The organism is Streptomyces sp. NPDC001401 (genome assembly GCF_042895385.1).
Lineage (GTDB): Bacteria > Actinomycetota > Actinomycetes > Streptomycetales > Streptomycetaceae > Streptomyces.
Map to the genome: position 1 here is coordinate 251,079 of NZ_JBIAWI010000005.1, position 57,671 is coordinate 308,749.

Annotated in this window: 48 protein-coding genes and 1 tRNA gene (1 of these 49 only partly in view); 25 read left to right on the forward strand and 24 right to left on the reverse strand. The window is 69.6% G+C overall.

Annotation, left to right across the window (positions count from 1 at the left end; all coding sequences use genetic code 11):
* The 3 genes from ACFY10_RS19565 to ACFY10_RS19575 form a co-directional block, all read right to left on the reverse strand.
* Positions 1 to 142 carry the beginning of a fructose-specific PTS transporter subunit EIIC gene (locus tag ACFY10_RS19565; protein ID WP_390666393.1) on the reverse strand. It extends 1,961 nt beyond the left edge of the window, so only the first 142 of its 2,103 coding nucleotides appear in the window; it begins with the start codon at positions 140 to 142; its stop codon lies beyond the left edge, outside the window.
* 364 nt (positions 143 to 506) lie between these two features.
* Positions 507 to 1,454, reverse strand: a complete 948-nt coding sequence (pfkB, locus tag ACFY10_RS19570) for a 1-phosphofructokinase (RefSeq protein WP_390666394.1) — start codon at positions 1,452 to 1,454, stop codon at positions 507 to 509.
* Positions 1,451 to 2,212: a DeoR/GlpR family DNA-binding transcription regulator gene (locus ACFY10_RS19575; RefSeq protein ID WP_390666395.1), complete on the reverse strand. Its 762-nt coding sequence runs from the start codon at positions 2,210 to 2,212 to the stop codon at positions 1,451 to 1,453. The genes pfkB and ACFY10_RS19575 overlap by 4 nt, the downstream gene beginning before the upstream one ends.
* A 201-nt stretch (positions 2,213 to 2,413) precedes the next feature.
* On the opposite strand from ACFY10_RS19575, the gene ACFY10_RS19580 reads away from it, so the two are divergent.
* The 6 genes from ACFY10_RS19580 to fxsT (ACFY10_RS19605) all read left to right on the forward strand — a co-directional run bounded on the left by ACFY10_RS19580 (position 2,414) and on the right by fxsT (ACFY10_RS19605) (position 13,295).
* Complete coding sequence (locus ACFY10_RS19580) at positions 2,414 to 3,274, forward strand: toll/interleukin-1 receptor domain-containing protein (RefSeq protein ID WP_390666396.1); 861 nt, start codon at positions 2,414 to 2,416, stop codon at positions 3,272 to 3,274.
* A gap of 44 nt (positions 3,275 to 3,318) precedes the next feature.
* A complete protein-coding gene (gene fxsT, locus ACFY10_RS19585; protein WP_390666397.1) occupies positions 3,319 to 5,850 on the forward strand; it encodes an FxSxx-COOH system tetratricopeptide repeat protein in 2,532 nt (843 codons plus the stop codon).
* Between the two features lie 141 nt (positions 5,851 to 5,991).
* Positions 5,992 to 6,849 (forward strand): toll/interleukin-1 receptor domain-containing protein, encoded by an 858-nt coding sequence (locus ACFY10_RS19590; RefSeq protein WP_390666398.1) that lies wholly within the window; start codon positions 5,992 to 5,994, stop codon positions 6,847 to 6,849.
* Positions 6,850 to 6,860: 11 nt separating this feature from the next.
* Complete coding sequence (locus ACFY10_RS19595) at positions 6,861 to 8,381, forward strand: hypothetical protein (protein ID WP_390666399.1); 1,521 nt, start codon at positions 6,861 to 6,863, stop codon at positions 8,379 to 8,381.
* Positions 8,382 to 8,419: 38 nt separating this feature from the next.
* The gene (locus ACFY10_RS19600) at positions 8,420 to 9,370 is read left to right on the forward strand and encodes an AAA family ATPase (RefSeq protein WP_390666400.1); all 951 of its coding nucleotides are present in this window, start codon (positions 8,420 to 8,422) and stop codon (positions 9,368 to 9,370) included.
* A 109-nt stretch (positions 9,371 to 9,479) separates the two neighbouring features.
* Positions 9,480 to 13,295 (forward strand): FxSxx-COOH system tetratricopeptide repeat protein, encoded by a 3,816-nt coding sequence (gene fxsT / locus ACFY10_RS19605; RefSeq protein WP_390666401.1) that lies wholly within the window; start codon positions 9,480 to 9,482, stop codon positions 13,293 to 13,295.
* Positions 13,296 to 13,331: 36 nt separating this feature from the next.
* On the opposite strand, the gene ACFY10_RS19610 is transcribed toward fxsT (ACFY10_RS19605), so the two are convergent.
* Together ACFY10_RS19610 and ACFY10_RS19615 are read right to left on the reverse strand one after the other, a co-directional pair.
* Positions 13,332 to 15,143 (reverse strand): HEXXH motif domain-containing protein, encoded by a 1,812-nt coding sequence (locus ACFY10_RS19610; protein WP_390666402.1) that lies wholly within the window; start codon positions 15,141 to 15,143, stop codon positions 13,332 to 13,334.
* A 426-nt stretch (positions 15,144 to 15,569) separates the two neighbouring features.
* On the reverse strand, positions 15,570 to 17,132 hold the full coding sequence (locus tag ACFY10_RS19615; RefSeq protein ID WP_390666403.1) for an MFS transporter: 1,563 nt from the start codon (positions 17,130 to 17,132) through the stop codon (positions 15,570 to 15,572).
* A 61-nt stretch (positions 17,133 to 17,193) separates the two neighbouring features.
* Between ACFY10_RS19615 and ACFY10_RS19620 the strand changes: the two genes are divergently transcribed.
* Entirely contained in the window at positions 17,194 to 18,159 is a 966-nt protein-coding gene (locus ACFY10_RS19620) for a helix-turn-helix transcriptional regulator (RefSeq protein ID WP_390666404.1), read from the forward strand.
* 91 nt (positions 18,160 to 18,250) lie between these two features.
* Here ACFY10_RS19620 and ACFY10_RS19625 read toward each other — a convergent pair whose 3' ends face one another.
* Both ACFY10_RS19625 and ACFY10_RS19630 read right to left on the reverse strand, forming a co-directional pair.
* Positions 18,251 to 18,871 (reverse strand): TetR/AcrR family transcriptional regulator, encoded by a 621-nt coding sequence (locus ACFY10_RS19625; protein ID WP_390666739.1) that lies wholly within the window; start codon positions 18,869 to 18,871, stop codon positions 18,251 to 18,253.
* A gap of 476 nt (positions 18,872 to 19,347) precedes the next feature.
* Complete coding sequence (locus tag ACFY10_RS19630) at positions 19,348 to 20,346, reverse strand: RNA polymerase sigma factor RpoD/SigA (protein WP_390666405.1); 999 nt, start codon at positions 20,344 to 20,346, stop codon at positions 19,348 to 19,350.
* Positions 20,347 to 20,541: 195 nt separating this feature from the next.
* Here ACFY10_RS19630 and ACFY10_RS19635 point away from each other — a divergent pair, with 195 nt between their 5' ends.
* Positions 20,542 to 21,060: a GNAT family N-acetyltransferase gene (locus ACFY10_RS19635; RefSeq protein ID WP_390666406.1), complete on the forward strand. Its 519-nt coding sequence runs from the start codon at positions 20,542 to 20,544 to the stop codon at positions 21,058 to 21,060.
* Between the two features lies 1 nt (position 21,061).
* Here ACFY10_RS19635 and ACFY10_RS19640 read toward each other — a convergent pair whose 3' ends face one another.
* Complete coding sequence (locus tag ACFY10_RS19640; protein WP_390666407.1) at positions 21,062 to 21,853, reverse strand: dioxygenase; 792 nt, start codon at positions 21,851 to 21,853, stop codon at positions 21,062 to 21,064.
* Positions 21,854 to 21,950: 97 nt separating this feature from the next.
* Here ACFY10_RS19640 and ACFY10_RS19645 point away from each other — a divergent pair, with 97 nt between their 5' ends.
* Complete coding sequence (locus tag ACFY10_RS19645) at positions 21,951 to 22,481, forward strand: MarR family winged helix-turn-helix transcriptional regulator (RefSeq protein ID WP_390666408.1); 531 nt, start codon at positions 21,951 to 21,953, stop codon at positions 22,479 to 22,481.
* Positions 22,482 to 22,595: 114 nt separating this feature from the next.
* On the opposite strand, the gene ACFY10_RS19650 is transcribed toward ACFY10_RS19645, so the two are convergent.
* Positions 22,596 to 24,137, reverse strand: a complete 1,542-nt coding sequence (locus ACFY10_RS19650; protein ID WP_390666409.1) for an MFS transporter — start codon at positions 24,135 to 24,137, stop codon at positions 22,596 to 22,598.
* A 125-nt stretch (positions 24,138 to 24,262) separates the two neighbouring features.
* Positions 24,263 to 24,922 (reverse strand): TetR/AcrR family transcriptional regulator, encoded by a 660-nt coding sequence (locus ACFY10_RS19655; RefSeq protein ID WP_390666410.1) that lies wholly within the window; start codon positions 24,920 to 24,922, stop codon positions 24,263 to 24,265.
* Positions 24,923 to 25,179: 257 nt separating this feature from the next.
* On the opposite strand from ACFY10_RS19655, the gene ACFY10_RS19660 reads away from it, so the two are divergent.
* Complete coding sequence (locus ACFY10_RS19660) at positions 25,180 to 26,466, forward strand: M6 family metalloprotease domain-containing protein (protein WP_390666411.1); 1,287 nt, start codon at positions 25,180 to 25,182, stop codon at positions 26,464 to 26,466.
* Positions 26,467 to 26,537: 71 nt separating this feature from the next.
* Complete coding sequence (locus ACFY10_RS19665) at positions 26,538 to 28,229, forward strand: IclR family transcriptional regulator C-terminal domain-containing protein (protein ID WP_390666412.1); 1,692 nt, start codon at positions 26,538 to 26,540, stop codon at positions 28,227 to 28,229.
* A 596-nt stretch (positions 28,230 to 28,825) separates the two neighbouring features.
* Here the strand turns inward: ACFY10_RS19665 and ACFY10_RS19670 are convergent.
* Complete coding sequence (locus ACFY10_RS19670; protein WP_390666413.1) at positions 28,826 to 30,253, reverse strand: esterase/lipase family protein; 1,428 nt, start codon at positions 30,251 to 30,253, stop codon at positions 28,826 to 28,828.
* Between the two features lie 68 nt (positions 30,254 to 30,321).
* On the opposite strand from ACFY10_RS19670, the gene ACFY10_RS19675 reads away from it, so the two are divergent.
* From ACFY10_RS19675 to ACFY10_RS19700, 6 genes are all read left to right on the forward strand, one after another.
* A complete protein-coding gene (locus ACFY10_RS19675) occupies positions 30,322 to 32,493 on the forward strand; it encodes a hypothetical protein (RefSeq protein WP_390666414.1) in 2,172 nt (723 codons plus the stop codon).
* Positions 32,480 to 34,837, forward strand: coding sequence for a WD40 repeat domain-containing protein (locus ACFY10_RS19680; protein ID WP_390666415.1), 2,358 nt, complete (start codon positions 32,480 to 32,482; stop codon positions 34,835 to 34,837). The genes ACFY10_RS19675 and ACFY10_RS19680 overlap by 14 nt, the downstream gene beginning before the upstream one ends.
* 219 nt (positions 34,838 to 35,056) lie before the next feature.
* Positions 35,057 to 35,743, forward strand: a complete 687-nt coding sequence (locus ACFY10_RS19685) for an RES family NAD+ phosphorylase (protein WP_351473880.1) — start codon at positions 35,057 to 35,059, stop codon at positions 35,741 to 35,743.
* Between the two features lie 262 nt (positions 35,744 to 36,005).
* Positions 36,006 to 36,197 (forward strand): hypothetical protein, encoded by a 192-nt coding sequence (locus ACFY10_RS19690; protein WP_351473883.1) that lies wholly within the window; start codon positions 36,006 to 36,008, stop codon positions 36,195 to 36,197.
* A 222-nt stretch (positions 36,198 to 36,419) separates the two neighbouring features.
* Complete coding sequence (locus tag ACFY10_RS19695) at positions 36,420 to 36,821, forward strand: XRE family transcriptional regulator (RefSeq protein ID WP_351473886.1); 402 nt, start codon at positions 36,420 to 36,422, stop codon at positions 36,819 to 36,821.
* 664 nt (positions 36,822 to 37,485) lie between these two features.
* Positions 37,486 to 37,860 carry a hypothetical protein gene (locus ACFY10_RS19700; protein WP_390666416.1) on the forward strand — a complete coding sequence of 125 codons (375 nt, stop codon included), beginning with the start codon at positions 37,486 to 37,488 and terminating at the stop codon, positions 37,858 to 37,860.
* A 33-nt stretch (positions 37,861 to 37,893) separates the two neighbouring features.
* Here ACFY10_RS19700 and istB read toward each other — a convergent pair whose 3' ends face one another.
* Entirely contained in the window at positions 37,894 to 38,616 is a 723-nt protein-coding gene (istB, locus tag ACFY10_RS19705) for an IS21-like element helper ATPase IstB (RefSeq protein ID WP_390666417.1), read from the reverse strand.
* Positions 38,617 to 39,113: 497 nt separating this feature from the next.
* Here istB and ACFY10_RS19710 point away from each other — a divergent pair, with 497 nt between their 5' ends.
* Both ACFY10_RS19710 and ACFY10_RS19715 read left to right on the forward strand, forming a co-directional pair.
* Positions 39,114 to 42,848, forward strand: a complete 3,735-nt coding sequence (locus ACFY10_RS19710) for a helix-turn-helix domain-containing protein (RefSeq protein ID WP_390666418.1) — start codon at positions 39,114 to 39,116, stop codon at positions 42,846 to 42,848.
* A 382-nt stretch (positions 42,849 to 43,230) separates the two neighbouring features.
* Positions 43,231 to 43,992, forward strand: coding sequence for a ribosome-inactivating family protein (locus ACFY10_RS19715; RefSeq protein ID WP_390666419.1), 762 nt, complete (start codon positions 43,231 to 43,233; stop codon positions 43,990 to 43,992).
* A 337-nt stretch (positions 43,993 to 44,329) separates the two neighbouring features.
* Here ACFY10_RS19715 and ACFY10_RS19720 read toward each other — a convergent pair whose 3' ends face one another.
* Both ACFY10_RS19720 and ACFY10_RS19725 read right to left on the reverse strand, forming a co-directional pair.
* Positions 44,330 to 44,989 (reverse strand): hypothetical protein, encoded by a 660-nt coding sequence (locus ACFY10_RS19720; RefSeq protein ID WP_390666420.1) that lies wholly within the window; start codon positions 44,987 to 44,989, stop codon positions 44,330 to 44,332.
* On the reverse strand, positions 44,902 to 45,660 hold the full coding sequence (locus tag ACFY10_RS19725; protein WP_390666421.1) for a hypothetical protein: 759 nt from the start codon (positions 45,658 to 45,660) through the stop codon (positions 44,902 to 44,904). Before ACFY10_RS19725 ends, ACFY10_RS19720 begins: the two co-directional genes overlap by 88 nt.
* Before the next feature lie 296 nt (positions 45,661 to 45,956).
* Between ACFY10_RS19725 and ACFY10_RS19730 the strand changes: the two genes are divergently transcribed.
* Complete coding sequence (locus ACFY10_RS19730; RefSeq protein WP_390666422.1) at positions 45,957 to 46,364, forward strand: hypothetical protein; 408 nt, start codon at positions 45,957 to 45,959, stop codon at positions 46,362 to 46,364.
* A gap of 403 nt (positions 46,365 to 46,767) precedes the next feature.
* Here the strand turns inward: ACFY10_RS19730 and ACFY10_RS19735 are convergent, their stop codons facing one another.
* Entirely contained in the window at positions 46,768 to 47,034 is a 267-nt protein-coding gene (locus tag ACFY10_RS19735; protein ID WP_390666423.1) for a hypothetical protein, read from the reverse strand.
* Positions 47,035 to 47,076: 42 nt separating this feature from the next.
* Between ACFY10_RS19735 and ACFY10_RS19740 the strand changes: the two genes are divergently transcribed.
* Both ACFY10_RS19740 and ACFY10_RS19745 read left to right on the forward strand, forming a co-directional pair.
* The gene (locus ACFY10_RS19740) at positions 47,077 to 48,117 is read left to right on the forward strand and encodes a hypothetical protein (protein WP_390666424.1); all 1,041 of its coding nucleotides are present in this window, start codon (positions 47,077 to 47,079) and stop codon (positions 48,115 to 48,117) included.
* Positions 48,118 to 48,357: 240 nt separating this feature from the next.
* Positions 48,358 to 48,430: transfer RNA gene (locus ACFY10_RS19745), tRNA-Arg, on the forward strand.
* A 90-nt stretch (positions 48,431 to 48,520) separates the two neighbouring features.
* Here ACFY10_RS19745 and ACFY10_RS19750 read toward each other — a convergent pair.
* The 4 genes from ACFY10_RS19750 to ACFY10_RS19765 form a co-directional block, all read right to left on the reverse strand.
* Entirely contained in the window at positions 48,521 to 48,892 is a 372-nt protein-coding gene (locus ACFY10_RS19750) for a tyrosine-type recombinase/integrase (protein ID WP_390666425.1), read from the reverse strand.
* A gap of 140 nt (positions 48,893 to 49,032) precedes the next feature.
* Positions 49,033 to 49,407, reverse strand: a complete 375-nt coding sequence (locus ACFY10_RS19755) for a VOC family protein (RefSeq protein ID WP_390666426.1) — start codon at positions 49,405 to 49,407, stop codon at positions 49,033 to 49,035.
* Between the two features lie 182 nt (positions 49,408 to 49,589).
* Positions 49,590 to 49,793: a hypothetical protein gene (locus tag ACFY10_RS19760; protein WP_390666427.1), complete on the reverse strand. Its 204-nt coding sequence runs from the start codon at positions 49,791 to 49,793 to the stop codon at positions 49,590 to 49,592.
* Positions 49,794 to 50,079: 286 nt separating this feature from the next.
* Positions 50,080 to 50,415 carry a hypothetical protein gene (locus ACFY10_RS19765; RefSeq protein WP_390666428.1) on the reverse strand — a complete coding sequence of 112 codons (336 nt, stop codon included), beginning with the start codon at positions 50,413 to 50,415 and terminating at the stop codon, positions 50,080 to 50,082.
* A gap of 52 nt (positions 50,416 to 50,467) precedes the next feature.
* Here ACFY10_RS19765 and ACFY10_RS19770 point away from each other — a divergent pair, with 52 nt between their 5' ends.
* The gene (locus ACFY10_RS19770) at positions 50,468 to 50,656 is read left to right on the forward strand and encodes a hypothetical protein (protein WP_390666429.1); all 189 of its coding nucleotides are present in this window, start codon (positions 50,468 to 50,470) and stop codon (positions 50,654 to 50,656) included.
* Between the two features lie 787 nt (positions 50,657 to 51,443).
* On the opposite strand, the gene ACFY10_RS19775 is transcribed toward ACFY10_RS19770, so the two are convergent.
* Together ACFY10_RS19775 and ACFY10_RS19780 are read right to left on the reverse strand one after the other, a co-directional pair.
* A complete protein-coding gene (locus tag ACFY10_RS19775; RefSeq protein WP_390666430.1) occupies positions 51,444 to 51,818 on the reverse strand; it encodes a hypothetical protein in 375 nt (124 codons plus the stop codon).
* Between the two features lie 442 nt (positions 51,819 to 52,260).
* Complete coding sequence (locus ACFY10_RS19780) at positions 52,261 to 52,728, reverse strand: hypothetical protein (protein WP_390666431.1); 468 nt, start codon at positions 52,726 to 52,728, stop codon at positions 52,261 to 52,263.
* 208 nt (positions 52,729 to 52,936) lie between these two features.
* Here ACFY10_RS19780 and ACFY10_RS19785 point away from each other — a divergent pair, with 208 nt between their 5' ends.
* Positions 52,937 to 54,973, forward strand: a complete 2,037-nt coding sequence (locus ACFY10_RS19785; RefSeq protein WP_390666432.1) for a sensor histidine kinase — start codon at positions 52,937 to 52,939, stop codon at positions 54,971 to 54,973.
* On the forward strand, positions 54,970 to 55,638 hold the full coding sequence (locus ACFY10_RS19790) for a response regulator (protein WP_390666433.1): 669 nt from the start codon (positions 54,970 to 54,972) through the stop codon (positions 55,636 to 55,638). Before ACFY10_RS19785 ends, ACFY10_RS19790 begins: the two co-directional genes overlap by 4 nt.
* A gap of 661 nt (positions 55,639 to 56,299) precedes the next feature.
* Here ACFY10_RS19790 and ACFY10_RS19795 read toward each other — a convergent pair.
* The 3 genes from ACFY10_RS19795 to ACFY10_RS19805 form a co-directional block, all read right to left on the reverse strand.
* Positions 56,300 to 56,710, reverse strand: coding sequence for a thiol-disulfide oxidoreductase DCC family protein (locus ACFY10_RS19795; RefSeq protein WP_390666434.1), 411 nt, complete (start codon positions 56,708 to 56,710; stop codon positions 56,300 to 56,302).
* 76 nt (positions 56,711 to 56,786) lie between these two features.
* Entirely contained in the window at positions 56,787 to 57,323 is a 537-nt protein-coding gene (locus ACFY10_RS19800; protein WP_390666435.1) for a hypothetical protein, read from the reverse strand.
* Between the two features lie 149 nt (positions 57,324 to 57,472).
* Positions 57,473 to 57,628 carry a hypothetical protein gene (locus ACFY10_RS19805; RefSeq protein WP_390666436.1) on the reverse strand — a complete coding sequence of 52 codons (156 nt, stop codon included), beginning with the start codon at positions 57,626 to 57,628 and terminating at the stop codon, positions 57,473 to 57,475.
* Positions 57,629 to 57,671: the final 43 nt, after the last annotated feature.

Consider the following 57,671-nt stretch of genomic DNA (forward strand, 5'->3'; position numbering starts at 1 on the left):
CGGCCACGTCGGCGAGGAAGCCGTCCAGGTCGGTCACCCGGCCCAGGGCCACCATGCGCTCGGCGAGGGCACGCGCCGCCGCTTCCTTCGTATCGGCGGACAGGTCGAGGTCGACCAGGTCCGCGGTGATCATGTCGCTCATCGCGGGCTCCTTCGCACGCGTATCGCCCGGGGAGTGGGGTGGGCGGGGGTGGGGACGGGGGTGGGGTGGGGGGTGAGATCGGTGGGGGCGGAGGCGGGGCCGGGGAAACCCCGCCTCCGGGGGGCGACAGGGCGGCTCAGGTGGCCCTGCCTCCCGTCGGCCGCGGCGAGTAACGGGGAGCCTCGCCGCATTGGCACCGCGCTGGCTGTGCCGATCTGCAGGGCCGCCGCGGGGCCGTGTGCCGTCGGCCGTCTGCGGCCTAGTCGTGGCTGGTCGCGCAGTTCCCCGCGCCCCTTCAGGGCGCTGTCGTACCGCAGCGGATTTCGCCGCACCCCGGGGGCCGGTCCACTCAGCGCCAGGTACGTCATGACACCGGCTCCTTGAGTACGCGATCCACCGGCACGTCGGACGTCACCGTCACCGCCGCCGGGTCCAGGTCGCGTGGGGTCGGCATCACGCTGCCGGGCAGCTGGACGGCCGCGGCGCCGTGGGCGACGGCGGAGGCGAGCGCCTCCGGGCCGCTGCCGCCCGCGATCAGGAAGCCTGCCAACGACGAATCGCCGGCGCCCACATTGCTGCGTACGGCGTCCACGCGCGCGCTGCCGAACCAGACGCCCGAGGCGTCCACGAGCAGCTGCCCGTCGGCGCCCAGGCTTGCCAGGACGGCGCGCGCGCCCATCTCGCGCAGTTCCTCGGCCGCCTTCACGGCGTCGCCCACGGTGACCAGGGGGCGTCCGACGGCCTCCGCGAGTTCCTCGGCGTTCGGCTTCACCACGTCGGGCCGCTCGCGCAGCGCCGCCAGCAGAGCGGGCCCGGAGGTGTCCAGCGCGATCCGCGCGCCCCCGGCGTGCACCCGGGCGACGACATCGGCGTACCAGGCCGGGGCGAGCCCCCGCGGCAGGCTCCCGCAGCAGGCGATCCAGTCCGCGTCGGGCGACTGCCGGTGCACCGTGTTCAGCAGCAGCTCCTGCTCCTGGGCCGACAGCTCCGGCCCGGGCGCGTTGATCTTCGTGAGCACCCCGTCCGCCTCCGCGAGCGCGATGTTCGAGCGGGTGGCTCCGGCGACCGGCACCGGCGCGACCTCGATGCCCTGCGCATCCAGCAGATCGGCGACGAGCGCGCCCGGCGCACCGCCCAGGGGCAGCACCGCGACCGTGCGCTGCCCGGCGGCAGCGACCGCGCGCGAGACGTTCACACCCTTGCCGCCCGGGTCCATGCGCTCGCCGGTGGCGCGGATGACCTCGCCACGGTCGAGCGAGGGGACCTCGTACGTACGGTCCAGGGACGGGTTCGGGGTGACGGTGAGGATCATGCGCGTACTACTTCCGTGCCGCCGCGCTGGATGGCGGTGGCGTCTTCCGGGCTCAGCCCGCTGTCGGTGATCAGCAGGTCCACGTCGCTCAGGTCGCCGAAGCGGGCGAAGTGCTCCTGGCCGTGCTTGGACGCGTCGGCGAGCAGCACCACGCGGCGGGCCGCGGCGATCGCCGCGCGCTTCACCGCGGCCTCGGCGAGGTCGGGGGTGGTCAGGCCATGGTCGGCAGAAAAGCCGTTGGCCGCCACAAAAAGTACATCAGCCCGGATTTCGCTGTACGCCCGCAGCGCCCAGGCGTCCACAGCGGCGCGCGTACGGTTCCGTACCCGCCCCCCGACGAGGTGGAGCTGGATGCCGGGGTGGTCCGCGAGGCGGGCCGCGATCGGCAGGCTGTGCGTGACGACGGTGAGCGACGCCTCCAGCGGCAGCGCGGCGGCCAGCCTCGCCACCGTCGTACCGGCGTCGAGGATCACGGTGCCGTCGCTCGGCAGTTCCGTCAGGGCCGCCTTGGCGATGCGGTCCTTCTCGTCCGCCGAGGTGCCCTCGCGCTCGGCGAGGTCCGGCTCGAAGTCGAGCCGCCCGGCCGGTATGGCACCGCCGTGCACCCGCCGGACGAGCCCCGCGCGGTCGAGGGCCTTCAGGTCCCGGCGGATCGTCTCCGCCGTCACCTGGAACTCCTCGGCCAGCGACACCACGTCCACCCGCCCGCCGTCACGGGCAAGCCGGAGGATCTCCTGCTGCCGCTCCGGTGCGTACATGTCCGTTCGCCTCCGACCTGTGCCCGAACTTGTGGTTTCGCTGGGAGGCTACGCCCGGATTTCTGGAAAGTAAACAGGTTCGGGCATCACCCGGACACAATCGGGCTTCGCCGCAGCTCGCAGGAGCGGATCGCGAAGGCGCTGACCTACGGTCACCTGCCCCCTACTCTGAGGTGGAGGACAACCACTTCGGGGGGCGTTGTGGACCGCAGCGACGACCGCCTCCGCGACCGTCCGGAGCACGACTGGCAGACGGACATCGTGGAGGCTCTGCTCCACACCGGCACGTTCGGCGACCGGCACGCGCGAGCGCTGCTCATCTGGCTGACCGACGCCGCGCTGGCCCAGCCCTTGCCTGCCCAGGATCCGGCAGACCGGGTCACAGCCGTGCTGCTGGGCGTCAAGCTGGTGCGCCACTGCGATCGCGTCCCCGGCGGCCTGCACGCGCTCGCCACAGCGTTACGGCTGCTCGAACCCGACAGCAAGATCGCACAGCGGGTGGCGGAACTGGCCGAGGAACGCGAGGCCGCCCGCCACTCCGGCAGCGCCCCGAAGCCCCTTCCCGCACGCTCACCGGCTGACGCGGATCCGTCCTCGGCTTCCGATCCAGCCCTGGACGGACGTAAGGACTTCTTCGTCTCCTACACCTCCTCCGATCTGCGCTGGGCGGTATGGATCGCCTGGGAGCTGGAGACGGCCGGCTTCAGCGTGTTGCTGCAGGAATGGGACTTCGTGCCCGGCAGCAACTGGCAGCTCGGCATGGAGAGGGGGGTGTCCGAGTGCGAGCGTGTGGTGGCCGTGGTGTCTCAGACCTACCTCGAATCGGTCTATGGACGCCTCGAGTGGCAAACGGCCCAGGGCACCGATCCGACGGGCTTCGCCCGCAGACTCGTGCCGGTCAGGATCGCTCCCTGCCGGCCGAACGGGCTGTTGGGGACGCTGGTCTCCATCGACCTGGTGGGCCTGAGAGTCGAAGAGGCACGGACGCGGCTGCTGAACGGGATGCGAGGGGCGCTCGGGGGGCGGTCCAAGCCGACGGATCCACCCGGGTTTCCGGGCTGATCCCGCAACCGTACGACGGAGCATGGCGAGAGGAGAGGCTCGTAATGCCGCAGAAGGACGAGCAGCGCGCGGGCGCCGCAAGCATCCGGACCGCCCCCGCCGTCTGGGGGAACGTCCCGCCCCGCAACCCGAACTTCACCGGCCGCGAGGACCTCCTGCGGCAACTGCACGAGCGCCTGCTGCGGGACAAGGGGGCCGCACTCGTCCCGCAGGCGCTGCACGGCATGGGCGGGATCGGCAAGACATCGCTGGCCCTGCAGTACGTGTACGAGAGGATGAGCGAGTACGACGTCGTGTGGTGGGTCTCCGCCGAGCGCACCGCCCAGATCTCCCTCTCCCTGGCCGAACTCGCCCCGCACCTCGGACGGCAGCAGGGTGCGGACGCGTCCACCACGGTCGTGGACGTCCTGCGATCGCTGCGCACCGGCGTCCCGTACGCGAACTGGCTTCTGGTCTACGACAACGCCGAAAGCCCGGAGGCGATACGGCAGTTCCTCCCGTCCGGCGGCCCGGGGACCGTTCTCATCACTTCCCGCAATCCTCAGTGGGCCGGTATCGCGCGGACCCTGGAGATCGATGTCTTCCGGCGCGAGGAGAGCAAGCTCCTGCTGAGCGCACGCAGTGCGGAGATCGGCGACGAGGATGCCGACCGGCTCGCGGACGCGCTCGGCGACCTGCCGCTGGCCATCGAGCAGGCAGCCGCCTGGCACGCAGAGACCGGTATGCCGGTCGAGGAGTACCTCCAACTCCTCGACGAGCAACGGGTGGAGCTGCTGCGGGACACCGCGTCGCCGCAGGCCCAGCACTCGGCGATTGCCGCGTGGAACATCTCGCTGGACCAGCTGGAGACGACCGCCCCGGCGGCCTACCAGTTGTTGCAGATCTGCTCGTTCTACGCCCCCGAGCCGATCCCGCGCAGACTGTTCGTCAGGCCGCGCGGTTCACTCTCGCCGGAACTCGACGCGACGCTGCAGGACCCGATCCGGCTCGGGCAGGCGTTCCGGGACATCGGGCGCTACTCGCTGGCCCGCTTCGACCACCGCAGCAGTTCACTGGTGATGCACCGCCTGGTCCGGGCCGCCGTGGCGTCCCGGATGACCGACGATCAGCGGGCCACCGTGCAGCGCAGCGCCCATCTACTGCTGGCGGCGATGGATCCCAACGACCCGAACAACATCGTGCATTGGGAGCGGTACGGGATGCTCCACCCGCACGTGGCCGTCTCCGACGCGGTCCGGTCGGACGAGAGCCGGGTGCGCAGCCTCGTGGTGAACGTCGTCATCTATCTGCTGCGGTGGGGCGACTACGAGTCCGGCCTCGACCTCGCCCACACCGCGCACGAGAGCTGGTCCCAGGCTCTGGGCGAAGACCATCCGCAGACCTTGCAGATCTCCCGCTGGCTCGGGTTCCTGCTGTTCACCATGGGCAGGTACGCCGAGGCCGCCGAGCTCAACTCGGCCGTTCTGGAGGCTCATCGGCGTTCGATCGGGCCGGAGGCGCAGGACACCATCGACGCGCTCGGCAACGTCGCACTCGATCACCGGGTGCGGGGGGCGTTCGCCGAGGCGCTCGTGCTGTCCGAGTCGGTCCACCAGCAGTACCTGCGCCTCCTCGGCCCCGACGACCCCGAAACCCTGCGCGCCGCCCACAACCTCGGCGTCAGCCTGCGCCTGGTCGGCGACTTCGCCCGCGCCCGCGACCTCGACCAGCAGACCTGGAGCGGCTACACCGAGATCTACGGTCAGGATCACATCGACCCCCTGCGCACCTGGCTGGGCTACATCCACGACATCCGGGAACTCGGCCAGTACAGCGCGGCACTCGTCCACCTCCGTGACACCAGCGCGCGCGCCGACACGCTGCTGCGCAGCGATCACCCCATGAGGCTCTCCGTGCTCCGCTACCTCGCTGTCACCCTCCGCAAGGCCGGCGAACCCGACGAAGCCCTGCACACCGCGGAGCGGGCCCGCACCGCCCTCATCCGCCGCTACGGCGACCACAACCCCGAATCCATGGCCGCCACCCTGGAGTTGTGCACCCAATGGCGGGATCGCGGAGACACAGAGGAGGCGCGCACGCTCGGAACCGAAGCCTGGCACCGCTACGAGCAGACCTACGGGCGCCACCACCCGCACACGCTCTCCGCCGCCGCCAACCTGGCCATCACCCACCGTCTGCTGGGCAACGCCCCCGCCGCACAACACATCAACGAGCTTGTGCTGAAGGAGTTCACAGCCGGCCTCGGTGAGAACCACCCCTCCACCCTGGCCTGCCGCACCAACCTCGCCGGCGACCACTACGTCCTGGGCGACGCCGCCACTGCCCTGGACCTCGACACCGAAACCCTCCACCGCTCCCGGGCCCTCTTCGACGAGGACCACCCCTTCACCCTGGCCTGCGCCGCCAACCTGGCCATGGGCCTACGCGCCCTGGGCCGCGTCGAAGAAGCGGACACCCTGCACACACGCACTCTCGACCGCCTCGGACACCGTCTGGGCAGCCACCACCCCACGGTCACACGCGTGGCCGGCCGGTCGCACCGCACCGACTGCGACATCGACCCCATGCCGCTGTGATCCCGGCCTCCGTGACCGCATACGTCGCCTCTCCCCACCACAACACAACAACGTGAACGAAGTCCTGACGGAGCGTCACTGCGTTCGTATCCTGGGAGCGGGACACAGCTTTGCGGGGGCGTTGTGGACGCGGGGGGTGTTGTGGACAGGTACGACACGAGCGGTCTCGCCCGGCCGGACCAGGAGTGGCAGCAAGAGGTGCACCAGGCGCTGCTGGACTCTCCGACGCTGGCCGACCGGTATGCGCGTGGCCTGCTGACCGAACTGGTCGGGGACATGCTCGGGCGCCACATCTCGCTGCGGGAGCAGGCGACCCCTGCGTTGCAGCTGCTCGAGCTGGTGCGGTTCTGCGTGCGCGAGGAGGGCGGGCTGCCCGCGCTGGCGTACGCGGTGTCGGCGCTCGAGGGGCACAGCCGGACCTCGGACCGGGTCAGCGAGCTGGTGCGAGAGCACATCACGGCGGCCCACGTACCCGAGAAGCCGCAGGAAGCGCCGCGGCAGGCAGCGCGAGAAGCATCGCAGCCGCCGGCTCCGGCGGACCTCCAACTCCCCGACCGCACCCTGGACTTCTTCGTCTCCTACACCGGCGCCGACCGCGCATGGGCCGCCTGGATCGCCTGGGAGCTGGAGGCGGCAGGCTACGGCGTGCTGGTGCAGGAGTGGGACTTCGTGCCCGGCAGCAACTGGCCGGTCGGCATGGAGAGGGGAGTGACCGAGTGCGAACGAACCGTCGCCGTGCTGTCCCCGGCCTATCTGACGTCCGTCTACGGCCGCCAGGAGTGGCAGGCCGTGCAGGCGGCGGACCCCGTGGGGCTGGCCCGCAAGCTGCTGCCGGTGCGGGTGGCGCCGTGCCGTCCGAACGGGCTGCTGTCCTCGTTGGTCTACCTCGACCTGGTCGATCTGCCCAAGGAGGACGCCCGCCGGCGGCTGCTCGACGGCGTGGCCGCCGCCCGCACCGGCCGTTCCAAGCCCGCCCTGCCCCCGCGGTTCCCCGGCTGAGTGGGGCGGCGTTGACCACAGAGAGCGGCGGGCGCCGCGATCTCTCGGCGTTACGGATACGGCAGCGGATCGGCGAGGAGACGCTGGCTGCGCTGCTCGCGGTCCCCGCACTCGACGACCGGTATGCCCGGGCGCTGCTGATCGACCTGGTCGGCGAGGCCCTGGGCCACCGCGCAGAACTGCGTGAACAGGCCACCCAGCGCCTGCAGTTGGTGGAGCTGTTCCGGTTCTGCACCCGCCATCCGGGCGGCCTCGCGGCGCTCGCCCGCCAGTTGCCGATGCTGGAGACCAATTGCCCGCAGACACCGCTCGTGCAGCGCCTCGCCGACGAGTGGACGGCCGTCGACTCACTCGCCGGACTGCCCGAGGTGACCGACTCCTGGGACTTCCTCACCGACACGCTGCGGACACTGTCGATGACGCACCCGATGCGGACCGCACTGGTTCGGACGGCCACCGACGCGCGCGTCACCACACCGCCGCCGTACTCCGAGAACCCCTGGGACGACTTCCTGCACATGGCCGGGCAGGGCGCGTCCCGCGACGGGCTGCCGCCGTGGATGGTCTATCTCGACCGCAGCACCGACTGCATGGAGCACCGCGTCGCCTACGAGGTGCTCGCCCGCAACCGGCAGTGGGCCCTGCGCTGCGGGCTGGCGGAGCTGCTGGACCGGGACCGCAGGGACCGGGTGAGCGCGCCGACAGCACCGGTCCGGCGGCATCAGGAGTACCTGGCGATACACATCACGCCCGATCCACTGGACAGCGCGCGCTACACCGTCTCGCACTCCTTCATGTCCCTTGCCCAGGGCCCGTACTGGGAGCAGGGCGACGCGCTGCCGCAGGTCCCGAGGGACGGTCTGCAGCAGGTGGTGAGCCGGATCGTGCGGAAGGTCGAGGGGGCCGCCGGTGACCGGACCGCGCATCTGTGGCTGGAGTTCGTGCTCCCCTTCGAGCTGCTCAACCTGCCCGTCGACTGGTGGCCCCGGGACACCGGTGAGGTACCGCACGTGCCGCTCGCCGTGGACTATCCCGTGGTCATCCGCAGCCTGGACCGGTTGCAGAACAGGCGCTGGCACCGTTTCTGGCGCCACCGCTGGCTGCAACTGTCGATCGGCGAGCAGCCGTGGCAGTCGGTGTACGTCAACGTGGCCCGCCACAACGGCGACCATCTGCTCGGTCTGGAGGCCCGCCTCGGGGACGACGAGCATGTCGTGGCGGCCGTTCTGAGCGAACCTCCGCTGCCCGACCAGGGCCACGGCCGCAAGGAGCTGGAGGCCGCACTGCGCAGCGGACTGCCTGTGGTGATCTGGCATCGCGCAGGCCGCTGCACCGAGGAGTTCCTGGACATGGTGAACGGGCTGCTCGCCGAGGGCTGGCAACGCTTTCCCGCCAACGTCGCCGCGTACCGCCGCAAGGCGGCGATCCAGGACGCCGCCGGCCAGGACGTACGGCATCTCGGCCGCCATCTCACCCTTCTGTGGGACGACCCGGATCGCAAGCCCGTCGTACCGGAGACGCAGGGGCCATGACTGGTCGGGAAGGGCCAGGAATCGGAGGAACGCCGCTCATGCCAGCGAACAGCGAAAGCTCGCAGAGCCCGGGCAACTGGGGGATCTACCGGGGTACCGGCCGTCCCGGCCCCGATCCGGGGCCCTGGCCCGAGCCCCCGGGCTGGCGCGGTTTCGGCGGCGGCCCGGTCCTGCCCCCGCCGCCGTCCGAGGACCCGTACGCCTCCGTGACGCTGGGCGACACGGCCGGGCCGCTGCCCGCGTCACCGGCTGAGGTGGCCCGGGTCAACGCGGCGCTGTACCTGCGTCGACCGCTGCTGGTCACAGGGCCGCCGGGCACCGGCAAGTCGACGCTCGCGCACCGCATCAGCCGTGAACTCGGCCTGGGCCGCGTCCTGCGCTGGCCCGTCACCAGCGTGAGCACGCTGCGAGAGGGCCTGTACGTCCACCAGGGCCGGCTCGGTCCGGTCGGTACCGCCTTCCTGCCGCACCGGCTGCCCCGGGTGCTGCTGATCGACCAGCTGGACCTGGCGGAGATCGCGTTGCCGGAGGACCTGTGCACGGTACTGGCGGCCGGCGGGTTCACCGTGCCGGATGGTGCCGAGCGGGTGGCGACGGACGACGATCCGGCGGCCGCGGTGCCGCTGCGCGGCGGCGAGGTGCGCTGCCACGCCTTCCCGGTCGTGGTCATCACCGGCACCGGGACCCGGGATCTGCCCTTCGCTCTGGTACGTCGCTGTGTGCGCCTGCGGATGGAGCGCCCGGGCCCCGAGACCTTACGGGCCATCGCCGCGTCCCGCTTCCCGCCGGACGCGCCCGGCAGCCCGGCGCCCGACGTGGTGACGGCCTTCCTCGCCCGCGCCGCAGACACGGACGGCCCGGTCGTGGAACGTCTCCTGGACGCCCTCCACCTGTCCACCACCGGCGTCCTGCAGTCCCTGGCCGACTCCGGCACCTGGCAGTCCGCGGTGGACACCCTCTGGGCCTGGACCTCCCCGGAGGAACCATGACCCCACGCATCCACTGCACGCCGCAACGACCGACACCGGCATCAGGGGCCGGCCCGAGCGCCTTCGCCGGCTCCGTACCCCACCCCACGGACCTCCCCCGGACCCGCCCGTGACCGGCTTCTGGCCTGAGCTCCACGACGGGCTTGCCGGGCCACTGGGGAGGGCCGCGGCTGCGTTGCGGCGGGCGGGCGGGCGGCGGGGGTGGGACGTGGCTGTGGTCGTCGACTCCGGGCCGACGATGGACGTCTGGCAGGAGACGGTGCGGGAGTTCACCGGTGTGCTGCGCGGGACCGGCGGGTTCGGCCGGATCACGGTGCACCGGCTGCCGTACGGGCGCAGCACGGACCCGGCGACGCTGCCGCAGCATGGCGCCGGCGGACGGCTGACGCTGCTGCTGACGGACGGGGCCGGACCTCGCTGGCGGACGCACACCGTGGAGCCGTTGCTGCGTCGCTGGGGCCAGGCGGGCCCGGTCGCGCTCATCCATGTGCTGCCGCACGCGGTGTGGCCGGCGACGGGGCTGCGCGGCTGGCAGGTGCTGCTGCAGTGCCCGGCCCCCGGCTCCCCCAACCACCGGCTGCGCTGGCAGGCCCGCGGTCTCGGCCCCGACGTGCACGAACGGCCCTCGGCGCACCATCCGGACGTACCGATCCCCGTGCTGGAACTGTCCCCGCGCTGGCTGGAGGCCTGGTCGGGGCTGCTGTGCGCCGCGCCGCCGGCCTGGCTGCCGCTGACCGTGATGTTCCCGCGCGCCGGAGTGCCCGAGCCCGCCGGTGACCCGGGGCCGCCGCCGGGCGCCGCGGCCCGGGTGGCGCGCTTCCGGTCCTCGGTCACCAAGGACGTGTTCACCCTCGCCACCCTGCTCGCCACGGTCCCGCTGACGCCGCCGCTGGTCCGCCAGGTACTGGACCGGCTGCTGTCCGACTGCTCGCTCGCCGACTTCGCCCAGCTACTGGTCCACGGCCTGGTCCGCCCGGCAGACAGCGCGCGCCCGGCATACGAGTTCGAGCCGAGCATGCGCGAGGAACTGCTCGCCGCCGGGCGGCGTACCGACCTGGTACGAGTTGTCGAACTGGTGGGGGATCGCCGCGGAGCGGGCGGGGAACACTTGTGGCGACTGCCCCGACTGCTCAGCGGGGCCGCCGTACCCGAACTCCCGCCGGTCACGGAGGAGTCCGGGCCGTGGCTCATGGCGGAGAGCGCCGTGCTCCACGCCCTGTCCGGGCCGTTCCTGAACCCGGCGCGACAGGTGGACGCCGCGCTCGCGGCCCACCACGACCTGAGGCAAACCGCACCGCAAAAAGGCACCACCGCACTGCCGACACTCAGCCAAGCCGTCGCCCGCGCCGCGGGCGACGCAGACCGCCCGACGCATCAGGGGAATTGGAGGCCGGCGATGCCGCAGCAGGCCCCGGCGGGCACCGAGCGCACCCGGAACACGCCCACCGTCTGGGGAAACATCCCGCCCAGGAACCCGAACTTCACCGGCCGCGAGGAACTCCTCGAGAAGCTGCACGAGCGGCTTCTGCGGGAGAAGGCGACGGCCGTCCTGCCGCACGCCCTGCACGGTATGGGTGGCGTGGGAAAGAGCCTGCTCGCCGTCGAGTACCTCTACCGGAGGATGACCGAGTACGACGTCGTGTGGTGGATCTCCGCCGAGCGCACCGCGCAGATCTCCCTCTCGCTCGTCGAGCTCGCCCCGCGCCTCGGCCTCACCGCGGGCAGCGACGCCTCCTCCACGGTCGCCACGGTCCTGGAGGCGCTGCGCGTCGGAAAGCCGTACTCCAACTGGCTGTTGGTCTTCGACAACGCCGAAAGTCCGGAGGCCGTACAGGCGTTCTTCCCGGCCGGCGGCCCCGGCAACATCCTCATCACCTCCCGGAACCCCCAATGGGCCTCCATTGCACGGCCGTTGGAGGTCGACGTCTTCATGCGGGAGGAGAGCAAGCAGCTCCTGCGGGTGCGCGGGCCGGAGATCAGCGACGAGGACGCCGACCGGCTCGCGGAGGCGCTCGGCGACCTGCCGCTGGCCATCGAGCAGGCGGCCGCCTGGCACGCCGAGACCGGCATGCTCGTCGACGAGTATCTGCGCCTGCTGAACGAGAAGCGCGTCGATCTGCTGCGCGGCACCGCGCCCCTGGACAACCAGCACCCGGTGATTGCGGCCTGGAACATCTCGCTGGACCAGCTCGAGACCAAGAACCCGGCCGCCTACCAACTGCTCCAGGTCTGCTCCTTCTACGCCCCCGAGCCCATCGCCCGCACCCTCTTCGCCCGCATGCCTCGCGGCTCCATCGCGCCCGAACTGGACGCGGCACTGGAGGATCCGATCCGCCTGGGCCAGGTGATACGCGAGATCGGCCGCTACTCGCTGGCCCGCTTCAACCACCGCAACAACTCTCTCCAGATGCACCGCCTGGTGCAGGCCGCACTGCTGTACCGGATGACCGAGGAGGACCGGGCCGGCATGCGGCGCGGCGCCCATCTCCTGCTGGCGGCGAGCGACCCGAACGACCCCAACAACATCCTGCGCTGGGAGCGTTACGGCTCCCTCTACCCGCACGTCCTGGTCTCGGAGACGGTCAAGTCGGAGGAGAGCTGGGTGCGCAACCTCGTGGTGAACGAGGTGATCTATCTGCTCCGCTGGGGCGACTACGAGTCAGGTGTCGAACTCGCCCGGTCGGCGCACGAGACGTGGGCGCAGACCCTGGGCCGGGACCACCCGCAGACCCTGCAGATCGCCCGCTGGCTCGGGTTCCTGCTGTTCACCATGGGCAGGTACCCGGAGGCCGCCGAGCTCAACTCGGCCGTCCTGGAGGCCTACCGGCGCTCCATGGGCCCGGAGGCGCAGGACACCATCGACGCGCTCGGCAACGTCGCCATCGACCACCGGGTGCGGGGGGCGTTCGGCGACGCGCTCGCGCTGTCCGAGTCGGTCCACCAGCAGTACCTGCGCCTCCTCGGCCCCGACGACCCCGAAACCCTGCGCGCCGCCCACAACCTCGGCGTCAGCCTGCGCCTGGTCGGCGACTTCGCCCGCGCCCGCGACCTCGACCAGCAGACCTGGAGCGGCTACACCGAGATCTACGGCCAGGACCATGTGACGACGCTGAGCACCTGGCTCGGCTACATCCTCGACATCCGGGAACTGGGGGGCTATGCGGTCGCCCTGACGTACCACCGGGAGATCGTCGAGCGGTCCAACTCCCTGCTGGGCAGCGACAACCCGCTCAGCCTCTCCTGCTTCCGGCATCTCGCGGTGGCCCTCCGCAAGGCCGGTGAGCACCAGGAGGCGATTGCCAAGGCGGAGCAGGCTCGCACCGACATCATTCACCGGCACGGCACTCGCAACCCGGAATCCATGGCCGCCACCCTGGAGTTGACGGTGCATCTGCGCCACAGCGGCGACCTCACGGAGGCGCTGCGACTGGGTACCGACATCTGCGAGCAGTACGAGAAGACGTACGGCAAGCATCACCCGCACGCCCTGTCGGCGGCGTTGAACCTGGCCATCACCTACCGTCTGCTGGGCAACGCCCCGGCCTCCCAGTACATCAACTCGCTGGTGCTGGACGGGTTCATGGCGAGCCTGGGGGAGATGCATCCGTCCACGCTGGTGTGCCGCACCAACCTGGCGAGCGATCACTACGCCCTCGGTGACGCCGCCACCGCCCGGGAGCTGGACGCCGAAACGCTCCGCCGCTCCCGCGAGGTCTTCGACGACGACCACCCCTCCACCCTCGCCTGCGCCGCCAACCTCGCCATGGACCTGCGCTTCCTGGGGCATGCCGAGGAGGCCGACACCCTCCAGACCGACGCTCAGGAACGCCTCAGCCGCAAACTGGGCAGCAGCCACCCCGCAGTGGCGCAGGCCGCCGACTGGGAACACCGGGCCGACTGCGACATCGACCCCATGCCGCTGTAGAGGGGGCCGGTCCGTGGAACGGGCCGGGAGCGGGGGCTAACGCGCCAGCCAGTGCGCGAGGGCGACCGGGTCCGGCGGCTGAGGCAGCGACCGGCTGACGGCGACGGCGAGTTCGGGGTGGCGGGTCAGGGCGGCCCCGGCCTCCCGCTGCCCGGTCGCGGTCAGCGCCAGCCCGAGTCCGGCCCAAGCGGCGGGCCGCGCACCGGCGACGGCCAGTTCCTCGGCGTACAGCTTCACCGCGGTCTCCGCGTCACCGGCCACCAGCGCCACATCGGCGGAACCCGATCCGGTGACGCGGGAGGCGGGGTCGTCCTCGCCGAGCAGCTCCTCGAACTCCCCTGGGGCGATGATGCTGAGGCGGGCCAGCAGGGCGAAGGTGTCCAGCCTGCACGCGCCGCGGTCCGGACGCAGTTCGGGCTCGGGCGCGTGACCGGCGAGCGGGAGGCCCGATCCGTCGCCTGCGGGGCGGCCGTGCTCCCATTCCCGGGCCAGCGCCCGCCCGAACTCCGCCGGTGTGTGCAGGTGGTGGGCGCGCCAGGTCGCACTATGGTGGAGGGACGCCATACGGGCGAGGGACTGCTCGCGTTCCCCCACCGGCTCGTCGCGCCAGGGCGTGGTCTGTTCGGTGAGCGCCTCGCAGAGCCGGCGCCCCTGCGGGGTCAGCAGCGGGTGCTCGCGCAGGGTGATGAGCACCTGGTCCAGGGCGTCGCGCCACAGCGCAAACTCGAAGTCCGCGAGCCTTTCTCCCCTGCGCGCACGCCAGAAGCGAGCGACCCCCGAAAAGGCGTAAGCCCCGTGCACCAGTCCGCCGAGCGGGCGCGGGTCGTCCCGCCAGGGGGCGTAGAACAGGTCGCCGCACTCCTCGAACAGCGGCATGAGGAAGATGAGGCCGTTCAGCAGGGTGTGCCGGAACTCGTGGACGAGGGCCACGCCCAGTTGGGCCGGCAGCACCTCCGTGTCCTCGTCCGGGTCGGACAGCAGGACGCAGCCGAAGGCGTCGCTGGACGAGGCGGTGCGGGTCCGCAGGCGTTCCCTGCGGGGCAGGGGGACCAAGGACAGCAGCCCGGCCGACAGCGCGCGGGCATCGGCCCGGTGGTCGGCCACCAGCAGCGGCCATACGGCCGAGATCCGGCGCTGCCAGTCGGCCAGTTGCGCAGGTGACAGCCGCCGGGAGGCGGCGAGCCCGCTCACCGCGGGGTACGGGCCGAGGTCGTCGACGGCGAGGACGAGGGACATCCCCCCGGCCGAGGAGCGCACCCGGCGCAGCCCTTCCCAGCCCGGTGCGTCCTGTTCGGGGTCTTCGGGCAGTGTCACTGCCGTGTCGCCCCCGACGATCCGCACCACCCCGTCGCCCGTCCGGACCTCGGCGGCGGCCCAGGCCTCGGCGGTGTCCAGGCGCGCACGGCCCAGGCAGGGGAGGACCACGGTCCCGTTCCGCATCGGCACCAGAGCCCGGAAGGGGGTCCCCGCCATGACGGCCACGGCTGCCGCGAACTGGCCCAGGAAGCCGAGATCCACCCACAGCGGCGTCGCTTCCTCGGCGGCATCCGGCTCCACCCGGGACAGCCGCCGGAAGAGGGATGCCGCCCACAGGCCGACCTGCGGGTCCAGCAGGACGGTCCGGAAGGCGGCGGGGTCGAGGTTCTGGGCGGTGTCCAGCAGCTGCCACGCCTCGCGGACCTGGGCGGTGTCCGCGTCGGGGATCTCGGCGCAGGCGTCCAGGATCGCGCGCATGAGCAGAAGGCGACGGCTGCACTCGACGTCGAGGAGCACGGAGACGGCCGCCTCGTCCTCGGTGGTGGCCGTCAAGGCCCGCAGTACGGACGCGGAGAGCTGGTGGTGGTGCATCGGCACGATTTCCTCGTTCCCGGCCGGGAGTGACGTGCGGTGCACCTTAATCGGTCGCAGTCGGTGAGGAGGGCGCGTTGCCGATAACGGCGCGGACCGGAACAGGTCCTAGCTTCCCTGGCTGCCACCGACGGTGGAAAGTGGCTGGTTGACGCAGCGGCGCAGTTGCTTGACCGAGGATTCCAGGGCCGCGCTGTCGAGGGCGGTGAGCTCCCCGAGAGAGATACCCGAGAGGTCGGGAAGCCAGCTCGACCATGCCGTTTCCGATGCCGCCGCCTCGGATGGAGTGGCCTGATTCCTCGATGCCATGACGCCCCGTTGCTTCCCGGTTTCTACGACGCGTGGACCGGTCGCCCGCGCAGGATAGACAAGTGTGGCACAAAAAACAACCCCCTGTCCCGATGGGAGTTCGGGCAGGGGAGTGTTTCAGCGGACAGTAACCAGCTCCTCCTCGCCCGCAGAAGCCTCCTGCACACGCTCCGGGTACCCGTCACCGGCGCCCTCCTCCGCCGCCCGCGCACCAGACCGCACCGGCAGCGCGAACATCAACAAGAAGATCACTCCCATGACCCCGGCGACCCACCCCAGCGCATGCTGAAATGCGTTCACGAACGCCGGCCCCACCTGGGACCGCGTCAGCCGATCCCCGATCTCTCCGAAGAACACCACCGACACCAGCCCGAGCCCCAGCGCGTTCCCCATCTGCTGCACGGTGTTGATGAGCCCCGACGCCGAGCCGGCGTGCTCGCGCGGCACGTCCGACAGCACCGCGTCCGTCAGCGGGGCGACGATCAGGCCCATACCGACGCCCATCACGATCAGGGGCAGCGCCATCTGCCAGGAGGCGATGGCAAGGCCGTAGCGGCCGGACTCCCAGATGTAGAGCAGGACGCCCGCAGCCATGAGCAGCGCGCCCGCCTGGAGCACCTTGCGGCCGAAGCGCGGCACCAGCTGCTGCACGGACAGGCCGGCCGCCGTCGAGACGGCGATCGAGAACGGCACACCGGTCAGGCCCGCCCGCAGCGGGCTCCAGCCCAGGCCGGTCTGCATGTACAGCGTCCACACCAGGAAGAACACCCCGAGCGCGATCCCGAACACGGTCTGTACGGCGATACCGGCCGCGAAGCTCTTCACCCGGAACAGGGAGAGTTCGACCAGCGGAGATCCGTCCCGCACGGCCTTCCGCCTCTCGTACGCCACCAGCACCGCGAAGACGACGAGCGCGCCGGCCATGGAGACGTACCCCCACAGCGGCCAGCCCAGCTCACGGCCGCGGGTCAGCGGGTAGAGCAGCATCGTCAGACCGAGGGTGACGAGGGCGACCCCGACCAGGTCCAGCTTCAGCGCCCGCGGGGCCTTCGACTCGGTGATGAAGCGGCTGCCGAGCAGCAGGCCCGCAATGCCGACGGGCAGGTTGATGAGGAAGATCGGCCGCCACTGAAGACCCCACAGGTTCCACTCCGTCAGCAGTGCACCGAGCAGCGGGCCCGAGACGGCCCCGAGCCCCACGATCGCGCCGAACAGGCCGAACACCTTGCCCCGCTCGTGCGCCGGGAAGGTGGCGTGCACGATCGACAGGACCTGCGGCACCATCATCGCCGCCATACCGCCCTGCAGGATCCGGGAGGCGACCAGCATCTCGGGGTTCGCGGCGAAACCGCACAGCGCCGACGCCAGGGTGAAGCCGCCGATGCCGATGAGGAACAGCCGCTTGCGGCCGTGGATGTCGCCGAGGCGTCCGCCGGTGATCAGGCCCGCGGCGAAAGCGAGGGCGTAGCCCGCAGTGATCCACTGGATCTGGCTGACGGAGGCGCCGGCGTCCCGCTCGATCGACGGGATGGCGATGTTGACGATCGTGACGTCGACGAGGTCCATGAAGGCCGCGGTCATCACGATGGCGAGGGCGAGCCAGCGCCTGCGGTCGCCTGCGGCGGGCTGAGCACCCGGGGTGCCCACGGAAGGATCGGAAGGGATCTCGGTGGAGGTCATACCCAGAAGCTAGACCCCTACTAGGTCAGATCGTGTCCTAGTTCTGCGGCATCCTCGAACCATGACGACGGACACCCCGGCCCGACTCCTCCAACTCCTCTCCCTCCTCCAGACTCCCCGCGAATGGCCCGGCGGCGAGCTCGCCGAGCGGCTGGGCGTGTCGCGGCGCACGGTACGGCGGGACATCGACCGGCTGCGCGAGCTCGGCTATCCCGTGCAGGCGACCCTGGGTGCCGAGGGCGGCTACCGGCTGGTCGCGGGCAAGGCGATGCCGCCGCTCGTGCTCGACGACGAGGAGGCGGTGGCGATCGCGGTCGGCCTGCGAGCCGGTGCCGGGCACGCGCTCGAGGGCGTGGACGAGGCGTCCGTACGGGCCCTGGCCAAGCTGGAACAGGTGCTGCCCTCCCGCCTGCGCCACCGCGTCTCCACCCTGCAGGCCGCGACCACACCGCTGGCCAGCGGGGACGGGGCGAGCATCGCGCCCGAGACACTGACCGTCATGGCGTCCACGGTGGCCGGACGCGAGCGGCTGCGGTTCGCCTACCGCGCCGGGGACGGCACCGAGTCGCGGCGCCTGACGGAGCCGTACCGGCTCGTCTCGACCGGGCGTCGCTGGTACCTCGTCGCCTACGACCTCGATCGCGCCGACTGGCGCACCTTCCGCGTCGACCGGGTAAGCGAGCCCTTCGCAACCGGCGCACGGTTCGCTCCGCGGGAGCTGCCGACGGGAAGCGCGGCGGAGTATCTGCGCCGTTCGATGCAACGGCATCAGGAGTCGTACGACTTCGAGGTCACGTTCACCGCCCCCGCTCAGGCCGTCGCAACCCGCGTTCCGTCCTGGCTGGGCACACCGGAGCCGATCGACGAGGCTTCCTGCCGACTACGCGGCCGAACCGCGGACGCAGCGGACTGGCTGGCGGTACGGCTGGCCCTACTGGGCTTCGAGTTCACGGTCCGGCAGCCGCCCGAACTGATGGAGTCCGTACGGGAGTTGGGCGAGCGGCTCGTACGAGCCGGGGGCGAGTGACGCGCCCCAAAGGGGCGCGGGGCTGTGTTAAATATGCGGCTCCGCCGCGTGGGCGCGACCAGCCACAACGGACGAGCAGACGGGAGTGCGCTCAAGCCCCCACAAGCTCCGCCCAAGGAAAACCCCGCAGCGCAGCCAAATTCCGCAGCGCCAGTGCCGCCGGGCCCTTGGGCCCACTCGCCGGGCCCGTGTCGGCCGCCCAACTCTCGACGGCCACACGCACAGCCGAGGCAGCGACGGCCGCAGCGAACCGCACCGCGGAGGAGCTCTCGGGGCCCGCCCCGGCCCCCCTGCCAACGTTGTCGAGGGGCCCGCGGCTCCGCTCAGCCAGCACATCCGCCAGCGCCCCCTCCGATGTCCGGCACACCTCCGCCCACACCTTTCCCAGCGCCGGGCTGGTGTCGGTGAGGCGGATGAGGGTGCGGACCAGTTCCCAGGAGGCCGCGGAGACCCCGGCGCCCGGCGTCAGCGTGTGCCGCACCGCGTGTTCCAGGGCCTGCGGGAGGGACAGCTCTGCGGGGGCGGCGGCGACCGCCTCCGTCCAGCGCCGGCCGCCCGCCTCGTAGAGCGGGGCCACGGCCTCCTCCTTCGTCGCGAAGTAGCGGTAGAAGGTGCGCGGGGCGATGCCGGCGGCCTGGGCGATGTCCTCGGCGCGGGTGGCGCGCAGGCCCTGTTTCACGAACAGTCCCGCCGCCGCGCGGGCGATCTCCATACGGGTCGCTGCCTTGCGCCGTTCGGTGAGGGAGGCCTGCGCCGGCGCGGAGGAAGCACGGGGGTTCGATGCGGGGGTGGGGCTGCTCACACCCGGCAGGGTATGCCGCTGTGGCACAATCTGCCATCCGGCGGGCCACCCCGGGGTTCAGGTCCGGGGTGCCCCGCCCATCAGCATGCCCAAGAGAGAACCGGGCCCCGGCGCCCGGGGGGAGGGGCGCCGAAGCCCGGCTCAGGGAGAGTCCCGGCGCCGGGGGGGATGTGCGTCGGGACTTGGTCCTGTGGTTCCCAATGGCTCAGGGGGTGGCACGAAGCCGAACTCCTGTGCCCTGAAGTCTTGTTCCCTGTGATCTGACGGTTGAAGCGGCGTTAGACCGCCATGTTTGCGCGGTCTTTCGCCACCGGGCGTGCGCGGCCAAGGGCGTCGTACGCCACCCGGCGCTCACCGAGTGCCGCACGCGCCCCTGTCGCCGTCGCTCAGGCCGCCGCCTCGAAGCCCGTGTCCCGTGCCAGCTTCTTCAGCTCCAGCAGGGCGTGCTTCTCGATCTGCCGGATCCGCTCGCGGGTCAGACCGTGCTCCTTGCCGACCTCCGTCAGGGTGCGCTCGCGGCCGTCGTCGATGCCGTAGCGCATCTTGATGATGGACGCCGTGCGCGGGTCGAGGCGGCCGATGAGGTGGTCGAGTTCCTCGCTGCGGAGCAGGGTGAGGACGGACTGCTCGGGGGAGACCGCGGAGGTGTCCTCGAGCAGGTCGCCGAACTGGGTGTCGCCGTCGTCGTCCACCGCCATGTTGAGCGAGACCGGGTCGCGGGCCCAGTCCAGGACGTCGATCACGCGGTCCGGGTTGGAGCCGAGCTCGGCGGCGATCTCCGCGGGCTCCGGCTCGCGGCCGTGCTCGCGGTTGAACTCCCGCTGCACACGGCGGATCCGGCCCAGCTCCTCCACCAGGTGGACGGGCAGGCGGATGGTGCGCGACTGGTCCGCTATCGAGCGGGTGATCGCCTGACGGATCCACCAGGTCGCGTACGTCGAGAACTTGAAGCCCTTGCGGTAGTCGAACTTCTCGACCGCGCGCACCAGGCCGGCGTTGCCCTCCTGGATCAGGTCGAGCAGGGGCAGACCGCTACGGGGGTATCGGCGCGCCACGGCCACGACCAGGCGGAGGTTGGAGCGGATGAAGATGTCCTTGGCCCGCTCGCTGTCGGCGACCAGGGCCTCGAGCTCCTCGCGGGAGGCTTCCGCCCTGGACTCCTCGTACCCGTCGAGGACCTGTCGCGCGAACACACCCGCCTCGATCATCTGTGACAGCTCGACCTCCTTGGCGGCGTCGAGCAGCGGTGTACGCGCGATCTCGTCGAGGTACATGCCGACCAGGTCACGGTCGGCGATCTCGCCGGCGCGGGCGCGAACACTGCTTGCCGCGTCGGCCGTCTCGCCGGTGGCGGACTTACGACGGGCGACGGCACGGGTTGCCATGCGTGCTCCCTTGCGATGGTGGGCTGGCGGGTGGTCCTTCAGACGCCCGGCACTCGACTTCGAGTGCCGCTCAGCACCTTGGTCGGGTGCCCTGCATCCGATGGAAACAACGACTGGAATCCGGACAGAATTCCCAACCCGCCCCCCGATTTTTCTGATCTTGCAGTACCCTGTCCGGCCACGTGAGGAGGACCGATGCCGTCGGGACGTACAGAGGTGCAGGTCAGGCCGGGAGTTGAGGGGGACCTCGAAGCCCTCACCGACATCTACAACCACTACGTACGTGAGACGCCCATCACATTCGATACCGCGGCCTTCACTCCGGAAGAGCGCCGCCCTTGGCTGCTCTCCCACCCTGAAGACGGCCCGCACCGCCTGATGGTTGCCGCGGATGCGGACACACAGGAAATTCTGGGCTACGCCACATCCAGCCCTTATCGCGCCAAGCCCGCGTACGGGACCTCGGTGGAGACGACGGTCTACCTCGCCCCGCACGCGGGCCGCCGCGGCATCGGCACGCTGCTCTACAAGGCCCTCTTCGAGGCCCTGGCCGACGAGGACCTGCACCGCGCCTACGCGGGCATCGCACAGCCCAACGAAGCGTCCACGCGGCTGCATGAACGCTTCGGGTTCCGGTACGTCGGCACATACCGGGAGGTGGGCCGGAAGTTCGGCCGCTACTGGGACGTGGCCTGGTACGAGAAGGACCTGTAGGTCAGCCGAACTGCACCGACCGCTTCGCCATCCCCATCCAGAAGCCGTCGATCACCGACTTCTGCGCGTCCAGCTCGCCGGTGACGTCCGCCGCGCCCATGGTCACGAACAGCGGGGCGAAGTGCTCGGTGCGCGGGTGGGCGTAGCGGCCGGCCGGGGCCTTGTGGAGGAAGTCCAGCAGGCCGTCCCAGTCCCGGGCCTCCAGCGCCCGCCGGCCCCAGTCGTCGAACTCCGAGGACCAGCTCGGCACTCCCCCGCCCGTGTGCCGCAGCGCGGCCAGGTTGTGGGTGAAGAAGCCGGAGCCGACGATCAGCACGCCCTCCTCGCGCAGCGGCGCGAGCCTGCGGCCGATCTCCATCAGCTTCACCGGGTCGAGGGTCGGCATCGAGATCTGCAGGACCGGGATGTCGGCGGCCGGGAACATCTCGACGAGCGGGACATAGGCACCGTGGTCGAGGCCGCGGTCCGGGATGTCCTGCACGGGCATGCCCGGGGCGCGCAGCAACTTCCGTATCGACTGCGCGAGTTCGGGCGCGCCCGGGGCCTCGTACGTCACCCGGTAGTAGTGCTCGGGGAAGCCCCAGAAGTCGTAGACGAGCGGGATCGTCTCCACCGCGCCCAGTGCGAGGGGGGCCTCCTCCCAGTGGGCGGAGACCATGAGGATCGCCTTGGGGCGGGGCAGACCGGCGGACCAGGCGGCGAGTTCGCCGGGCCAGATCGGGTCGTCCGCGAGCGGTGGGGCGCCGTGGCTGAGGTAGAGGGCGGGCATGCGCTCCTGGGTGGCGGCGGACATGACGGTGACTCCCAATGCTTGAATTCTCAAACTCCCTGCTTCAGAGCATACGCCCCATTTGTTTAATGTTCAAGGAGAGCTCTCGTACAGTGGATACATGAATACGGCACCCGCATCCGCCCCCGCCCAGGAAGCAGCCACCGAAGAACCCCGCTGGCTCACCGACGACGAGCAGCGCATCTGGCGCTCCTACCTGCACGCCACCACGCTCCTCGAGGACCATCTCGACCGCCAGCTCCAGCGGGACGCGGGCATGCCGCACATCTACTACGGGCTGCTGGTCGGGCTCGCCGAGGCCCCGCGCCGACGGCTGCGGATGACCGAGCTGGCCATGAAGTCGAAGATCACCCGTTCCCGTCTCTCGCACGCGATCGCGCGCCTGGAGAAGAACGGCTGGGTGCGGCGCGAGGACTGTCCCTCCGACAAGCGGGGGCAGTTCGCGGTGCTGACGGACCAGGGCGCCGAGGTGCTGGGGCGGACCGCGCCGGGCCATGTGACGGCCGTACGGCAGGCCGTGTTCGAGCGGCTCACCCCCGAACAGCAGGAGACCCTCGGCGAGATCATGCAGATCGTCGCCGAGGGCCTCCAGCCCAGCGATGCGGGCGCGGACCTGCCCTGGCTCCGCTGAGCCGCTCACTCAGCAGGGCCAGGGCAGTTCCCGGAGCCGTACGCGGGAGGCGTCCCCTTCCTCTCGCGTACGGATGGTTCCGAATTCCGAAGGGGTACGGCCGGACGGTCGCCGTCAGTGGGCGACCACCGGGACGGCCAGCTCGTCCTCGACGCCCTCCTCGGAGCCGGTCACCGTGGTCGAGCCGGGGGTGCCGGCGTTGACGAGGGTCACGACGATCGCGGCGGCGAGCACCAGCATGCCGACGGCGAACCAGATGGCGTTGGTGTAGCCGTGCACCGCGCCCTGCATCTGGACCAGCTGCGCCTGCGACTTGGAGGTCGCGCCGGCGATGTGGTCCTTGATGTACGCGGTCGTCGCGGACGCGGCGATCGTGTTCAGCAGGGCCGTACCGATCGCGCCGCCCACCTGCTGCGAGGTGTTGACCATCGCGGAGGCGACACCGGCGTCCCGGGGCTCGACGCCCAGGGTGGCCAGGGACATGGCCGGCATGAACGCCGTACCCATGCCGAGACCGAGCAGCATCATCGAAGGCAGGATCGTCGAGGCGTACGACGAGCCGATCTCCAGCTGGGTCAGCAGGAGCATGCCGCCCGCGGCGACCACGAAGCCGGGGCCCATCAGCAGCCGGGCCGGGACCCGGGTCATCAGGCGGGTGCCGATCTGGGTCGAGCCGACCATCATGCCCGCGATCATGGGCAGGAAGGCGAAGCCCGTCTTGATCGGCGAGTAGCCCTTGATGACCTGCAGGTAGTAGGTCAGGAAGAGGAACGTGCCGAACATCGCGATGATGGCGATGCCGAGGGAGAGGTAGATGCCGCCGCGGTTGCGGTCGGTGACCACGCGCAGGGGCAGCAGCGGGGCCTTGACCTTGGCCTCGGTGATGACGAAGGCGATCAGCAGGACGGCCGACGCGACGAACAGGGAGATGGTCGTGGTGTCGCCCCAGCCGTCGGACTCGGCGCGGGTGAAGCCGTAGACGAGCGAGACCAGGCCGAGGGTGGAGAGCAGGACGCCCGGGATGTCGAGCGGGTTGCGGTTGCGGCCGCCCTCCGGCTCACGGATGACGAAGTACGCGCCCAGCGCGGCCACGATGGCGAACGGGATGTTGACGAAGAACGTCCAGCGCCAGTCCATGTACTCGGTGAGCACGCCGCCGAGGATGAAGCCGACGGCGCCGCCGCCACCGGCGATCGCACCGTAGATACCGAACGCCTTGGCGCGCTCCTTGGCGTCCGTGAACATTACGGCGAGCAGGGAGAGCGCGGCGGGCGCGAGCAGGGCACCGAAGACGCCCTGGAGGGCGCGGGCGCCGAACATCATGGCGCCGGTGGTCGCCGCACCGCCGAGCGCGGAGGCGGCGGCGAAGCCGACGAGACCCACGACGAAGGCGCGCTTGCGGCCCCACAGGTCGGCGATCCGGCCGCCGAACAGGAGCAGACCGCCGAAGGCGAGGGCGTAGGCCGTGACGACCCACTGCCGGTTGCCGTCCGAGATGCCCAGGTCGGTCTGGGCGGACGGCAGGGCGATGTTCACGATGGTCGCGTCCAGCACGACCATCAGCTGGGCGAGCGCTATGAAGACGAGCGCTTTCCAGCGATTGGCGTCGCCCGTGTTCTCGACGGCGCCTGGAGCCTTTGAGGCTGTTGCAGACATGGATGTACCCACTTCGGGACTTCGTGACGGAAAAAAGGCTGTCTTACGGGGACGGCTCGTCTACGGGCTTCCGGCGACGGCCGGTGAGTCGGTGTCGGGTGTAGTGACTGGCTTGGGGTGCGGAACTAATCGCAGGGCCGGCGCAGATCCTCCACGGTCACGGGCGCGCCCGGCAGGACCGATCGGGCCGGGGCCCGCAGTCCGTCCAGGAACAGCTGCAGATGGCGGTGTACGAAGCGGTCGTTGCTGAGGCAGTCGGTGCCGGCCGGGGGCCGGCTGAGCTGGGAGACGACGATCATCAGGTCCCCGACGGCGACGTCGGGGCGTAGCTGGCCGGCCGCCTTGGCGCGGTCCATGACGTCCTCGACGATCTGCTCGACGCGCTCACGGGCCGCTTCGAGGTCGGGATGGTTCTGGTCGAAGGTGCTCTGGACCATCGGGCACAGCGCGCTGATCCGCTCGTCGGCGGCGCTGTGCACGAAGTGCTCGAGCGCCTCGAAGGCGTCCCCGTTCTGCGCGAGCGCATGCTCGGCCGCCTCGGACATACGGTCCATGACGGAGCAGACGACCTCGCGGACGAGTGCGTCGCGGTCGGGGAAGTTGCGGTACACCGTGGCATTGCCCACGCCGGCCCGACGGGCGATCTCGTCGAGCGGCACATCCGGGCCGAACTCGGTGAACATCTCCCGCGCGGCGGCGACGATCCGCTCCCGGTTGCGCAGGGCGTCGGCACGTGGCCGCGTCACCTTGCGCTGCGCGGGCTTCGTGGTCGTCGTGGCCGTCACGGCGTGCTCCTCGATGACTGGTGCTTGCGATCCGGGGATGTGTTCCCCGTTTCGCTTGGACACCTGACTAAACGGGGAGACGCTCCCCGGTTATTTCAGGTTGACAGAGAGATTTAATGTGACCTGAGTCACACCGCCCTTTCGCCGAAACCCCACGTTCGGGCTCCTCCAGCGCGCGCCCGCGCAGCCCCCGAATCAGGGTGATCGAAAGGGCGCAGTCCGATGCCGACGGCTGCCATGGACGAAGGGGCCCGTGCATGCCACCGAGCCGTCGGATACGTCCGCGCCGCGCGGCCGCCCTCGCGTCCGTGACCGTCCTGACCTTCGCGGTCAGCACCTCGGCCGGCACCGGACATCTGACGGCGCGCTCCACGACGGCCGGGGCGGGCCCGGTCGCGCCGGCCCGCAGCACCGTGCTCGACCCTTGCATGATCAGGGGCGGTCACGCCATCCAGTTGTCGGAGGGCGTACCCACCGGCGCCGGCTACTCCCGCTCCACGGGCACCGTCCGCGCCCTTACCCTGATGGTCGACTTCTCCGACGCACCCGGCCCCGGCAATGCGCTCGACCGCTTCCACGAGTTCTTCCCCAAGACCCGGCAGTGGTTCAGCACCGCCTCCTACGGCCGCCTCGACTACCGCCCCGAGACCCCCATCCCGCACTGGCTGCGCATGCCGAAACCGTTCAAGGCGTACCGCATAGAACGCGGCGCTCCCTTCGACTCCGGCTACCGCGACCTCGTCCAGGACATCGTGAGCGCCGCCGACCCCAAGGTGGACTTCCAGAACTACGACTTCCTGAACGTGCTGATGACACCGAACGCCGGCCCGTCCGCCCTGGACACGGTCCTGTCGGTGACCTTCGCCGGCAACACGGAGGCACCGATCGCCGACGGCGTCCCCGTCGCCAACGCGTCCTTCGTCTACTCCCGCCAGGACGACGGCTCCGGCTCCTACGGCAGGACCGGCTACCGGGTGCTGCCGCACGAGAACGGCCATGTCTTCGGCCTGCCCGACCTCTACACCCAGCAGGGCGGCGGCGCGGTCGGGCACTGGGACATCATGAGCGAGGACTGGGGCGCCAACAACGACCTGCTCGGCTGGCACAAGTGGAAGCTCGGCTGGCTGGACCCGTCCCAGGTCAACTGCACCTCGCGGCACGGCACCACGCAGTACACGCTGACCCCGCTGGAGCGCGCGGGCGGCCCGAAGATGGTCTTCGTGCCGTTCAGCCGCCGCACCGGATACGCCGTGGAGGTGCGCGTCCGCGCGGGCAACGACGAGGCCGTGTGCCGGCCGGGCGTGCTGATCTACAAGGTCGACGCGGACGTGGAGACGGGCATGGGACCGGTGACGGTGTACGACTCCCGGCGCGACAGCGGCGGCTGCACCCGCAGCCCCAACGTCCACGCGGAACTCTCGGACGCCCCCTTCACACCGGGCGAGGTCTTCAAGGACCCGAAGAGGGGGATCCGGATCGCGGTGACGGGGGCGGCCGGGTCCGGCGGCTCCCGAAGCTACCGGGTGCTGGTGACCCGGCGGTGAGCGGCCCGGAGTGAAGGTGACAGGTCTCCGCATTACGGTAGGCGTGCCCCGACCGCCGTACCGGAGACCCGATGCCCGCGAAGCCCACGATGGACACCGACGCCGCTTCGCCCGCCGTACCGGCCGGCTCCCCCGCCGTACCGGCCGAGGCGGTCGCGCCGCTCATCCGTGGGGTCGCCGTGCTGCAACGGCTGACCGAGGCCGGCGGGGTGCTGAGCCCGAGCGGACTGGAGCGGGCCACGGGCCTCGCCCGCTCCACGGTCGACCGGATCACCGCCACCCTCGCCCGGATGGGATACGTCCGCCTCGACGGCCGGGACGTGATCCTCACCCCCCGCCTGATGGAACTGGGCAACGCCTACCTGTCCGCCCTGCGCCTGCCCGAACTGCTGGACGCAAGGGCCGACGCACTCGCCGACGAGCTGGACGAATCCGTGTCCCTGGCGGTCGCCGACCGCGACGGCATCCGCTTCATCCACCAGGCCACCCGCCGCCGCGCGATGTCCCTGAGCTTCCGCATCGGCGACCTGCTGCCGGCCGAACGCACCGCACCGGGTTCGCTGTTCGCGACGGAGTGGACCAAGGACGAGTGGCGGGAATGGCGCAAGCGCAGGGCGGCAGACCCGGAGGGGTTCGGCTTCCCGGCCGTACCCCCGCTCCAACGACATTCCCCCGACGAGGACTTCGAGCACCGGGCCGCCGAATCGGCCGCGGACGGCTGGGCGTTGGACGACCAGCTGATCGAACCGGGCCTGGTCGCCGTCTCCGTGCCCGTACGGGATCCCCGTACCGGACGCATCGCCTGCGCGGCGAGCGTGGTGAGCCACACCAGCCGGCACACCGCGGCGGACCTGCGCGACACCCTGCTCCCCCGGCTGCGGGCTGCCGTCCGGGCGATGGAGGACGACCTGCGCGAGGTGCCACCCGCTCAGCCGGCCGCCGCACCCTCGGGCCTGGCGACCTGGACCGGCGCGTCGAAGCAGGAACTGGGCAGGGAGTTCGTCGAGTCCCTGGCCCGCGGTCTGACGGTCCTGACGGCCTTCGGCGAGGGCCGCGCCGCCCTGACGCTGACGGAGGTGGCAAAGGCGACGGGCCTGGCGCGGGCGACGGCCCGCCGGGCACTGATCACCTACGAGCACCTGGGCCTGGTCCACGCCCAGGACCGCACCTTCGAACTGACCCCACGCGTCCTGTCACTCGGCTTCCCGCCCCTTTCCCGCACCTCCCTCCCCGAGATCGCGGCCCCGCACATGGCCGAACTGGCCCAGCGGGTCCACGAGTCGACGTCCCTGGCCGTGCTGTCGGGTGACGACATCCAGTACACGGCCCGGGTCGCCACCACCCGCATCATGAGCGTGAACATCACCGTGGGCACGCGACTGCCGGCATACGCGACGTCGATGGGCCGCGTCCTGCTGGCAGACCTGCCCCCGGCCGACCGCCGCCTCCCCCTCCCCCTGCAACCGCTCACCCCGCACACCCTGACCGACCCGGAGGCCCTCACCCGCCTCCTCACCGAGATCCGCTCCCAGGGCCACGCCCTGGTCGACGAGGAACTCGAAGAGGGCCTGCGCTCCATCGCGGTCCCGGTCCGCGACCGCACGGGCCGAGCGGTCGCCGCCCTGAACGTGGCCATGCACGCGGCCCGCCACACGGTCGAGGAGTGCGAGCAGGACATCCTGCCCCGGCTACGGGCCACGGCGAACCGCATCGAGGAGGACCTGCACGTCGCTGCCCGCTTCACCCGCCTGCCGGTGTCCTGACCCCCGCACCCCGCCCCACCAGATCCGGTACGCTGACGCCTGTGGCCTTCACGGCCACAATCCCGCGCCTTCGTGGGGCTTGTAGAAAACTCCGTCGCCGCAGGTCAGCGAGTGGCCAGGAGATAGCTCCGGAACGCACGCCCGTCGATTCGGAAACGATCAGCTGATCGCTGCAGGTCAGGGCGCGTTCTCGGGAACATGCCAGTCGGCCTTCTGGAAGTGACCCGTAGAGGCGTGAAGCCTTGCACGTTCTTGTCGGCTCGAAGGCTTCCTCGCACACTCAATGCTTCACCCGGAAGACGGTGAACGATGGTGTCGTACGTGGGTCCAGACTGGCAGTCAAGCCACGGCCCTTTCCCGTCGCAACGGGATCGCAGCCGGGACCGGCACAGCCTCACGGGCCGAGAACGGCCCCGGTCCAACGACTCTGCTTGTACCTCGCAGCGCAAAAGGCAAGACCGCCGAGGAAGCGCACCATGCTCTTCGTCGGCAATCTCGCTACTTGCGCGGGCGGCGGAGAATTAGACCAGAACTGGTTGCCCACGGAGTGCGCACCCAGGAGATCGGGTACCCACGTTGATTCGCGAGGCTGGCTCCTATTCCACTTCCCTCGTGGCTCCGGCTTCACTGGCCAGGACAAGTTGGGTGATGGTGTGGCCGTCAATGGTGCGAACGGTGACGCGGTACAAGCCCGGAACATTCACGGTGGTCCTGGCCTTGATCTGCCCGTCACCCCAGCCTGCTTTGATGACCTGCGGGTTCTGACCGGCAACGTCGGCTATTTCGCACCGGAGACCAGCCAAGGAATCCACGCCGCTGAGCGTGATACTCCAAACGGTTCCGACTTCTACCAGATCGGGAACGTCCAGTCCGCAGCCGGGGGCGCCCTGAGGCGGGCCCAAGTGTTCGTCGTCCCGCAGTATTTCCGCTACGGCCTTGAGCGCGACGCGATCGGAGGCGACGGCTCCATGCTGTAGCGGAAGTGGTGTGACAGCGGGTCCGACGGCTGCGGAATCCTTGTATACGGTGCCGTCGCCCTTGACGTCATAGAACCTCAGGCCGCCGCGCGAGTCGCGGATGAAGTCACCACTGGTGTGCTGGCGAGCTCCGTGCTGATGCGGGTAAACCACGCCGTCGCGGATCGTGAGACTTTGCATGGTGGCCTGATTTGTGCCGGCCACCGCCCAGTGCCCGGGCAACCTGACGTTCGCCTGCTTTTCTTGGAACTCGACTGCTGCCTGGGCGAGTTCGGCATTACCTCCGATGCCTGTCACATCGCTGGGGGTGAGGCGACGGACATCGTTCCCGTCGATGAGGCAGGCGTACTGCGGAAGAAGGTCATGAAGGCCTGGCATGGTGGCTGAGATGGATTGCAGTTGCCGGTGCGGGAGCGGGACTGGGGCACCGCGCCCGGTGTTGAGGATCGCGGCTGCCTTCACCGCACCGTAGAAGGGCGTACCAAGGGTGAGTACGGCGCGCGTGTCGTCGGCCAGAGCGCCGTCGTACGGGGCATCGAGGGCGGCCCGGGTGACGAGGCCTCCCATGGAATGAGCGACGAAGACGAGGCGTGCCGGACGTTCGTCCACACGGTTGCGCCGAGCGGCGTCGTGGGCAGGATGCAATCGCCAGGCGGTCAGGTGGCGGCGGGCGGCCTCGGCCAACAGGTGGCCGTTGACGGCGACAGGCAGGCGCCAGTCGTAGGCGAACTCCAGGACGGCGGCCGAATCGGCGACGCAGCCTTGGACCGCATTGATCAGGTTGGTGTAGGGCTCGAACCCCTGGAGGTAGGGAGTCCAGGATGAGTGGCGCATCAGCTGAGTGGGCTTGATCCGGGTGGTCTTGCCTTCCAGTTCCTCCGGAGTCAGGCGCAGCGGCTCGAGGCCCTTGGGCCGTGTCCATGCCTTCAAGAGCCACGACACGCCGGATAAGCCCCAGATGGTCTTCTGAGTGACGGTGTCGTAGAGCTCACTGCCCATGATGCCCGGGACGATGACAACGGCGTCCTGGGTGATGTCGGCGGTCACATCCGATGTGGCGGAGGAGTTCGCAGGTTCTGGCCCGTGGCGATTCATGGCTGTGAACAATAGAGAACATGCAGGGGGAGCACGGGGAGATTGGCTTAGTCGGGCAGGCCAATCCGTCAAAGAGTGAAGAGGGCGCAGGGCCGGCCGCGGGCTCACTGGTCATCGTGACTGTGGAGGACGGGGACCCTGAGTTCGCCAAGGCGATCGAGGAACAGCTGTCGGTCGTGACTGCGTGGTGGAAGGCAGGACCGGAACCGGGCGAAGGGTTTGTACAGACCATTCTGCGTGCGCCGGAGGAACGTCACGATGTGGAACGTTTCTTGCACAGCTCCGGCATCCGGGACGCGGCAGAAGACGAGGCGCTGGTCCTCTACATCACGTCACACGGCGCTGTCGGCACATCCACCAGACACTTCCTGCTCCTGCCAAGCACGGACACTGATCGGCTGCTGGCGACGGGCATGCCGACGAACGAGGTTGTCATCGCGGCTCTCGACTCGCAGGCCTGCCATGTACTCGTGATCGTCAACGCCTGTGAGGCGGAAGGCATCGATGTAGAGCTCAGGGACCTGGCCCGCGACCTTGTCCGGCCAGAGTCCCCGGGGAGGGCGCTGAACGTCGTGGCGACAACGGGGGCCCGTTCCCCGGTGCTGGGCCGCGAGTTCGCCGTCGTCCTGCGCATGGCCTTCGAGTGGTTTCAGGACGCGGCCGGTATCGCCCGTCCGTACCTGTCGATCTCCGAATTCATGCAGGCTCTCGAGCAGGCCACCGACCGACTCAACGAAGAACGGGATCTTTCACTCGCGGGTCCCCGAACGGTCCTCCAGGGCAAGCTCGGCGCCCCGACCCCTACCCTGCCCAACCCTGGCTACCGGCCCAAACCGCAGGTGGTCACAGAAGCCAGAGAGGAAGTCGCAGCCACGCCCGAGGAACTGGAGTACTGGCTGGACCGCGCCAGCGGCCGCGCCAGCCGCGACGATCCCGGCTGGTACTTCTCCGGCCGCCAGGAACTCAACCGCCGACTGACGAGCTTCGTCAAAGGTCCCGCGGGCGTCCTCATCGTGACCGGCACCGCCGCCAGTGGGAAATCCGCGGTACTGGCCCGGGCAGTGACGCTCAGCGATTCCGCCTTCCGGGCGTCACCTCGCTACGCAGAGGCAGTGAGCAAGTCTCCCGCGAACACCGTCCCGGACGAGGGATCGATCCACGTGGCGGTTTCAGCCCGCAACCGCGGGCCGCTGAGCCTGATCGAAGCCATCGGTACCAGACTGGGCGGTGAGCGGGACCGCACACAACCTGCGGCAGATGCTCTGCGGCAATGGCAGGAAGGGCTGCGCACATTCTTCACGTCCCGTCAGAAGGACACGGTCACGGTGGTCGTCGACGGCCTGGACGAATCCCCGGAGGCTGGTGCCTGCATCCGAGATGTTCTCGTGCCTCTCGCCGGCTATGCCGGCGGGCTGCCCGGTATGGCGGACGGAATCTCGATCCCCGCCCAGGCTGCCGACTCCACGTCGGCCGAACCGTCCTCCGACCACAGTGGCCTGCGTCTCCTCATCGGGGTCCGCAGCACCAGCCCGGGTACCCCGGTGGCGTCGGCCGCCACCGGGGTACCCGGGCTGGTGCAGGAACTCCGGCTTGTCTTCCCGGCAGCGCAGGTGGTGCGCACGGACGGAGAGGGGGTGCAGGCGGATATCGCCGCCTACGTGACTGCTCTGTTGGCCGGGGCTCCCTGGGGCACCGACCCGAAGGTGATCGCCTCGGCAGCGGAGCGAGTGGCGCGTCATGCAGGTCGGTCTTTCCTGGACGCCCGCTTGGCCGCCGAACAGTTGCGTCGGGGCGACGGAGTCGCACTGCTCCGCGACCAGCTGTGGCTCTCACGGCTCGACCGGGGCACCGTGGGGCTGTTCGAGCAAGATCTCAACCAGGTCGGCGATGACGGCCTGAACCGGGAGGAGGCGCTCGCCCTGCTGCGCGCCACCGCGTTCGGGCTGGGGCGCGGAATGCCGTGGGCCCAGGTGTGGCCGGCCGTGGCTTCAGCGCTGCTGCAGGCCCGTATCGATCACGCCGACGAGAAGATCCGACGGCTCCTCGAAGGCCGACTTGCCGGATACCTCACACATGACATCGAGGATGACCACGTTGTGTACCGACCCGCCCACGAGCAACTCGGGGTGATGCTGCGCCAGTGGCCTCAGCCGCCGCACGAGATGAGGAGGGCCTTGGATGAACCCGGATGAGCGGCAGAGGAGCGCCGACACCGGTGAGCAGCAGGCCCATGCACGCATCGCAGCCGCACTGGCGCGTTTGGTCAAGCCTGATGCAGTGACCGTGCCGCACCCCTATCTGACCCGGCACCTGGCTCACCATGCCGCGCTCGGCGAGGCTCTGGATGACAGCCACGTGCCGCCTGGCCTGCTGCCGTGGGTCTCCGGCGACGGAGTCCGGGGACGTCTCGGCCTCCCACACGCACGCCGTGCGAACCGGGAATGGCTCACGGCATGGGCTGCCATCGAGCCCTACGTCCAGGACACGGATCTCCCCTCCCGCTGCTCCAGTCTGCATCTGGCCTACACAGCCTTGCGGTTTCCCGGTGTTCCCCGGCAAGACCTGCCTCAGGAGGCCGCAGAATTCCCGGGCTCCCGCCTGTGTGTCCTCTGGTCACAATGGGCGCCGCCCTCCAACGTGCTCGCGACGCTGAACCGTCGCAGTCTGTCGCTGGCCACGGCCGAAGGTCCCGGTGGTGCGCAACTGCTGGTTGTAGGCAGTGAGTTGGGCGGCATCGAGCTCATCGACACGGCTACCGGTACACCTGTCGGGGACCGGATTCCCGCGCACGACGGCGACGTGCGATGCCTGTTCTTCGTGGCGCACTCCACCGGCGATGGAGCGCTTGTGTCTGGCAGCACCGACGGCACGGTACGCGTCTGGGACACGGTCCGGGGGATCCTGCTTGACCATATGACGTTCGGGGGGCGTACCTGGACCGCTGCTGTCACCGGATACCGCGACGACGCAGGGACGTTGACTGTGGCAGCGGTCAACGGTGACGGCGCGGTGAAACTCTGGCGCGAGCACTCGGAGGAACTCCACCTGGCCGACATGAGCGCTCATCCGTCGGAACAGGCCGCATTCGCACTGGGCCTCGCCATCGGCCCCGGCGGACGGCAGCTGCTGGTCGGTGCCGGCCGCACGCTGAAAGTGTGGGACACCGCGGATCATCGATTGCTGCATGAGTACTCTGTGGGCGCTCCGGTCAGGTGCCTGACTGAAACGACCATGCCGGGCTGGGTCGCAACCGGCCACAGCGACGGCTCCATCACCCTGTGGGATACGGCTTCAGGCCTCCAAGCTATCTTCCGAGGAGAGGAAGAGCCTGTCACCGCCCTGGCGGCACTGCGCATCGACGGCTCGGACCTAATCGCCGCGGCCGGCTCCGGATCAACGATCGATCTGTGGGACATGGACACCAGGCATAGGACCGGTCAGCTCACCGGACACACGGACGCCGTGACAGCCCTGCGCACGATCTCGGCCGACGACTGCGACCGGCTCGCCTCCACCGCTCGGGACAACACGGTCCGGCTTTGGGACACGCATTCCATCCGTCACGCGATTCGGGGCACCGCCACAGCCCCCGCCGCCGTAGCTGCGGCAATCACTCCGGAGTCCGTTGGCGCACCGCTCCTGGCCGTCAATTACAGCACCGCGCAAACCCAGGTCTGGGACACCCTCACCGGGACGGTCACCGGCTCGTTCGGCAGGGATTCGAAGCATGCCTCGTCTGCCCTCAACTGGGCACCGGAGCACGAAGGCCGGCGCTTACTCCTCTGGGCGGCATCCGACCACAGCATCCGGTCCTGGGACCCCGTACGCGGTGCTGCTGCCGGCGTCCTTCTCAAGGGGCACTCCCGGCCCATACACGTCCTCGCCTCGACTGCAGCCTGCGATGGACGGCGGTTGGCCATCAGCGGCGACGATTTCACAGTCCGGCTCTGGGACCTGGACAGAGGACGACCGCTACAGCAGTGGCGGCATCCCTACACGGTCCGAACCGTAGCGGCGGCATCCGACGGAGTCAGCGCGGACTGGTTCGCTTCTGGCAGTGCTGACGGGACGGTGCGCCTTTGGGCGGGCGCAGACCATGCGCCCAAAAAGGTCCTCTACTGTCGACAGGGGATCATCAATGCCGTGGCCATCAACACGGGCACCTCCCCGTTGCCGCCTTTCCTCGCCAGCGGTGGAGATGACCACACGGTGCGCCTATGGGACTTGCGCACCCTCGAACCCATCGGCGAGCCTCTTCGAGGCCACACAGCCGCCGTCGAGGCCATCGCTACCTGGACAACGTCCGCTGATATCGCTCGCTCCTACGTCGCCAGCTCCTCTCGGGACGGCACGATCCGGGTCTGGGATGCGACAACGTCTTACTGCGTCCTGCAGCTGGCCACGGGAACTCCTGTGCACACGCTGTCCGTGCGCCCCTCCGGCGAATCCGTCTACAAGGTCGTCCTCGCCATGGCGGGAGAGGCCGGAGTCGCCGTTCTCGAGTTGGACCTGGAGGACCCGTCGCCTACGAAATAGGCCGTGCGCCCCCTCAAATCCTTCGTGCGCCCCTCATGGGATCGGCAGGACCAGTCGCCCTTGTCTGTCCAGCAGCAGAAAATGATCGTTCGGCTGTGTTCAGACGCCCGGGCATCCGGCAGTGCGTGCCGACACCCGTCCCTGCCGCGCACACGGCGAGCAACGAGCCAGACCCGAGAACCGACACGTGCAAGTTCGTACCTGAGTGAGGAGCGGCCCATGAGCGAGGGCACACCGTTAGAGGCAAGTCTCATACCGGCACCGGAACGCGGGGTGTGGCGCCTGGGGAAGGCGGAGAACCCACGCAAGTACAACAAGATCAGCCGGGAAGACGACAGCCGCTCGGGGGGCAACCGGTGGAGCCTGGTGAGCTACGGCACCTTGTACTGCGCCTCCGATCTTGACGGGTGCTTCGCCGAGGCGCTGGCTCCTTTCCGTGTGGATCCCGAACTGCGTGAATTCATCGGCGACGACTGGAACGAGCCCTACTTCATGAGGCCCGGGCACCTTCCCCAGGACTGGCGCACCCGGCACACGCTGGTGCGGTTACAGCCGGCCAAGGAGGCGCGCTTCTTAGACGTCGACAACGAGCAGACGCAGCGCACGTTGTCGAGAGAGCTCAAGGAAGAGCTGGCGCAGTTCGACATCACCGACCTGACCGCCGAACACGTCCAAGGCACGAACCGCAGGGTGACGCGCCAGATCGCCGCCTGGGCAATCGCACAGCGCGACCCACAACAGGGCCGGCTGATCCACGGGATCGCCTACCGCTCCCGCTTCGGGATGCGCCAGTGCTGGGCCATCTTCAGCGATGTCGATCTGGAAGAGGTGGAGAGGCAGCCGATCTGGCCGGAGACCGAGGGGCTGGGGAGAGTCGCCGAAGAGTACGGACTCACCATCCGCTGACGCCGCGACACCACACTCGCTATCCCCCGCTCGCATCCACCTTGAAACCTCCATCAGCCGCGTAGCCCGAACGAAGGAAAACGTCAGTGACCACCTGACACCATCAGGCGACAGGATCGAGCGAAGCTGCACGTCAGATCCCCAACCTCGCTTCGATGAACCGATCTTGATAGGTCTTCAGGCGGCAGAAGTTAGCGCAAAAACGGTGGAGTTAGAGGTGGATTCTGGGTAGCCTTAACTCATGAACTATTGGGGAGGGACCATGAACACACTCAGCCACCAGTTACCAGCAGCCGCCATCGCCGCACCTGCGATCGCGCTGATACCTCCTGACGGCGCTCCGCAGGCCAGCCAGCCGAGCAACTGGCGTCGCAACAAGCTCCTGCACAGCCTGCACCCCCTCAGTCAGCCCAGCACCGGATCTGCCTCCGAGACCGGCATGCAGCGATGCTGACCACAGGCGTCTAGCGCCGTCATGATCCGCAGAGGTCACGCTTCCCCGCGGATCCACCTTTCAGAAGCGTCACATCAGTCAGCGGCGCCGAGCCCGCATCTGCACTCCATCGGACGTGCGGCAGGCCGAGTTGTCCGCAATCAAGTCCTGCACCCGTTGCCTGACACGCGACCAGTCGGCCACCGGCCAGGCGTGCAGTCAGAACACGAGGGAGGAAATGCCATGGCCACCACAGCCAACAACCCTGCAGCCGCCAAGAGTGCAGCAAGCGCCGAGCGAGCCCACGCCACCACGGTACGCATGTCCATCGCGGACATCGCCCGATTTCTGCAGGACAACCTCGGCCAGCGCCTGACCGCTCGCATCACCAACATCAACGATCCCCGGCAGGTCGGCAAGTGGGCTTCGGGCGATTCAGCACCACGCCAGGATGCCGAAGACCGACTCCGCGCGGCCCTGCAGGTGTTCCAACTCATCCAGGACGCTGAGAGCCTCTACACAGCACGTGCGTGGATGATCGGGATGAACCCCCAACTCGAGGACGAAGCCCCTCTTACGGTGATCGCTGAGGGGCGCTTCAAGGACGTCATGGTCGCCGCACGTGCTTACGTCGACGGCGGCTGACTCACTGCAGTTGGACACAAAGGCCAGCGCAAACTTTCGTGCCGCCTCGCAGACAAGGCCGCGGGGCGGCACAGCCACGCCCCACGGGGAAGGCGCAGATCCTCGGTGCCCGGCCGCTCATCGGCTCCCCGGCGGCTTCGGCCAAGATGCTCCTACGGCAGCCGCATCCAGCAGATCACCGAGGCGCAGCCAGGCGGTCGGCCCGGAGTAAGTGGCCGGGCAGGCCGCAAACCGGTCCCACGCATCCTGATCGGCGCTCAGGGCCTCACGTACCACGGAAACCACAACCGGATGTGCGCTTCCGTAACGATCACCCCGGGCACGCAGCACCGACCAGGCCGGCAGGGCACGTACCAGTTCTGACGTGATGTCCCGCCTGGCCAGGACCAGACGAGTCCAGGCCTCGCGTGGCTAGGGCGGCCTTCAACGGCTCCACCAAGGCGACTCCAACTGGCCCCAGTTCTGGGGTGATTGGTGAAGATCAGGCGTCTTGTTCTGGGCCCGTGGGGCGTCCCGATTTGGGACCTTCGCGGTGGCGGAGCGGCGCAATGTGGCGGTGGCTGGGGGCGATCGGCGGCATGATGGCTCTGGTGGCGGTGGTCACCGGTGTGGGGAATGACAGGATCGACGCGCCGGGTCAGGCAGGGTTGGTGAGGAGAGCGAAATGAGCGCCGAGGGTCCAGAGCCGGCTTCCGACCGATCCGTTGGTGGTCAGTTCGCGGAGGTTCCCGAGGAGCGTCGGATCGCCGTCGAGCGGTTCCTCGCCAAGAGGCCCGAGCTCGTGCCGTATGCCAGCAACCTCCTGCGTCGGCCCGACATCGCGCCGCTCGCGGTCGAGATGTTGCTGAAGTTTGAGGAGTTCGAGGCGGAGGAGCGGGCACGGCGCGAGACCGCTCCCAAGGCCCCGAGGTCTGCCAGCTCTGGCAGGGGCAATGCATGGCTGGACTACGTTGCTGCTTTGTCAGGCGACGACATGCGGCGTCTCGCTGTCGAACTGGACGGTGAGATCAGCCAGCACCGTGACATTGGTGATCGGTGATCGTCAGCTGGTTGGCTGTCGAGCGGAGGCGGGTCAGTTCATCCCGTTGATCTTGTTCGCTTTGGTGCGGGCCAGGCGATAGGACTCGGTGCCGGTCTCGATGAGGGTGGCGTTGAAGGTGAGCCGGTCGACGATCGCCGCGCAGAGCCTGGGGTCGGTAAAGGTCTTTGACCAGCCCGTGAACGCTTCATTGGAGGCGATCGCGATGCTGTTCTTCTCCTCCCGCTCGGTCAGAACCTGGAAGAGCATCTCGGCGCCGCGGCGGTCGAGTTCGAGGTAGCCGAGTTCGTCGATTTCGAGGAGGTCGACGCGTCCGTAGCGGGCGATGGTCTTGCCCAGCTGCTTGTCGTCAGCGGCCTCGACGAGTTCGTTCACCAGGCTGGCTGCGGTGGTGTAGCGGACGCGGTAGCCGGCCATGGCGGCCGCGGTGCCCAGGCCGATGAGCAGGTGGGATTTGCCGGTGCCGGAGTCCCCGATCAGACACAGCGGATAGCCCTTGGTGATCCAGTCGCAGGTGGCGAGGTTGTGGATGACGGCCGGATCGACGTTGGGGTTGGCGCGGTAGTCGAAGTCGCGCAGGGACTTCTCCCGCGGGAAGTGGGCGGCGCGGATGCGGCGTTCGGCCCGGCGACGGTCGCGGTCCTCGCACTCGGCCATCAGCAGTTCGGCCAGGAAGCCTGCGTAGGACAGGCCCTCGCGTTCGGCGCGGGCGATGGTGTCTGCGGCCTGTGCGCGCATGGTGGGCAGCCTCAGCATGCGGGGAACCGACGGAATGCGTTGGTCAGGGGTATGCACCCCTGCGAGAAGATCGTTTCCCGCGCTGTGCCGTCGGTTTTCCCGCGGCCCAGGCCAGAGGCTGGTTCAAGGATTCAGGGGTGAGGTCGGATCCGCGAGGGACGGCGTGCGCAGCATGTCCGGGCCCCCAGCGACCAACGACATCGAACTCGACCGTGTCGAGGACGTGCACGGGCCACGCCCCGGGAAGACGGAGCCGCGGTCACTGCCGTCGGGATCGTTTGCGTCCTGGTTGTGAGGTGTTCGCTCGGCAATGAGAGCGCCAGGCCGGACCGAGCCCGGCAACCCGAGAGTTGTCAGCCATCCCCCTCTCATCAGGGAAAACAACTCAGCAACGCGGGTACGAACAACTTCTCCGGCGGACATCACAGTCGGAAAGGGTTCTCGCCCGAGGGGGACGAAAAGTACCTTGTGCTGCTGATCAGCATGTTCTTCTTGTATGCGAAAGAGGCTTCGCCATGGGGCGCCCCGAACTACCGGTCGACCCGGCGGCCGGTCCCGTGCAGCGACTCGCCCATGATCTTCGGGAGCTGCGCCGTTCGGCGGGTGGCGTGTCGTACCGGGCCATGGCGAAGAAGGCCGGCTTCTCGGTGACGACCCTGGCGAAGGCGGCGAGCGGCGAGCGGCTGCCGTCGTTGGCCGTGCTCCAGGCGTACGTCCAGGCATGCGGGGAGGACCCCGCTGAGTGGGAGGCCCGGTGGGCGGAGGCCGAGGCGCTGGCCGGGGAGGAGCGGCAGGAGGATGCCGACGCCGCACCGCCCTACCGCGGCCTCGCCCGCTTCGAGCCGGACGACCGTGAGCTGTTCTTCGGACGGGACCGGCTGATCGACGAGCTGAGCGAGCTGGGGTACGGGTCCCGTTTCGCCGTGGTGTTCGGGGCGTCCGGCAGCGGCAAGTCCTCCCTGCTGCGGGCCGGTCTGATTCCGCTGCTGCGGGAGAAGATCGCGCAGCAGGGGCGTACGGCGGTGCTCCGTATCCTCACTCCGGGAGCCCGGCCCGCCACCACCTACGGGCACCTGCTGACTCCGACGGCCGACGACCCGGAGAGCTGGGTGGTGGTGGACCAGTTCGAGGAGATCTTCACGCTCTGCCGCGAGCGCGCCGAGCGGGACCGCTTCCTCGACCTTCTGCTCGCCGCGCGCGACCCGGGAAGCCGACTGCGCGTGCTCATTGCCGTACGGTCCGACTTCTACGCGCGGTGCGCCGAGCACCCGCGGCTGGCGGAGGCGCTGCACTCGAGTGGGCTGCTGGTCAGGCCCATGACCGCGGACGAGCTGCGCGAGGCGGTGATCGGTCCCGCGCAGGCGGCCGGGCTCATCGTGGAGCGGACCCTGACCGCACGGATCGTCGAGGACGTGCTCGACGAGCCCGGGGGACTGCCGATGCTGTCCCACGCCCTGCTGGAGACCTGGCGGCGGCGCAAGGGACGAATGCTGACCCTGGCCGCGTACGAGGCGGCCGGCGGGGTGCGCGGCGCGATCGCGGCCAGCGCCGAGGAGGCGTACGGCGAACTCTCACCGGCGCAGGCGCACGTCGCCCGGCACCTGCTCCTGCGGATGGTCGAGCCCGGCCAGGGCAACGCCGACACGCGCCGCCCGCTCAGCTGGGAGGAAATGGCCGGGTGGGAGGACCCTGAGGTGCGAGCCGTCGCCGGGCGGCTGACCCGGGCCCGGCTGCTGACCACCGACGACGGCGGGGTGCAGCTCGCCCACGAGGCACTCATCACCTGCTGGCCGCGGCTGCGCGAGTGGATCGACGCGGACCGGGAGCGGCTGCGCCAGCACCGGCAGCTGACCGACGCCGCCCGTACCTGGCTGGAGCACGACCGCGACCCGGGCACGCTGTACCGGGGCACCCGCCTGGCGCGGGCCGAGGAACTGTTCGCGGGCGGCGACGGCAGCGACGACGGCTACGACGGTCTGACGTCCGAGGAGACGGCCTTCCTGGTCGCCGCGGCGGAGCAGCGGGCGACGGAGGAGCGGGCCGCCACCCGGGCCCGGCGCCGCAGCCGCACGCTCACGGCCTCGCTCTGTGCCGTGCTGGCGGTGGCCCTGGTCGTCGGCCTGACCGCGCTGCGACTGCGGCAGGACAGCGAGCAGCAGACCACCGACACGGCGGCCCGCCGGGTGGCCGCGGTCGCCGACGCACTGCGCACCACCGACCCGCGCACCGCGATGCTGCTCGGCGTCGCCGCATGGCGGACCTCCGCGCTGCCGGAGTCCCGCCGTGCCCTGCTGGGCGCGCTGGCCCAGCGCGAACTGGACAACTTCACCGACCCGGCGCCCGGTGACGCCCCGGCGCGGTTCCTCGACGTCTCCGGGCGCACTCTGCTCAGCACCACCGACAGCAGCACCTGGCGGACGTGGGATGTGGGCACCCACCGCCGTATCGCCTCGGGGCCGCTACCGCACGGGGCCGTGTACGACGCGGGTCCGGGCGGCCGGGTGCTCCTCATCCAGACCGCTGTCAGGACCCAGCGGCTGTGGGACACGCGAGCGAGGCGCTGGATCGGGGATCCCCTGCCCCTCGGGGACATCGTGAGGTTCGGGGCGAGTGGCCGCAATTACGTGGTCACGAGCATGTTCGACGACCGGGCTCGGCTCTACTCCGTCACCGACGGCCATCTGGTCTTCCGGACCCCGTCGGCCGGCAGCGGGGAGCTCGCCGCCGCGGCGGCCGACGACCGGCTGCTGGCCGTCTGCCCGCGCGGCCGTGCCCCGCAGGTCTGGGACACCTCCACGCGCAGCGTCCGCTCCGGTGCCTGGACGAGCGCTCGCGGCGTCTGTGATGCTGACCGCACCCACCTCGGCCTCACCGGCGGCCGACTCCTGGCTCTTGCCGGGGGCCGGGTACGGGTATGGGACACCACGTCGGGACGAGAGCTCGCCGACGTCGCCCACCCGGGTGCCCTTTCGGCCGTCGTGAGCGCGGACGGCTCCTTTCTGGCGACCGGCGGCGGCCAGGAGATCAGAGTGTGGCGTCTGTCCAAGCGCGGCGCCCCCGTTTTCCGACACTCCTTGGACAACGAGTCGCTCTCGGGTCTCGCCTGGGACCCCTCGCGGCCCCTGCTGCGGTACCTCGAGGGAGGCACGGTCCACACCCTCGACCTCACCACGACGCTCACCCGCGCCTGGCGCACGAGTCCGCTCGCAGGGGTCAGGCTCAGCCCCGACGGCAGGACGCTCGCCACCGCCGAACGTAGCGGTGACCGCTACGTCGTCCAGCTGCGGAACACGCGTGACGGCCGTCTGCTGCGAACCCTGCCGACCCCGTCACGTCCTTCCTTCCGCACCGGCGTCCCGAGGGTCCCCGGGGACATCACCGAGCCCTTGCTGTCCTTCAGCCCCGACGGCGGCACGTTCGCGTACGGAGTCTCCGCCCCCTGGGACACGGCGCCTCAGCGTCTGACGGTGTGGGACGTGGCCGCCGGACACACGAAGGCCACGGTGGACCTGGCGACGGCGTCCACCACATCCACGGACACGATCGCCCTGGGACCGGGCGGTCGTACGCTCCTCACCGCACGTCTGACCGAGGGCGGCTACTTCAACGAGACATGGGACACCACGCGGCACCGGAGGACGGCGCTTCTCCCCGGCCCGGCCGGCCGTCATCTGGCCGTCAGCCCAGACGGCGGGCTCCTCGTGACCGACAACCGCGTCGTCCGGGCGGGCCGGTCCCACGCCCATGACCTCGTCCAGCACGACGACATCGGAGCCATCGCCTTCGCGCCGGACGGCGGCCGCCTTGCGGCCGGCGACGGGACAGGGCGGGTGGCCATCTGGGACGGCGGTCTCCGGCACCGAGCGGGCATCCTGAGGAACGTCTTCTCGGCGCCCACCGATCCGTCCACCGGCTCAGCCGAGACGATCACGTCTCTCGCGTTCAGCCCGGACGGCAGCACACTCGCCGTGGGCGGCGACGCGGGCACCGTCCAGCTCTGGGACATCTCGACCCAGCAGCCTCTCGGTCCTCCTCTGCCCACCCCCGGTGAGAGCGTCGACACGCTCGCCTTCAGCCCGGACAGCACGATGCTGTACGCGGGCAGCAAGCACGTCCCGATCCAGCGGTACGTCGTGGATCCTGACCGGGCGGCATCCCTTGTCTGCTCCCGTGCCGGGAACACGGAGCTGACCCGGGCGCAGTGGCACACCTACGTTCCGGACCGGCCGTACAGGCGGGTCTGCCCCTGACCGTCACGAGCCTCGCGCCGGTACGGCGCGAACCAGCCGGCCGCCCCCGCGTACCGGGAGATCAGCGCGAGAGCGTGCCTCGCGCTCCCTTGGCGACCTCGCGGCCCATGAGAGGGACGAGATCGACGAGACGGGAGACGACCGGACGGCCCCTCCTGGGCATCCCCACCGGCACAACCCGGCTGTGACCCGTGGTCTCGCGTCCTGCCGCAAGGCGCGAAGAAGCGGGCGGGGCGTCGAGCAGCGGGTTTACATCCGGACAAGTAACGTGGAACTTGATCCTCCGGAATTGTTTGCGGTGGCCAAGGGGGCCTGCCGGACAACCTCCCGGCTGTGAGCGTCGGTCGTGACATCGCTGCACGTCGAACAACCGGAGCACACCATGCCTACCAGCGTCCTCATGGTGGTTGCCTTGTCCGTCCTTCTCGGAGTCCTGGTGATCATGCTGGCGCCCAGGGACATCAAGACATCCGCCCCGACGGCGGCGGACCATGTGACGATCAACGCCGAGAACGTCGCCGGCAAGAAACACGTCGACTTCCCACAGGTCCGCTGGAACATCAACCGCGGCTCGGGCGCCTATCTGACCATGCTGGACAAGCTGCGCAACCTCGCCGAGACCTCGGCCAACGGCCGCGTCATGCCTGACGTCGACACCGAGGTGAACGTCGCCATCACCGGCAGCACGGAGAGCCAGAGTTTCGCCGACATCGTGATCAGCAGCGGCAACCACACTCCCACGGTGCATGCGCTCGTACGGCTCAGGGACTTCTGCGTCGTGCGGTTCTTCTCCAGCGACACCCCGCACAACTTCGTCCTGAACCTCGCCTCCGACGTCCCCAACCAGGAGGACGCCGACGACGACTGGTTCCTCGGCAAGGAGGGCTACGACGCCCTAGCCCGCGTTGCGAACCAGTCGCTGACCGCCGTCGACCTGAGCGAGTGCAGCCTTGAGAACAGCCTCAGGGACCTCGGTGTCCGCGGCGCCGACCGCACCGCCCAGGCGCGCGGCATGCTGCGCTACATCATCGCCATCACCGAGGCCTCCCGGTTCCGCCCCATCGCCAACCGCATCGCGAACGGCATGGACCACGGGTCAGATGTCTTCGTCACCGCACAGCAGGTCGGCCTGATGCGTAACTAGACCGGCATCAGCCATGTCCTCATCGGCCGCACCGACCTCTCCGCCAGCACCAGCGTCGCCGGCAACGCCATCGCGGACGTCCGCGTCGCCGCGGACCTGCGCGCGGTCGCTCTCAACGACGGCCCCGAACCCCACCCGTGAGATAGCTCACGCGTCGGGGCCTGCCGTGTGACCTGCCAGGCTGGGTGATGCCTCACAACGATCATGGAAACGAGAAACGGGCCCCTGCGGTGACTTCCGTCACCTGCCGAGGCCCGTTTCGTCGGTTTCTCCATGCGGCAGGCGGTGTCGATCGCGGCGTCGGACGCCTGGGCGGTGAGCGCGTGATGAGCGGCAGTCATGAAGAGTCTTTCCGGCGCAGGTTCAGCAGTTCGTCCCACTGCTCCAGGCGGGGCAGTGGGCGGGCGTCTTCGGGCAGGGGCCTGGCCAGGCGGTGCGCGGTGAGGTGGCTGACCTGCGGCAGCTGCGGATCGGCAGGATCGGGCGGGTCTGGGGCTGCCGGGGCGGCGGTGACGGTGGGGGCCCGGCCGTCAGCCTGTGCGGACTTGCGGGCCTCCAGGGCCACCACGTCCTCGCTGCAGGTGCCCAGCGCAATGGCGGCCCTAAGGCCCGCAATCACGTCCGCGTGCTGCTGGTGCCGGTGCAGGAGAAGGATTCTAACCAGGGATTTCGTCCCGTCGATCTCGCCGAGTTGCTGCTTGGCCAGGGCCCAGAACGCCTCGTGCTCGGCGGTGAAGGTGCCCTCGGCGCGGGCCTGGTGCAGCGCCTCGGAACGGTCCAACGCCCCGGGCTTGCCCAGCAGCACCTCCAGGTAGTGGTCCAGGACCAGGTGCTCCAGGCCCCGGCCGGCCAGCCGGACGTGGCGGGCGATCTCCCGGCGGCCGGCGAAGACGACCAGGGTGTCGCCGGTCAGGTGGACGGTGACCTTGCGGTCGATGAAACCGGACCGGCACGGAGTAGGAGCACATCTCCGTAGAACGAGTGCAGCGCGGTCCACTTCGGGTTCTCCTCCCGCAGCCGGCTGCGGAACATCACCTTGCTGACCGCCGGGGTGAGGTTGTCGTAGCGGACCTGCCCGGTCGGCACCCCGCCCAGCACAGACAGGGCGTGCACGTGTCCTTCGAAGAACGCCTGCTGCCCGCAGGAGCGCGAGATGCGGTGCACGGCCCGGCCCGAGTAGGCCAGTCGGAAGGCGAACAGGTAGCACTTCACCCTCTGCCCGGCCAGGTCGACCCACACTTCCCCGAAGTCCACCTCCGCATCCGCGCCCGGCGCGTTGTGCCGGATCACGTAGCCCTCGGCTGCAGCCCCGCCCTCCTCGGCGATCGCCCGGCGGCGGGCGGTGACCAAGTCCCGCACCGTGGTGTAGGGGAGGGTGACGCCGAACTCTTCCTCCAGCCGCGTACCGATCCGCTTGGCGGTGTGCCGCTGCTTGCGCGGCGCTTCAAGGTCGGCGCGGAGCCACTGGTCGACCGTCTTCTTGTACGGCTCCATCCGCGGCGAGGTCCGCACCGGCCGCTTCCGCGGCTTCGGCACCGGCGAGGCCAGCGCCTCCCGCACCAAACGCCGATGAACCCCGTACTTCTTCGACAACGCCCGGATCGACAGCCCTAGCTGCCAGCTGTCGCGGCGGATCCGGTCAAACAACTCCTGCTTGGACAAGGACATCCACAGCACCCACCCTCGGTGGACCACAACCACCGTTCCACCGCAAGAGCTGGAGTGGGGCCACTTCGCCTCACCACCACCCCTCAGTACCCCCGAACGCCCCTCCCGCTGGGGCCAGTTGAAGTCGCCTTGGTGGAGCCGCTCAAGGCCGCCCTAGCCACTCGCGCCACGGTGGCCCGCCACCGAGGTTCCCACGCAGGCTCTGGGTGAGACGGAGCAGCACCGTGTCCGGGGAGCCGTGTCGGCGCAGTACGTCCTCGAAGTCGTCGTCGGATTTGCCCGATGACCAGGGCGCCGTGGCCGCCCTCCTGGCCGCGCAGCGACAGCAGGCCATGACCGACATCCTGCGCCGCCAGGCGGCCGAAGCCATTGCCTCCGAACTCGCCGATCCCGTAGCCCTGTTGGTGCGATGGGTCGAGCGGGACGACGCCGACTGGTCCAAGCTCTCCACCGTGCTCGGCGAGGCCGACAAGATGGCGGAGGTATTCGCCCGGTACCGGCCCGAGCACGAGCGGACGGTCGAGCATCAGGCTCTTGAAGTGCTGCGCGAATTCCTGGCCAGCTTCCCCGAGCCCAGTCAGAAACGCATGCTCTACACGCTGCTGGCCGCGGGCATGGAGAACGCCCAGCGTCCTCAACACGCCTTGAAGGCACAGGCGTTGCTCAATGGGAACGCCCCGTCCGTCCTGGCAGGTGACGCGTGACCGGCCTGGGGGCTCCTCGTCGGGCGCACGGGATGGCGGGATGCCGGTGAGCACACTTGTACTGCGGTGGCTGCTGTCGCCGCGGACCAGTTGGCATGCGTGGCGCCTGGTGCAGGCCAGTAACGGCGCCGTCTCCTTTGACGCCGCGTGGCGGCGCACGCGAGTGGACAGGCACCCTGAGGAATGGCCCTACCAGGAGTACGGCCATCGTTCCCCCGGGGGCTCGGCGCCCCGTAGCAGCCGACCTCCTCACGCAACTCGCCCGTCCGACGGCGAGCGGTGAGCTCCCGCCACACGGCCCGCCCGGACGGAAACCGGCAATGTGGCTCCTGCAGAGTCGCCAGGCGCTATGGGTAGCCGGACCGGCGTAAGTACAGGCAGTTGATGCTGTGCTGCTGAGGGCTCAGGTCAATGCGCTGGGAGAGAAAGAGATGGGTTCGACACGCCGCCGGTTCACCTGCAGGTCGAAGATGTCGAAGCAGTTGTACGAGCCCGACAGGTCGTGGAACTGTTTGGGTTCAAGGATGCCGTCCGGGTCGAATGCGCAGTACAGCAGGGCCTCTTCGTGCACGACGTCACTGATCACGTCCCCGAAGGGATCAAGGACCAGCGACACTCCCTTCGTGCTCTGCTCGGCAACCCGTACTGCCTCCTCGCCCAGGGTGCGCACGCACACTTCTTCAAGAAACATCTCAAAACGCACCTCGATGCGGTGCGCGACACGAGCCGGGATCTGTGGATCCGCCAGGCACTCACCATGGGGATGATGGAGGAATCAAGGTCGCGTGGAAGCTGGATCTATCCGGAGCGTGACCAGGTCATCCACGGTGACGCGACCGTTGCCGCACCACCCTCCACGCAAACCCGGCACGAAACCGTCGACAAAGAAACAGGTGAAGTGCGGCACCACCGCGTGGACCCGGACGCGAGTTACACGACCGAAGGGGGAGGCCGGAGGGTTTACGGAAACAAGTTCCTCTCCCTCGCCATTCGCCTCGGCGCGACCCCGCACAGCCGCGTCATCCTGGCCCTCGAAGCCGTCCGCCACAAATCGGCAAAGCGCGACCCCGAACGCGAAGACGAAGGAACGGCCGTTGTCCGGCTCGTTCACTACCTCATGAGCAAGGCACCTGGAATCCGCGCATTCACCTACGACACCGCCCTCCGCGGCGTCCACCGGGCACCTCTGATCGCAGACGGAATCGTCGTTTTCACCCCCCACCACGGAGGCCTCGAACCACACGCTCTGGAGCGTTACGAGAAAAGCGGCAAGCGCAGGTGCAGCCATGATCTATACGCTGTTGAAGGGCGGGTTTGTGAGCGCCGCTTCACCGTGGACGGCAATACCTATTACATCCCTCTCCTCGTCGAAGAACTGGAACGACGCAAGCAGAAGACGAGCCGCTTCTACCACCGCCTCGTCATCCCCTGCTCCCACGGCGACCACACATTCCGCATTCGCGTGGACGAAACCAAGGAGGACCGCGAAATCGACCCCTCCACCAAAAGGCAGCGCTTCAACAGGGCCGAACATCTGCGGCAGATTCCACCCGACACACCCGCCGGTCGCCGATTCAAGGGATTCCGCCAGGACAGCGAGTCGAACCACTCCCGCTTCGACCAGTGCTACCCGCACAAGCGCGCCCCTGCCTACGGCGCCAACGCCGGCCTGCTGATCTACATCGGCTACGCCTGGGTCAACAACTCCATCACCCGAGGCCTGGCCCGGAGGCACTACGACCTCGCGGCCTGACCCCGCCATCCTCCCTGACGCCCCCCGGCACTGGGCTCCCGCACCGGGGCTGTCTACCCGATCTGCCCTGCCACCCAGCAGCCAACAAGACCAACCCCCCAGCCGCACCTGCGCCAGCCGCTACACTGTGGGCGGTGGTACGGCTGCACGCCAGCCATGCCGTCACAACCCTGCCGGGAGCACGTCTGACGCCCTCACCATCTGGGCACCAATTTCAGACACGTTTTCCGACAGATCCCCGCCTTCGTAGCTCAGGGGATAGAGCACCGCTCTCCTAAAGCGGGTGTCGCAGGTTCGAATCCTGCCGGGGGCACAGCAAGAAGGGCCAGTTCAGAGGCTTGATCCTCTCGAACTGGCCCTTTCGCATGATCACGGCCGTGCCACACACGTGCCACAACGTCCGCTAGGAGTCCGCTGCACCCCGTTCCTTGCGGATCATCGAGCCGAGCCGATCGGCGATCTCGCGGTCACGGCCGTTGACCATGTGCTGATAGATCAACGCCGCGCGCGGTGTGCTGTGCCCCATCCTCGTCATCAGCTCACGCAGGCTCGCTCCCGAGGCGGCGAGGGTGTTCCCGGTGTGCCGAAGATCGTGGAAGTGCACGTCTGCCGTGATCCCCGCCTTGGTTCGCGCGTTGATCCAGTCGTCCCGGAAGTTGCTCCGGCGCAGCTGACCGCCCCGAGGCCCGACGAAGACATGGCCATCACGACCGGCCCCGGCAAAGCTCTCCAGGTGTCCCTTCACATCCGGCAGGAGTTCGGTCGGAAAGGCCACCGGCCGGACGCCGGCCGCCGACTTGGGGGCCTTAACGGGCAGGTCAACAGACTGCCCGACTCGCCGGAAGCCTACGGGGCCATGATCACTCGCGCCAAAGCAGCTCCCGGCCAAAGTCGCTACACCGACCGCGTGGGCACCTAGACCTTCCGTCTGGTCAGGCAGAAGGGATGACCGGCCGGGTCTGCGAGGACCCGCCACCTGTCACCACCCGGTTGGTACTCCGGCTTGTCCGCCCCCAGCGCCAACAGCACAGCCTCAGCCTCGTCGAGGTCGTCGACCTCGAAGTCGAGGTGGAATTGTTGCGGCACAGTCTGGTCGGGCCAGCGCGGAGCCTGATAGCCATCGACCCGTTGGAACCCGATGAAGAGCCCGTCGTCGCAGTTGAGTCCAGCGAAGTCACCGTTGGACTTGGGATGGAGCTCAAAGCCGGTGGCCTGACGATAGAACGCGACCAGCGCCTCAGGGTCAGGGCAGTCGAGAGTTACCGCCGTCAACTTCATCTGCAGGGGCATGGCACCACACCATAGTGATCAGCTCCCACACAGTGATCCGTGCCCCTGGCGTGCCCGACAGGAAGGTGGCCAACGGGGAACAGCGGGGAATCTCGCCGAGAGACCCAGAAACGTGCAGGTCACCGTCTCACCAGCTCAGCCCCGAGCCGCATACGCGATCTTCCAAACTGGTGCACCGCCGATCAGGAGTAGAAGCCCCGGCCGTACTCCTCGGGCCCGACAGCGAAGTCGTCCGGACGGTCGCGCCGCAGCTCCTCATAGCGGACCGCGAACACATCGATGGCTTCATGAATCGTGCAGCCCAACGTGTCGCGGATCGTCTTGATCGCAGAAACGATCCGATGATCGATGATGTCGCGGTCTACGCTCGCAGGCAGCGCGGTCACGGATCCTCCGAAGTCGCCGTACAGCAACGGAGTACAGCAACCAGGCAGACCACAGTCAACCGAGTAAGACCCCTTCCACCCTTGCTGAACATCGAAACGGCCCTCAGCGACCGCCCCGCCCGTAGTTCGCATCGAGGAGTCGTGGCGCGGTCCCAGGGCCGTGCCACTCTCGTGCCAGAACGGGCGGGGACTCACGGGGAACCAAGGTGCAGAGAGGGCACGCAGCCCCGCGTAAGGCCAACGCAGGAAACAAGCAGGTCAGACCGGTGATCGCCCAACCTCGCTCCTAAAGCGGGTGTCCAGTGCGCTCCCTGATCCACACCCGATGGAACGCACCGGCCGGAATGGGCTCCAGCGGATCCTTCTCAGGATCGATCGCTTGGTCCGTCAGGCCGCCGTGCTCGTCCTCCAGGTGCCTCCAGCTATACCGGTGGAGTTGGCCGGCCGAGGTCAGCTCTGCCTGCTTGATGGCGATCAACTCACCGCGGTCGGGTACAGCTTCGATGTACCAGAGGCCACCTTCCTCGTCCGCATGGCGGAAGTGGTGCCGCAAGGTGGCGCCCTCGTCGAGTGCTCGGTAGTACGCCATGATTTCTGCCGTGATGCGCTCCAAGTCAGCCACGAGGTCATCGTGCCAGCGGGCGCATACGGAAGCACAGCGGGAACGGGGAACTGTGAGCAGGAGACGCTACGTAGCCCGGGGTGTGCCAGGCGGATACCGTGTCTGGGACAACCGAGGACGTCGATGGTGGGGGGATCTCTACGAGTTGTGTCCTGACGATCTCGTGGCCGAGCTGAACGGTCAGGCGGATCCTGCACGGATCACTGCGCTGATGAAGCGCTACAGGGCGCAGAAACGGTAGGTACGACCGAAACGCGGATGACGGACGCGCGCACCACAAGCGCACCAGATCAGGCGGGGAACAACGGGGAACCACGGTGAAGGCAGCCAGGCCCAACGGGACGAAGCCTCAGCCGTTCACACCGGCCAGCGACCTCCTCGACCACAAAGAGCCGCAGCTTCCCAAGCTGAGAGCTCTGGGTTGGTGGACACCGAGGCGTCCCATGGCCCAGCCGGTGGGGCTTGCCCGGGCCGACGGCAGGGCAGCGTGGCCAAGCTCGGTGGGGGTGCAGCGAGGCACACGCGCGCCTGATCGGTCGGCGTGCCCGCCGCCCTTCCTGCCGGGGGCACAGTGTCTGACCAGCGCGTTTACCTCTCCGAGGTAGACGCGCTGTTCGTCGTAGCCGTGGCATTAGCCGTCAGTAGGTTCCACGTCATGGCAAACACCAAGGTCGAGACCACTCAGCGAGGCCGCATCCGGCGCAATGGATCGGGCTACCAGGCGAGCGTCTACGTCGGGCGCGATCCGCTCACAAAGAAGTAGATCTACCTCTACGAGCAGGCCGCGACGCTCCCCGAAGCGGAGAAGGCCCGCACAAAACTCCTCCACCAGGTCAACGAGCAGCGCCACCCCAAGACGCAGGTGACCGGCCGAACTCCGGCCCACCCACGGCAAGTCCGTGCACGACGATAGCCTGGGAGACTGCCGCAGTATCCGGCCTGCTGCCCTGCTGGACAAGCAGGTTGCGGCCCACTTCCGTAGAGCCGTGCTGCACCCGCTCCTCGTCACATGGTGCGGGCGGGCCGGATCAGCACTCGCCGCGCCACCTCACGGACTTGACGGTGATGTTGTTCCAGTGGTGTTCGTACTGGCCGGAGCCGGGGGCGTAGTGGATGCAGGTGGAGTAGCTGATGCCGCTCGCCTCGTAGTCGAGCTGGACATGGTCGGCGCCAGGGTCGGGGTAGCCGTTGTTGAAGGTGGACTGGACGTTGAAGATGGTGCCGGACCAGTTGCCCTGCGTCGCGAGGAGCAGTCTGCCGGTCTCCCAGTCGCCGGAGTACACACAGAAGGCGCCCTTGGGGCAGGTCCGATGGTTCACTTCGGCCGAGGCCGGGGCGGACACCGCGACGGACGCGGCGAGTGCACCGGCCGCGGCGAGGATGCCGACACTGCGACGACGCATGATTGTTCCCCCTTGAGGTCGTGACATCGCATGGAACGCCGGGGCGGCAGGGACCTTCGGTCCCCCGGCCGCTCCCTCGACGGCTTTGCCCATCCTTGGTGATGCGCCTGCCGAAGCCAATCACTTCGATCCAGAACGAAATGAGCTGGCCAGCCGGCCTCCGGACACGCCAGCAATGACTCGAGGCACGTGAATACGGCTATGACGTCGTTTCAGTTGGCGTGATCTTGCGGCAGCCCCCCGGCTCGAAGAGGGAACGGGATCAGTCGCTGTCTCCGTCGTCACCGGCAAACCCGAAGTGCCGGAGAAGCTGACGGTGTTCGGGTTCCTCGATGGTGGCGAGCCGCGGAAATTTTCCACCGGACAATACAAGGAATTCACCGCCGGGGAGACCGGGCCCGCCCCCCGTAGCCGGGCCCGGCCCTCCACGGGTGCCGACTCCTCAGCCCGTGAAGGCGAGCCACCCCGCCATGAGGAGCGTCACCCCGGCCAGGACCGCGGCCGTCACCGCGGGTGGGCTCCACCGGCCGGTCCGGGCGTGCGAGGACCTGGCCAGGAAGGCCGCCCCCACCCCGAGGATCACCGGCAGCCCTGTCCAGAACACGACGATCGTGGCCGCACCGAGCACAGCCAGCAACAAGGCGCGGAGACCGGTGCGTTCGGCGGGCCGTGCCGCGGCACGCCGCACCACCGCTCCGAACACCACGGCGCTGCCCAGCACGGCGAACGCGACCAGCAGGGGCAGCACTCCGAGCCCGTGCCGGCTGGTCGACACGTCCCAGGTGTCGCCGTTCAGCGGTGTGCGCACGTACGTACCGACCAGCATCACGCCGAGAGCGACGGCGGCGACCGCGACGGCCGTACGCATGACGTTGTCGCTTCCCTTCGGCATCGGCTTTGTGGATTCCACGGGTCCTCCCCCGGTCGGCGGCCCCTGCCGGACCACTCGGCCACCACCGTGCGCCCGCCACCCGCGGCCCCGCCACTGACAACGACCCCGGCCCAACCAGGGAGTTGACCCGGCGGAGCAAGGACTCCGGTCCCGGGTCACCGGGACACGTCTGCTGCCAGACTGGGGGCACGCTCCGACCGCGGTCGGGCACGGAGGTGTGGTGGCCATGGCCGAGAACACCGCGCGACAGCGCCACGACCAGGCCCTCGCCTGGGCCCCGGCCGCCGTCACCGCGCTCGCGGGAGCCGGCGGCACGTTCATCGCGTACCTCCCGGACCACGGACTGCTCGCGCACACCGGCGAGTTCGGGCGCGACACCCTGAGCATCACGCTCTCCGCCGTCAGTTGGGCCGTCACTGGAGCCGCCCTCACCACCCTGCGCCCCGGAAACGCCGTCGGACGGCTACTGACCGCCGTGAGTCTCCTGCTCGCGCTCACCGCTCTGTTCCAGGCGTACGGCGCGTACGGCGCCTCGGTGGCCGACCCGGCATGGCCCGCCGCCCGCCTGGCCGCCCAGTTGTTCAGCACGCTGTGGCTGCCCGCCTGGCTACTGCCGTACAGCGTGCTGCTGGTGCTGTATCCGCAGGGCCGGCCGTCGGGACGCCGTGCGCGAGTGCTCGCGTGGACGGCGACGGCCGCGCTCACGCTGGTGGTGGTCGCCGGTGTCTTCGCCCCGTCCTTCTACGACGACATGGTCGCGCACGGCGACCCGCCTCTGTACGCCCCGGCCGCCCTGCGATCCATGGCGTTCGGAGCGGGTTTTCTGCTCCTTGCGCTCTCGACGCTCGCCATCTGGGCCGACACGGGTGTCCGCCTGGCCCGCTCCCGGCCGCCGCAGCGGCAGCAACTGGCCTGGCTGGTGGCCGTCCTGCCGCCGATCGGCATCACCACGTTCTTCACCGACCGGATCGTCTCCAACGCCCTCAGCATGCTGCTGCCGGTGGCCATAGGCGTCGGCGTGCTGCGCCACCGGCTGCTCGGCATCGATCTCGTCCTGCGCCGCTGGCTGGTGTACGGCACCCTGACGGCGGCCGTCGTCGCCGCCTACCTCGGCACCACCGCGCTCGCCGGCGCCACCCTCGGGCAAGGTGTCCTGCCGGGCGTGGTGGCGGCGGCGCTGGTCGCTGTGGGGCTTGCCCCGCTGCGGGACCGGCTGCAGCGAGCCGTGGACCGCTTCGTGTACGGCGACCGCCGCGACCCCCTGCGGGCGCTGGCCCGCGTCGGCGACCGGCTCGCGACCGGCGCCGAGGAGGCCGACGGGGGCGTGCTCACCGCGGTGCTCACCGCCACCGCAGAGGCCGTACGGGCCCCCGGCGCCGAACTCCTGGGTGTGGACGGCGAGTTGCTCGCCCGATGCGGCGCGCGGTCGACCCGTTCCGCACCCGCCACCGATGTCCCGCTGCGACTGTCCGGAACGTCGGTCGGCACGCTGCGGATCGCCGACCGGACGACCCAGGAGCCGTACACGGCGGCCGACTTGAAGGTGCTCCACGCCCTCGCCCCCTCGATGGCCGCCGCCGTACGGGCCGATGCCCTCGCCCAGGAGCTGGCGGCGGAGCGCGACCGGGTCATCGACGCCACCCGCGCCGAGCGCGACCGCTTCCGCAGGGACCTGCACGACGGCCTCGGCCCCGCCCTCATGGGAATCGCCCTGGCGCTCCAGGTCGCCGCGGACTCCCTCGACACCGGCGAAGGCGCGACGACCCGGCGCATGGTGGAGGCGGCCCGGGCCGAGGCCGACGCGTCCGGCGCCGAGGTCCGGCGCATCATCCAGGACCTGCGCCCGGGAACCCTCGACCGCCTGGACCTGCTCGGTGCGTTGCGTGAACGCGCGCGGTCGTTCGCACCGGATCTGCCGGTCCGGGTGACGGGCCCGGCCGGGCCGGCCCGGCTTCCCCCGGACGTGGAGACGACGGCGTACCGGATCGCGTGCGAGGCGCTGACCAACGTGGTGCGGCATGCGGCAGCCACCCGGGCACTCGTCGAACTCACCTTTACCGACGGTGAGTTGACCATCCAGGTGGAAGACGACGGCCGGGGTCTGCGGCACCGCCCGGACCCGCCCCCGGCCGGCACCGGAGTGGGCCTCGACAGCATGAGGGCCCGTGTCGCGTCGCACGGCGGGACACTCCTCGTGGACTCGCCCGGCCGCCTCGGCGGAACGGCGGTCACCGCACATCTCCCCCTCAAGGAGCGGTCATGACACCCGAGCGGCCACCGATCCGCGTGGTCGTCGCCGACGACCACCCCATGTACCGGCTCGGACTGCGGGCCGCCCTCGACAGCGACCCCGGCGTCCAGGTCCTCGCCGAGGCGGCGGACGGGGCGGAACTCCTCGACGCCGTACGGCTGCACACTCCCGACGTCGTGATCACCGACCTGTCCATGCCGGGCACCGACGGCATCCACGCCATCCGGGCCATACGGCAGCACAGCCCGGGCACCGGCGTGCTGGCCCTCACGATGCACGACGGCGACGACAGCGTCTTCGCGGCCCTGCGCGCGGGGGCGAGCGGCTACCTGGTCAAAGGAGCCGACCAGGGCGAGATCGTCGCCGCCGTGGTCCAGGTCGCCGCGGGCGGCGCCGCCTACGGAGGGTCCGTGGCCCGCCGTATCGCCGAGTTCTTCACCTCCCGCAGCGCGGCCGACTGCGCGATGCGGGCGTTCCCCCTCCTCACCGACCGCGAACGCGACGTCCTGGACCTGCTGGCGGCCGGCTGCGGCAACCGGGAGATCGCCCGCCGCCTGAGCCTCTCCGACAAGACGGTCCGCAACCACGTCTCGGCGATCCTGTTGAAGCTCCAGGTGCACGACAGGACCGCCGCCGCGCTCCGCGCCCGCGAGGCCGGCCTGGGCCGCGACGAGTGAACAACCGGCGCCACGCACTACCGTGGCACGCATGGCCCCTGACTCGACGAGGGACTTCTACGACGACCTGGCCCCCGACCACCACCTGATCTTCCCGGCCTGGGACGCGAGCATGAGGCGCCGACGGCGGCGCTGGACGAGCTCGTCCGCCCGCGTCTGGGACCGGAACCGCACAGTGTCCTGGACTGCTCCTGCGGCATCGACACCCAGGCGATCGGGCTGGCCCTGCGCGGACTGGTCTGTTCCTGCCTCCAGCTTGGGACCACACGAACTCCCAGCGATAGTGACGATCAGCCGGGATTCGGGGCGTGCGTCCGGGGTGGATTGCTCGCTGTCGTCGGTGGACGACAACGCGAGTTGCGAGACCCGGCTCGCGGCGCAGGACGTCGAGCGTGCGCCCATCCTCTGCGTGCCACGGCCGCGGCGTGGGCGAGCATGATCGGTAGGGTCCGACGGGACACTCAGAAGTTCATCAGAACCTTTGAGGTAGCCGTGTCCCTAGCCGTGAACCACAGGCGAATCCTGCGCTCACAGACACTCCAGATGTCCGTTTTGGTCAGGGAGCCGATCTGCACGAACAGGTCCAGGCTGTGGCCGTTGTGTACCCGTGGCGGCTCGAAGCTGCTGAGTATGCAGATGGGAACTCGGATCATGTTGGCCTTCAGTCGTGCGTCCGGGGCAGCGCGCATGCCGCCGTGCCTCCAGGCATGCGGTGCCGGTGGATGGCTACCTGGCGATAGACGAGTCGAGCGGCCTGCCTGATGACGGGCGCGCGCAGGAGCAGTGCCGTGGCTCGGTATCGGAAACGGGGTGACGACGCGAGGTAGGCGCCAAGCGCCTGCGCTCCGGAATCGCCCACGTGGGCCCCGCGGAGGACGAGGACTTCTCGGTCGAGGCGTTCCCGGTGCGGCCGGGTGACGTGGTCGGGCAGGGCACGCCACGGCGTGGCCCGCATCCGTGGCCTGGCATGGCGTTGCAGACGGGTAATGGTCGCCTGGCAGAAACCGCAGTCGCCGTCGAAGGCGAGCGTGGGCGCGTCGGAACCGACGGCTGCCGAGAGGTCTTTGCGCACGGGCTTGTCCTCCTGTGCAGGGTTCGTGGGCCAGGGCCAGGGCCGGGGCAGGCATGGGGCGCCCCTGAAGAGCCAGTCAGGCGCGTGTGAGCCAGAGTTCAAGCACGGCCTCCCGCTCGCGCGACCGCAGGATCTTGGTCGGCCGGGTCTGTTCCCACCATTCGGTCATGACGGCGGGCGTGGCGGTGCCCTGGGTGAAGTCGCTGAGCAACCGCCGTGAGAGAGCGACCTCGCGCGGGGAGTAGGCGACGGCGGCGCTGGAGTAGACCGGCGTCCGGTAGGTGCCGTCGGGCGCGATGACGGAGACGGTCATCTCGGTCGGGCTGCTCGGCACCCAGGCGTCCAGAGCTGCTGCGACGAAGCTCGCGGCGTGGGTCGCCCAGCGTTGCGGAGCGGAGCGGGTCGGGACTTCGGTGATCTCCAGGCCGGCGAGGTCGGACCATGTCCACTCCCGTGGGTGCGGACCGGTGACGCGGGGCCCCGCTGTCGTGAGCACCATGTTGGGGGCCGGTGCTGTTGCCGGGGCTCCCACGTACACGCCGTCCGCCGAGACCCAGAACAGTCCCACCGTGGCGCCGTCCTCGGCGGGGTGAGGAGGCGGGGTTTCTTCCATGTCCTGTCGGTCTCCTTGGTCGACCCGGTGAAACTGAGAGCTTGCCTGGCACCCGACGCTGATGCGCCGTTTTTTCGGCCAAGGGCGCAGGGAGGCTGTACGAACCCCTCTGTGCAGACGCCCGAGGCCCCTCTGTTGTACGGACTCCCTTATACGGACTCCTCAGTGAGCGCCCCTTCGCGGGCGTGCTCGGTGCGCTGCTGCGCCTTCCGGGCCCACCGGCTCAGCCGTACGGCCGGCTCGCGCGCCATGGAGACGGCCTTGCCGAGTTCCTTGTCGAGGAAGACGAGGTCACAGGCGATCATCGTCAAGGCGAAGCCGGTCAGACCCTGCTGGGGAGCAGCCTGG

Bases quoted from the DNA above. Each gene is read 5' to 3' on its own strand.
- ACFY10_RS19695 (WP_351473886.1), top strand. From the start codon at position 36,420: ATGGCCACCACAGCCAACAACCCTGCAGCCGCCAAGAGTGCAGCAAGC.
- ACFY10_RS19600 (WP_390666400.1), top strand. From the start codon at position 8,420: ATGCCAGCGAACAGCGAAAGCTCGCAGAGCCCGGGCAACTGGGGGATC.
- ACFY10_RS19630 (WP_390666405.1), bottom strand. From the start codon at position 20,346: ATGGCAACCCGTGCCGTCGCCCGTCGTAAGTCCGCCACCGGCGAGACG.
- ACFY10_RS19800 (WP_390666435.1), bottom strand. From the start codon at position 57,323: ATGGAAGAAACCCCGCCTCCTCACCCCGCCGAGGACGGCGCCACGGTG.
- ACFY10_RS19625 (WP_390666739.1), bottom strand. From the start codon at position 18,871: ATGGAGATCGCCCGCGCGGCGGCGGGACTGTTCGTGAAACAGGGCCTG.
- ACFY10_RS19685 (WP_351473880.1), top strand. From the start codon at position 35,057: ATGAGCGAGGGCACACCGTTAGAGGCAAGTCTCATACCGGCACCGGAA.
- ACFY10_RS19775 (WP_390666430.1), bottom strand. From the start codon at position 51,818: ATGCGTCGTCGCAGTGTCGGCATCCTCGCCGCGGCCGGTGCACTCGCC.
- ACFY10_RS19650 (WP_390666409.1), bottom strand. From the start codon at position 24,137: ATGTCTGCAACAGCCTCAAAGGCTCCAGGCGCCGTCGAGAACACGGGC.
- ACFY10_RS19785 (WP_390666432.1), top strand. From the start codon at position 52,937: ATGGCCGAGAACACCGCGCGACAGCGCCACGACCAGGCCCTCGCCTGG.
- ACFY10_RS19710 (WP_390666418.1), top strand. From the start codon at position 39,114: ATGGGGCGCCCCGAACTACCGGTCGACCCGGCGGCCGGTCCCGTGCAG.
- ACFY10_RS19640 (WP_390666407.1), bottom strand. From the start codon at position 21,853: ATGTCCGCCGCCACCCAGGAGCGCATGCCCGCCCTCTACCTCAGCCAC.
- ACFY10_RS19610 (WP_390666402.1), bottom strand. From the start codon at position 15,143: ATGCACCACCACCAGCTCTCCGCGTCCGTACTGCGGGCCTTGACGGCC.
- ACFY10_RS19805 (WP_390666436.1), bottom strand. From the start codon at position 57,628: ATGATCGCCTGTGACCTCGTCTTCCTCGACAAGGAACTCGGCAAGGCC.
- ACFY10_RS19725 (WP_390666421.1), bottom strand. From the start codon at position 45,660: ATGTCCTTGTCCAAGCAGGAGTTGTTTGACCGGATCCGCCGCGACAGC.
- ACFY10_RS19665 (WP_390666412.1), top strand. From the start codon at position 26,538: ATGCCCGCGAAGCCCACGATGGACACCGACGCCGCTTCGCCCGCCGTA.
- ACFY10_RS19790 (WP_390666433.1), top strand. From the start codon at position 54,970: ATGACACCCGAGCGGCCACCGATCCGCGTGGTCGTCGCCGACGACCAC.
- ACFY10_RS19690 (WP_351473883.1), top strand. From the start codon at position 36,006: ATGAACACACTCAGCCACCAGTTACCAGCAGCCGCCATCGCCGCACCT.
- ACFY10_RS19755 (WP_390666426.1), bottom strand. From the start codon at position 49,407: ATGCCCCTGCAGATGAAGTTGACGGCGGTAACTCTCGACTGCCCTGAC.
- ACFY10_RS19615 (WP_390666403.1), bottom strand. From the start codon at position 17,132: ATGACCTCCACCGAGATCCCTTCCGATCCTTCCGTGGGCACCCCGGGT.
- ACFY10_RS19715 (WP_390666419.1), top strand. From the start codon at position 43,231: ATGCCTACCAGCGTCCTCATGGTGGTTGCCTTGTCCGTCCTTCTCGGA.
- ACFY10_RS19645 (WP_390666408.1), top strand. From the start codon at position 21,951: ATGAATACGGCACCCGCATCCGCCCCCGCCCAGGAAGCAGCCACCGAA.
- fxsT (WP_390666397.1), top strand. From the start codon at position 3,319: ATGCCGCAGAAGGACGAGCAGCGCGCGGGCGCCGCAAGCATCCGGACC.
- istB (WP_390666417.1), bottom strand. From the start codon at position 38,616: ATGCTGAGGCTGCCCACCATGCGCGCACAGGCCGCAGACACCATCGCC.
- ACFY10_RS19700 (WP_390666416.1), top strand. From the start codon at position 37,486: ATGAGCGCCGAGGGTCCAGAGCCGGCTTCCGACCGATCCGTTGGTGGT.
- ACFY10_RS19635 (WP_390666406.1), top strand. From the start codon at position 20,542: ATGCCGTCGGGACGTACAGAGGTGCAGGTCAGGCCGGGAGTTGAGGGG.
- ACFY10_RS19660 (WP_390666411.1), top strand. From the start codon at position 25,180: ATGCCACCGAGCCGTCGGATACGTCCGCGCCGCGCGGCCGCCCTCGCG.
- ACFY10_RS19620 (WP_390666404.1), top strand. From the start codon at position 17,194: ATGACGACGGACACCCCGGCCCGACTCCTCCAACTCCTCTCCCTCCTC.
- ACFY10_RS19675 (WP_390666414.1), top strand. From the start codon at position 30,322: ATGCAGGGGGAGCACGGGGAGATTGGCTTAGTCGGGCAGGCCAATCCG.
- pfkB (WP_390666394.1), bottom strand. From the start codon at position 1,454: ATGATCCTCACCGTCACCCCGAACCCGTCCCTGGACCGTACGTACGAG.
- ACFY10_RS19680 (WP_390666415.1), top strand. From the start codon at position 32,480: ATGAACCCGGATGAGCGGCAGAGGAGCGCCGACACCGGTGAGCAGCAG.
- ACFY10_RS19575 (WP_390666395.1), bottom strand. From the start codon at position 2,212: ATGTACGCACCGGAGCGGCAGCAGGAGATCCTCCGGCTTGCCCGTGAC.